This is a genomic window from Oceanobacillus aidingensis, assembly GCF_042654105.1.
Lineage (GTDB): Bacteria > Bacillota > Bacilli > Bacillales > Amphibacillaceae > Oceanobacillus > Oceanobacillus oncorhynchi.
The window spans coordinates 230,687-281,046 of record NZ_JBHSFT010000014.1 but is presented as its reverse complement, the minus strand read 5'-3'; the positions used below and the strand labels follow the sequence as shown (position 1 = coordinate 281,046).

Here is a 50,360-nt window from a genome sequence, read left to right as displayed (position 1 = left end):
CACCAAGGGGAACAAGCGATAGCGCGTTAGTCTAGGCAAGTGTACATTTTGATAAGACCTGAAATATTGGTGGGAAAACTATGTCGAGAAAAACTTGACACATACGGCTTTGTTCATTGATTTGCGTTATTCGTTTATTTTGTGTAGAATCCATACTAGAAGTCCTCCTTCGGTACTTAATTCGAGGTCATGCATGACACTCTCTATCGTACCAGGAGGGCTTTTTTTATGCATTTGGCAGATTCGTTGATTTTCCTTCCTATTTTCTTATTACAGGAATGCTCCTATTATTTTTTAGCTAACATCAAAAAAGCCATCTGTCGGTTAATACCGATCAAATGACGTTTTAAGTGTATTTATTGGTTTTGTAATAAAGGTTTATAATTCTATAAAAACATGTAGTCTGTTTTGATTACTATTGTTTTTCCAATAATGAATTTCTATAATTAGTTGGCGAGACTCCCTGATGTCTTTTAAACTTTACAGAGAATTGAGTACTGTCACTATACCCAACTTCTAAGGCAATATCTGTTATTGATAATTCTTTAAAGAAAAATAACCTTTTGGCTTCTTCCATTCTTAGTTCGTGTATATAATTTAAGGGAGTTTTTCCCTTTATTTCTTTAAAACTACGTTGTATATAGTAGGGATTTTTATTCAAAATATTACCTAGCAATTTTAAAGTTATCTTTTCTTTATAGTGTTCTTGTATATATTTCAGTACATCTTTTGTGATTTCCTCTTTATATCCTAGCCAATCCATTTGATTTGACTTACATCTAGTACAAGGTCTGAATCCTTCGTTAATAGCTGAATTTAAATCTTTATAGATAATGACATGTTTTGGGTTAGGAGTTCTAGCTGTACAAGAAGGACGACACACTGTTTTGGTTGTCGATAAGGCATAATAAAACATACCATCATATTTTTCATCGTTATTTTTGATTGCTTTCCATTGTTCCTTGTTCAATTCAATCTCTCCTTCTAAATTCGGAGTCAATATCTATAATGCTATATTTTAAAAGTTCATGTACAGTTAAAACAAAAGGTCGGTTGTGCACATCTACCTCCATTATGTGAAGGAGATTATTATATGAATTTTATTGAAAAATTTCAATCCGTAGTGATTTTGATAGCTGTAGGAGTAGGACTATTTTTAGGACAGTATAGTATCTTTGAAAAGAATGCAGAAACTTTTATTCTTCCATTTTTATTATTCATGCTGTATGGGTTATTTTTAACTATTCCATTACAAAACCTTAAAGCTGCTTTAAAAAACGTAAAATTCTTAGGTACAAGTACTGTACTTAATTTTGTATGGACACCAATGTTAGCATGGGGATTAGGAGCAATTTTTTTATCTGATCATCCAGCTTTATGGCTCGGTTTTATTTTATTTCTTGTTACTCCATGTACAGATTGGTATTTAATCTTTACATCCATTGCGAGAGGGAATATGTCTCTTTCCACATCGGTATTACCAGTTAACTTAATTTTGCAAGTTATGTTGCTGCCGGCTTATTTATTCATTTTTGCAGGCACAATGGAGACAGTTGGGTTATCCACTATAATAGAAAGTGTCATCTTTGTCTTATTTGTCCCATTTTTACTAGCCAATATAACACGTTATTTATTTAATAAGAAGAAGGCATTCTTAGAAAAGAAATTAATTCCATTTTTTTCCTTATCACAAATTGTATTTTTGTGTTTAGCTATTGTAGCAATGTTTGCCTCGCAAGGCTATTATTTAATAAATAATTTGGAAGTGATCTTTTTAATCCTTATTCCACTTTTACTATTTTTCATAATAAACTTTTTTGTTGCTCAAACGGTAGGAAAAGTATTTAAGTTTAGCTATGAAGATACAGTAAGTTTAAATATGACAACTATTGCAAGAAATTCACCTGTTGCTTTAGCAATAGTAGTAACAGCTTTCCCAGACCAACCACTAATTGCTCTTGCACTTATAATTGGTCCCTTAATAGAATTACCAGTATTGGCGATAGTATCTCAAAGTTTATTGAGAATTAGAAAACTAGTAAAGTAAATGTTCTTTAGTTTAATGTAAGAATAATCTCCTTTCGAGGTTCTATATTTTCTTATCTCATCTTTCTATTTATTAAATTGCATAAAAAGAGAGAACCGATAGCAAAGAAAGTTCACATTAAATCACTTGATTTCTCATTAGATAATCACACTTAAAACGTCATTTGAACGGTATTTACCGACAGATGACGTTTTAGGTGTGATTATAGATATATGTAATTTTCTTTACATCTATTCAAATCTATAGCTTTTACTGACCTTAAGTTACTGCCTATATATACATGTTATAATTAATAGCAAATTTAACTATAATGAAAGTTTCCTTAATTTGCTCATAATAATATCTCGATAGTTTTTGCTTTTACATTTCTTGCTGCTGAATTTTTTCAGCTATATATTTTGCATCATCACTAACACCATATAGAAGGGCTGAGCTTCTTTTACTCTGCCAGCTTAGCCCTATGAAATACAATCCAACTACATTAGTAACACCAAAACAGTGTAACGGTCTCCCGTGACTACTTAAAGCTCCTTCGATTTGTATCCATGAATAATCATTGCGATAACCAGTTGCCCATATCACATTTTGAACCTGTTTAGATATACCATTATTAAAGCATGCCTTACCTTCTTTAATTTCTATTAGCCTGCCTACGATTTCTACATTTTTTTTAACCGTTTTATAGTCATTTCCTATTAACGGCTCTCTTTCCCTTAATATTTTTCCTATAAAAGAATTTGGCTTTGCCCGACCAATTCGGAATTTTTCTAACCACCAAAAGAGACTTCTTCCAGCAATAACCTGAGGAACACTTTTCATTGGTTTACTTTGGGACAATGTAACCTGATGTGTTTTATTTAATTCCGCCGCAATTTGAACGCCTGTATTACCTGCACCTATGATTAAAACATTACCTTTAGGTATTTGGGAAGGGTTACGATATTTAGAAGCATGGATATCAAAACTTGCTGTACCATCATGAATGTTTGGAACAAAAGGATTGTAAAAAGCTCCAGTGGCAACAACTATTTGTTTAGCTTTATACGTTTTACTTTGAGTGATTACTGAGAACTTTTTCTCCCCATTTTTTGATAGTTTTATGACTTTTTCATTATGAACTATCGGCAAGTCATTCTTTATTCTAAATACGTTTAAGTAATCTGCCATTTCATTTTTATCTGGAAAGCCTTTTGGATCTCCTCGAACATGAAACCCATGTAATTGGCTGTAATTCCTAGGAGTAAATAAGCGTAATGAATCATAACGTTTTCGCCAAGAAATGCCCGTTTGCTCATTCTCATCAATAATTATAAAACTTACATTTTTCTGTTTTAGCGAATATCCCATAGCTAACCCTGCTTGCCCTCCACCAATTACAATAACTTCATATTCCATTGAATATCTCCCTATAAGAAATATTTTTATCTTCTAATTTGAGAAAATCGAAAATAATGCGCTGAAGGTGCCATTCTCCATCATAATATAAATCCCTAAACCTATGAAAACAATCGGGACAATCCAGCGTTCATATTTCTCAATTTTCTCTGAGATATATTTCATAGATGCCATTTGATAGCTGACATAACATAAGACCCCCACCATGATGAAAAAGACGAGACTGACAACTGCAATTTCAACTATATTTAATGTTGTAAAATACGGAATATAAATGGAAAAGTCATCAGCACTAGAAGCTAATACAATAAAGGTGACAGTTAGAAATAGTTGATTAAATCGTTCAGATGATAAAAGAGATAAAATGTTGCTCTCATCTGAATCTTCCTCACCCTTAAGCCATACTTTTATACCTAAATATATTGGTAATAGTCCAAGCAAGCCTATAACCCACTGTTGTGGAATAAAGTTTGCACCGAAAGCTGCCAACAAACTTATCAATATAATGATTGCTGTACCTAAATATTGCCCTACAATGATATGCTTTGTTTGCTTTTGTTTAACTGACTGCGTAAACAAAAGCATTAAAATAATTAAATAATCAATTCCTGTCGCTATATAAACTACAATAGCAGATAAGACTGTTGTACCCATTAGCATGCACCCGCTTAATTTTAAATATAATCTTGAAGGGCTCCCGATGTATAGAGAGCTCTGTTCATTTTATTCTTTTACCCTCATAAGCCTCAATCCATTTAAAGCAACTAAAAGGGTTGCTCCCATATCAGATAGAATGGCAATCCACAGAGTTAACCAACCCGGAATAACCAACAGTAAGGCCACTATTTTAATAGCAATAGCAAAGGTAATGTTCGCTTTGATGATATTTAGTGTTTTACGACTGAGTTTAACAGTAAACGGAAGCTTTCTTAAATCATCACCCATAAGAGCAACATCTGCCGTTTCAAGTGCTGTATCTGTACCAGCACCGCCCATTGCTATTCCAACTGAAGAAGCTGCTAATGCTGGGGCATCATTGACACCATCACCAACCATGGCTACATTACCATACTCCGCTCTCAATTGTTTAATATAGTCCAATTTATCCTGCGGCATTAATTCTGCTTGAATATCAGATACGCCTACGTGTGTACCGATTGCATCAGCAGTACCTTTATTATCACCAGTCAACATAATTGTCTTTTTGAGACCTAACTGATGTAACTTTTGAATCACATGTTTGCTGGTTTCACGTACTTCATCAGCAACTGCAATAACGGCAAGTATATTTTCTTCCGTTCCAATAATCATGGCCGTTTTCCCTTGATTTTGAAGATTTTTAACCTTATCTTCAAAATCTTGGCTAAAATCAGGAACAAATAATTCCTTGAAGAGTTTTGGGCTTCCTATATAATAGGTTGTTCCTTTTACAATTCCTTTTATACCCCGGCCTGTAATAGAAGAAAAGTCTGTTACACTTATATCTGAGTACGGGATATTTTCTTGCTCTGCTTTTTTCATAATTGCTGAAGCAAGAGGGTGTTGCGAACGGTATTCAAGCGCTGTAATGATGGAAAGCAGCTCTTTCTCTTCTACCTGTTTATTTAATAAGTTAAAATCTGTTACAACGGGAACGCCTTTCGTGAGTGTTCCTGTTTTATCAAATGCAATGGCTTTTAATCCGCCTATTTCTTCTAAGTAGACACCGCCTTTGACCAGAACACCTTTTTTTGCAGCATTGCCGATTGCTGAAACAATCGAAATGGGAGTCGAAATAACCAACGCACAAGGACATCCAACAACCAGCGTGGCTAGACCTAGGTACACCCAGTTCCCCCAACTTCCATCAAAGAATAAAGGCGGCACGATAGCTACTAATGCTGCAATAACCATAATGCTTGGCGTATAATATTTAGCAAATTTATCCACAAAAGCTTGAGACGGCGCACGTTCTCCTTGCGCTTCCTCCACTAAATGGATAATTTTTGATATCGTTGTGTCTTCAACAAGCTTTGTAATTTTGACCTCAAGCAGCCCTTCTTCATTAAGCGTTCCTGCAAATACTTCATCGTCAACGGCTTTTTCAACAGGAACCGATTCGCCTGTTATCGCTGCTTGGTTAATAGACGAATATCCATTTACAATGACACCATCCATAGCAATTTTTTGCCCTGGTTTAACAAGCATAATATCCCCAATTGCAATATCATTTACATGAATAGTTATTTCTTGTCCATTCCGTCTGACAATAGCTTCCTTTGGTGCAATATCCATTAATGAATGGATGGATTGCCTTGCTCTATCCATGGAAAACCGTTCCAGCGCTTCACTAATAGCAAAGAGTATAACGACAATGGCAACCTCCGCCCATTCCCCAATAATGACACCACCGATTACAGCAACTGTCATGAGGGTTCTCATGTCAAACTGGAATCGAATTAAGTTTTGCAAACCCACTCTAAACAGCGATAATCCGCCTACTAACATAGATGTGATAAATAACAATGCTGTAACGATATTTTCATTTCCGTTTACAAACATAGAAAGGAAACCGAAAGCCATAAATAAGGTCGAGTACAGTAATGTACTATGTTTTTTATAAAATGGAATTTTTTCCTCCTTATCAAGCTCTTCACTTTTTGGGTCTTTCCCTCCATATTCAGCAGTCACCTTAAGATTTTCAAAAGCTCCTGCTTTTTCTAGATCCTCTGTTGTTGCTTCCCCGTAAACGGAAATTTTAGAGGCTCCAAAGTTTACTTTGGCCTCTTGTACACCTTCTAATGCTTTTACGTTATCTTCAAAGGTTTGGGCACAGCTTGCACAACTAAACCCTTGCACACGATAAGTGCTCATTGTTTCTTTCGGTAATGATTCAGACATTTGCTTCCACTTCCTTCTTCTGAACCAGCGTAATGGCCATTAATTGTTTAATTTGTTCATTCTCCAATGAATAAAATGCTAATTTTCCTTCCTTGCGATATGTCACAATTTCTTGTTTATGAAGAGTTCGTAAATGATGAGAAGCTGTAGCTATCGAAGAACCAATAATGTTGGCGATGTCACATACACATAACTCGTCCTCTTGACATAGAGCATAGGAAATCTTTGCTCTATTTTCATCTGCAAGTATTTTAAATAATCGAGAAATACTATAAATATCATGTTGTAGCAAATCTTCTTGTATTCGATTGACTTTTTCTTCGTCATAACAAAAAATTTCACACATATCTTTATTACTCATTTTCTTCACTCCATTACATTCAAATGTTTATTTGATTATAGTATAGTCCTTTTCTTCTAATCATTCAAGTATTTATTTGAATATCATGAAGGATAAATTTCTTTCAATTATTAAATCTTGGAATATGAGTTTCCTACCCAACCAAAATAAGTATTGATAATTTGCTTTATGACTCCTCACAAATGGCATATTTATTTACATTAGAATAAATCATTGATTTTAAGTAATTAAGATGTTAAGAAAATATATGAAATTTGGTTGTATAAAGCGATCACCACTTGTCTAGTACCAAACAGAGCAAGTGATGATCGCTTATACATTTTTTCATACTCTTTATACAAAATTTCTTTTATTTCTATATTACTATGCTCGACCATCAGAATCCTCTAATCGTCCAATTTCATTCATTATTGCCCGTTTTTCTAGTTCTAATTGGTCAATTATCTTAATTAATTCAGGAATAGCATGATCTACCGTATATAGATCATCTGCCATTAGGCAATAGGTGACTTTAATTAATTTTTCTTCTATTTCTGCAAAATATAACTTTCGATTTAACTGATGAGCAAGTAGATTCCTTTCTGTTTTTTTAAATAACATCAAATCCTTACTATTTTTTAATCATACATTGTGAAAAAATGTTTAATCAATTATACTGTGCCCTCTAGTATAAAGTCAGCACTTAAGGAGATTTTGATATAACCACACTCTATAATCTATAGACAACAATTTAGTGTTAAAAAACTATCCATTCACTAAACTTCATGGTGAGCATTTAAATCTGATAATAACAAATGGCAATCATCACCTATTTATTGTAGATTGAACAGGTAGTGATTCTTTATACTTTCCGGCTAAAAATCTTCTTATTCAACAACCATCCAGTTAGAATCTTTCTCTAATGTGAGGTCATATTGTGAAAGTTGTGTTGCTTTTGTGGTATTATCCAAATACTTTACAGTAACCCATACTTTAATTTGATTATCTTGTTCTTGAAATACTGGATTTACAAGCTCAGAAAACGTATAATCTTTTTCAATGGCTGGTAAGGCATTGTTCTTCACATAATAAGCAAGTTCTTGATTCGTTGCTGTTGGGTAAGAGGAAAAGAACGTCACTAAAAACTCCATGACTTCTTCTGCCGTTTCTGATTCTACCGTTCCATCACTTTCCACTTGTTCTGGTGTAAAATTAGATTTTTCGGGCTTATTCCACAGAGTAGGGTTTTGCGTAATGACCAGATTCTTTTGTTCATCTTGATAGAGTACAATACGATAAGTTGAACTTGTTAATGAGCTGTCTTTATCTTCCATGATTTCTTGCTGTACGGAATAAATGACGGAAAACGTATTTTCTGTTTCTTCCGTTATTGACCACATATTTATATCTTTTACAGTAGAACTAGTAGGAATATCCTCTCGAATCATATCACTATTTAAAGCTTGCAATTCTTCGGTTAAATAATCTTTCAATTTTTCGGTTCGTTCTTCCAATGCTTCAGTTTCATTTTCCCAAGAATAGTAGTCTGTTACAAAGTTTCTTGTAAAACTTTCAATGGCAGTTGTATCTTGAATACGGCTTTCTATAATTTCTCTTTCATGGATCGTATGCTGGTCAATCGCTGTAAAGTTTTTGTAGATCCCAAACGCAAGACTACTAAGAAGCAATATCCATAAAAACAACACGGATTTTTTTCGTTTCCCAATCGTTCTTACTTTTATCTTTTTCGTTTTCTTCGGGTTTTTTTGCTTTTCTTTTATACTAAAAGGCAGCTTCATGTTATCCCAACCTTTCCTTAGTTTTTGATACGTCCAGCACCTACTAGATGTTCTTGCCAGTAAGAAGATGTTAAATCCGCATAACCGATCGGATTCCCCGCATGGAACATTTGATTGTTTCCAACATAAATTCCATTATGCGTAATGTAGTTGGCGGTGTTGTAAGTCGAATGGAAAAATACTAAATCTCCTGGCTTTGCTTCTGATAGAGGGATGTGTTCTGTAGCTTCATACTGTTCTTGAGCGGTACGAGGTAAATTAATTCCTGCTTCACGGAAAATCCATTGTATAAGTCCACTACAATCAAATGAAGTATCAGGATGAGCCCCACCAAAAACATATGGGAAACCCTCATATTTTAAGGCTTCTTCCATCACCAGTCGAAAGGTATCATCATCAAAGGACGGCGTTTCACGAAGATAAGGTTGAAGTAAATCTAAATAAAACATATTGCCATAGCCGTACCTCCAACCACCGTTTTTCTCTATCGCAATGGGGTTAGAGTAGCTGACTTTCTTTCCTCCTGATCGCTCTTTCGCAAAGCTTTCAGCTAGATCAAAAGTGTAAGAGTTTCCTCGTCCTGCCACATAATCAATAAAAGCCCCGCCATAGTTATAAGCTTGAAGTACGGTCGAATCATCGACACCTTTTGTATCTGCTGACTGCAATAAGTTCGCAAGGTATTTCGTTCCCTGTTTAATAGAAGCTTCCGTATCTAACGTGTTCGGTGGTAATCCTAATGATTCACTTGATTGCATAACATCCTCGGCATTACCACCACTTTCAACAGCAATAATCGCAAGTAAAATCGGCACATAGTCGCTGATTCCATATTCATTTGCGTATTTTTCCACCATTGGTTGATGAGCCAGCACATCTTTGGATAGAGATACATTTTGCCAATCATTTGGTGAACCTAAATCCATGGAAGAATCAAAATCTCCTGCTTCATCGGAAATAAAGATAGCAACAAAGGCAAGTAATCCTAAGAATGCCAAGAAACCTATCCCACCGATAATCAGCATGATTTTAAGCTTTAAGAATGTCATGATTTTTTCCTCCTAACGGTTTGTCTCTGGCGTGGAGGTTTCACTTTTTGACGTGTTCGTTTTCTAGGAAGGACAGGTCGCTTAATCACCTGTTGTTCTTTTCCTTTCGATGTTTGTTTCGGCAGTCGGGTAGGGTGTGTTCTTTGACTTTGCTTCTTTCTTTTTGTGGATACTTGATAAGGCTGATTCACTTTTCTATTTTGATTCTGTAATCTTTGAATTTTTTCTTTTTGCACAGGCACTTGTTTTCTTTTATGACTTTCAGGATTCAGACTTTCTTTCGGCTTCATTTTCTGTTTCTCTTTTGTGAATGAGGAAGGAGAATTCTTTTGTACCGTAGGCTTATTGGAGTAAGCAGTGATATTTTTCTTCTTTTTATCCAAAGCTTGTCGTCTTTCCGCAATCGTCTTTCGATGTTTACTTGTGCGTTCGGTGTTTTCACGTTGTCGCTGCTCTTTGGCTTGTGACACTCCTTGTTTAAAATCCTTGCCTGGCCGTTGAATTTTTTCTTTTCCTTGAGCCAAAGCGTATTTCGTTGTGGTTGGTAAATCTTTGATTTGCTGTTTTCTGTGGTTGATATTCGCTCGTACACGATTTTTCGTGTCTAACACTTTTCCAGTGGTTTGTCCGATCTTTTGACTAAATGATTTTCGCTCCTGATTAGGTTTCTCTGTTTTGTTTGACCGCATAGAGTGCAGACTTTGTATAGGTCGACGGAGAGAGAAAGAATGTTGTGTTTTTCCTGATTTACTCATCATTTTGCCAACGGTTGCTCCAGCCGTTACACCTGTTAACGTACGACTAATGGAACGTTGTAACCTTCGACCACTGCGATAGGCCATCTGTTTCGGGCGACGCATAACGCTCCGTCCAACTTGTTGGGTGTCGCTGCTTTGTAAACGAAACATACTCATGATGTCGCCAAGCTTCATATAAATCCCTGCAAAAGTCACAATTTGCAGAAAAGCAATTAAGAAAAACGGATAGGAGCTGGTTAAGCTATACAGCATGGACGAAATACTAAAAGCTATCGTTATCACGAGTGTGATTCCAGCACGCAGCATAATCACGTTAAACAGTTTTAAAATGGCCTGTTTACCCATGTTTTCAAAAGTCGGTATCATGGAAAGCAGAAAACTAATAGGTAGAAATGTCGCAAACACAATAAATAGAAGTTGGGAGAAAATCATCATCCCCGATAAAAGAAATACAAATATGGAAATCCCGATATTAAATATAAACAAGAAAAAAACCATCCCTAAGCGAGTAGTCGTTTTGGTAATGGTCAAATTTTTATTATCGTGATCCTCAATTTCTGCTTGCACGGCTGCTTCTCGATCTTCTCCATTGTTTGTATCAGGACTGATGGAAACTAAAGCGTCCACTCGTTCTTCTCCAATCGCTTCTTTGTCCGAGTTATCAAACTGCAATAATAACCATGGTTGCTCCACTTGAATGGAAAAAAGGTTATTTCGAATCATATCGACACTATCACTTCCTTGACTGTTGGAGTTAGGCATAAGAATGTTTGTACCTAAGTCAAGTGCTGCTTCACTTACATCTGCGGAAAAATCATTAATTTTTGTAATATAGGTTGGGGCAAACGCAATAAAAGCCGCTGATACGATAAACACCACTAGGAAATTCAAAATAGCACGAAAAGCCTTTGTTGTTTCTCGTTTCATGAGACCTGTATAGGTAACATAAATTCCAACAATCAATACAAAGAGAAGAAGGAAACCAACATAAAAACCTTCTGTTCCAAAACCTTGTGCAGTAACTCCAGCCAATGTTTGCATATTCTGTCCGATGGCGGTTGCTGTTTCAGAAATAAAATCAAGAGAATACGCTTGTTGTACTAAATAACCAGTGGCATTGGAAAGATATAAATTGATAATCCAAATAAAATTGGTGATCGTGTACAGTCCGTACATGACTTGTTTTCCGATTCCATCATCCCAATTCCACGGCAGCCAATCCCACCCCGAATCCACAAAAAAATCTAACTGATAATGGTCGAGTGGATACAAGGAATAAAGATTGTCCTCTGATACCGTATCATCAACTAATCCAGCAGCCTGTGTTACAGTAAACAGGGAAAGAAACAATAAAAAAATGACCGCACCAATGAGTACCGTCATCCATACAATCTTTTTCAGTTTTGGTTTGTTCATCTTATCACTGCCTTTCTAGGACAGGTGGTCGAGTGTCGAAAGCGTCAAATAAATCTTCAAACACAGGATGAACCTGAATAATCCCAACTCGTCCATATAAATCTTGCATAAGGCATTGTCCATTTTCCAATTCTCTTAATCGACGTTGATTGGCTTCATCTTCCGCGTCCACGCCAAAAAATTGCAGCGTTTTTTTAATTTCTGTACTATCCCTGGAACGAAACGCAAATTTCACACCAATATTATTCTTCAATTTTTCGTCTGTTAGATCGTCAGCGTTCTGGGTAACAAAGTACACACCTGCATTCATGGAGCGGCCAGCACGTACCAGTTTATTAGAAAGTGTTTTCCCTTGTGCCACTTGTAAAAAGCTCCAGGCCTCATCAACATCTACAATTTTAAAAATACTGCGATCAGAGTGAATGAAGTCTAAGGCAAATGTAGAAATAATAATTAACATGGCGACACTCAACAATTCCATTGTCGTGTATTCTTCAAAGTTGGTTTCCGCGTCAGGCAATACTAAATCTGCCACCTGTATAATATTGAGCTGTTTTTCTAAGCTGATAGAATTTTGAACCGTTCCGTCTGAAAAGAGAAGGTGGGCAAAGTCATAATCGGTAAAACTTTCGATATGATCTGCAATAGTGGAAGCAAGCGGATTTGGATCACTCCTTAGTTCATGAATCACCAGCATTAAGCCGCGTTCCTCTTGTTGACCGATTGCTCGAATAGCTCGTCGTAAGACAGGAAACTTATCACCATCCCGACTGGAAATACCCGTTAAGAAGGTAAGAATATCAATCGCTAAACTTTCCGAATCCTTCTTATTTTTCATAATGACAAACGGGTCAAGCAGCCCTTGATTGCTTTCTTCACTGGTTAAATTAACGATATTAATTTCATCAGCAATATCAGGTAAAGCTTCTTTCCAGCCGCCACGTTCGCCCTTAGGGTCGACAACCAATGCTTGACCACCAAAAAGAACGGCATAGTATACCAGTAAGTTATTGGAGAACGATTTTCCACCACCAAGTGAACCTAAAAAAGCAGAGGCCAAAGCGTTCGTGACAGAGCCTTTTACACCTTGACTAGCGAGACTAGGATTGAGATAGACATTTCTTCCCGTATCTAAGTTGTACCCAAAATAAATGCCTTCATTTTCTCCTAACATTTGCGTTGCACCAAATCCAAGGCCAGCTAAAAAATCCGAAGTGACATACTGTACATAGTCGGAGATATAGCGTTTACTGGCAGGAATAAATTCACCATGTAAACCCAACATATCGCCAAATGGGCGAACAAGTTTTACATTTAAGTCATCATAAAAATCTTTGACTTCATTACAGCGTTGTTTGAGTTCATCCAAACTAGAAGCAGATACCCGAATGACATAGCTTAACTTATACATGGATTCTTTCGTCTGATCGAGGACATCCTCTAATTCATTGACTTGTTCCAAAGCTTCCAACACGTTATTTCCCGTTTCATTATCTGAATCCATCGCATGGTTATCTAAATCCTTTAATTCCTTTTTCTTATTGCGTACGGTTGATAATGCTTTTTTATTGGTGACTATCTCGACATGCATAGAGGTGTCGATTGGAAACGTGAATTGTTGTTGCTGATAGTAAAAGATTTCATCACTGGGAAATTCCAAATCACCAACAATGGAATTAATGGTAAAGTAAGCAACATAAGTTGTTGTATCTTCCTGTTCCAACTTGATGTAACGCTGTTTTTCTGTAATCAGACAGCGTGTGGGTTTAATGAGGTCATAACGTTTGACGTAAGTTTCTTTTTCACCTTTCTCATAAGAGAGGTTATAACTGTAATCTTCAAAGGCAATACCCGTTTGTCCGTGTAAGTGTTCGATTAAATACCCCATGTCATTTTTCGTTAAAGGCCGAACCTTAAAACGCTTAGTGATTTTATTTTGTAATAATTGTTCCATTTTTAGAAAACGAGCAACTTCACTATGTGGCATAGAAACAAAATCACCCATTAAATGATGATTCACGTCTCGAACAAAGGTTGAGAGAGACGCCGTTACTGATTCTCCCATCGATTTCATACTGACTTCTTCTTCATTCAACAAAAGCTTAAATCCAATAAAGAAACGATAATCGACTTGATGTTCTCCAATCATGGAAACAAGGGCTTCTGTTTGATCGTCAATTCGATTGTAAGCTGCTTCTTGCAGCCTTCCTGTTACAAGTTCTTTACTTCGTTCTTGTACCGAACGAATACTGCTCTCGGTGCTTATCTGTAAGGCATGGATTTTTCCATCTTGATTTTGGGCAATGAGTTGACGAAAGTGTTCGTGTACTTGCATTTTTTCATCTTCAGATAAGAAGGAATAGTTGTATGGCAATAATTCGTAATAAGCAAATGCTTCTCCATCATGATTAAAAACAAGGTTATTTTCGATATATTTAATTGGATAACTCATACGATTTTCCCTCTTACCGCTGTAATGGTTTCATTGACCGATTGTTTTTTAAATTTGACTGGCTTGTTTGCATAGGTCACTTTAGGGCGAAACCAATACGTGATAACAGACTTTAGGAAACCATAAGGTTTTTTGCCGTCAAAGCTCTTTTTACTCATAAACCATGTCAACGCTACTGGAACACCAACATATTTTAATAGTACTCCATCAATCAAAGAGAGGGGAGGAAGGTTTCCAAGTAACATAACGGCCAAAAGAGAAAGCACAAACCAAGTCATCTGCGAAAAAGTGACAGGAAAGGGCAAACGAAAATCGTTGATCGCATAAATGACTTTTTCCACCGACCAAATTCGTGTGTAGCTCTTTAATTTTTTCACGTCTTAACATCCTTTCCAAAGAAAAAAGCAGCCTGTGTCTAAACAAGCTGCCTTTCTATTTATTGCTTATATTCAAAGATTCCATGGGAGGTAACAAGAAAATCACCATTGATTTCAAGATCACGTCCGTATGAACTGTAATCAAAATAGTATTGTAAACTGGGATCTACACCACTAAGCATTCCAGTTTCCTCTATATAATACCGAGCTACATCTTCCATACTTTCACAATCAGAGTAACATTCAATAGCATCTTGATGTTCCAATAATTCTTCGACGCTATTAAACCAATAACTCTGTATTTCGGAGAGAGCGTCATACAAGGGAGTGCCTTCAATTTCCTGTACCATTTCACATAAACGATTGATTTCGGAAATCGGCGTGTACTCATGGATTTCAAACGGCAATTCAAAGTCGTGTATGGCGTATTCTTCATATTCACCGTTTAACCCAATTCGTTCTTTTACTTCCTCTACATCAATAGGTGGCGTAAACCAAGCACCAACCGTTTCTCCTTCATTATATTTTCCGAGGTTTGCTATATACACTTGCATTTCCATGTTTTAAAGCCTCCTAACAAAAGAAAAACAGCCTGTTAGTACAAGCTGCTTTTCCATTTATTTTAGATATTCAAATATACCATTGGCAGTCACAAGAAAATTGCCATGAATCTCAAAATCTCGCCCAATAGCTTGATAATCAATATAGTCTTCAAGATTAAAAGGGACTTCTGCAAATAGACGGGTTATACCTGATTCTTCCATCCAAAATTTCGCTATATCTATTAAATCGGTACAATCAGGGTAATAAAGGATTTTATACTGATTTTCAAGTAATTCTTCTAAGCTATTAAACCAATGTTTTTGTACTTCGGGAAGAGCGTCGTATAAGGGGGAACCTTCCATTTCTTGCACCATTCCGCATAAACGATTGATTTCAGAAACAGGTGTGGATTCGTCTATTTCAAAGGGTAAATCATAATCAAAAATGGCATATTCTTTGTATTCCCCGTCCAAACCTATACGTTCTTTCATTTCCTCCAAATCAATAGGTGGTTCAAACCAAGATCCTCTGATTTGATCCTCCTTATATCTATCAAGATTCACAATAAAAACTTGCATTCTCATGGAAATTCACCTCTTTTCTAAAAAAGAATCATAAAAAAAGCACCAGCAAGGTGTTTACTGGTACATCACATAAACTTATTTATCCCTTCCGCGCTACCGCTTGGATCACCATTTGTCTGCAGAACATAAGGAAAGCACTTATCTTCCACAGACAAACGGTACAATTTAAGCCCCTATTATCCTGTTAAATAGGTTTAATAACACATCTTTTACACCTGAAGCGTTAAAGACTAGTCCAACAGCAACGAGAGCAATAATCAGAAAACCTATCAATTTGGAAAACTCACGCTTAAATCCTAAATAAATGCCAATCACAACAATAGCCATTAACACTAAGGATTGTGCGTTGTCCAAAAACCAGTTATAAATATTCTGCCCGAAATTCATTTGACTGTCTCCTTTCTATTTTTCATCATTTTTAGTGGACGGAAGGCGAATCGCTTTCTCTACAGGAACAGTTTGTTGCAAAAGTATCTTTTGATGACGGTCCGATAACTCTGCTTGTGCTAACATATCTTTGATGACAGTGGTTTGATTGATTTCATCCACTTCTGTTGCTAACTTCCAAGTAGGAGCAACCTGATGAGCTAACCATCTCAACGTTTTATCAAATGTGTACGGTTCTGGTTTTGTCGTTAAAGAAATTTTTCGATTCACACCTAAATCCAAAAAGCGTTGCCAATCTGCATTCATTTTCCAACTGCTCCGCCGTTTTTTCTCATCCTTATCTACAAAACGAATGTAACGGTTAATGATGGAGAAGGCGGTTTTTCCTGCGTCCTCATAAGTCATTAAGTCAACAATCGCATGGTAGGCTCGATCATTTTTAAGTCGAATTTCAAAACGATTTTTCACCTCGGTGTCCTCGATAGACGTACCAAATTTCACATACTGCTCATAATCTTTTTCATAGATACTAAAATATACGTCGCTTTTTAACGAACCGATATATAAGGTATGACCCATGTCAGGTTTATCTTCTGCATGAACTAGTTCACCCGAACGATAGCTTTTAAAATTGCGAAATACCGTGACACATTCTTCATTTCTGCATTTTTGAGTGAGAAAGGGGATATCCAAAATTCCTGTCTTATCATTAATGGCAAGGTCAATTCGCTTAAAGACACCACCCACACGAAACACTTCCATAAAAAAATCAAACCATGTGCGTTGTTGGGCTAAAAGGAAATTTTCAAATTGACGACAACCTTTCCCTTTTAGTTCAAGCAGACATCCTTTGTCCTCGTCAGGAGATACCATTACCACAATATCTCCATAGACATATTGCTCAAAGTACGAGTAAAAAGCAAAATCTTCATGAAGCATATAACTCTTTTTTAACTGCAAAATATCTTCAATCACTGGTGTAGGATTCGTTGTTAAAAATCGAATTCGCACATAGTCAAATAATATCTCCAAAGGTGCTTCTGGGTTAAACTGTTCTAAAATATCAAACAAAGTAGTTTGAATAGCTTCTGAAGGTGTCACTTTTCCTGTCTCAATTTCACTTAGATATTGTCTTGAAATCCCAACGTGTATCGCCAATTTATTTTGGGATACGCCATATTCCAATCTCTTTTCTCTTAATACGTGATACCAAGGCATTTGATACACTTGCATTCCTCCTAACTAAAAAAAAGATGTCAACTTTGACTTAAAAGCTGACATCTTTGTGATATATCCCTAACCGTTGTGCCATCAGGCTTTATTGGCTTTTGGAACAGTTTTCAATTGTTTTTCTACCCCCCTGTTAGATAAGGGGGGTTAAAGCGTGGCTGTCGCCACGCAGGCTTAACCCAGCACAGCGCCTTTCGCTTCGCACGGCGCCGCACTGGGCAGCCTTTAGTTTGTGAGTTTACCTATTTCTTTTAGGAAGTCATGTCCTTTAGGGACAAATGGTGTGTAAAATTCAGAGATCACATTATCTCCTTTATCTACATAGCCGCGTCCTTTGATTTGTTTAAGAAAAAATTGCTTTTGCACATCTGACCCAAAAAGCATTCCGTACCCCAGTTCTGATATACGCCCTAAACCTACCCTGAAATTAAATTGGTCACGAATCCCATCCCCAAGGTATTTTGCGTCTGGTCTTTGACAAGCAAGAATTAAGAAGAAGCCTGACTGCCTACCCAACATAACAATCTGTTTCAGTTTACTCATGACTTTGACGCTTTCTTTCCCGACCATTTCCATAAATGAGGTGTACTCGTCAAAGATTAAAAAACGGGCTGGCAAGCCTAAATAGGCATAGTTTTCACCAGTCTTATAATTTGGCATTTGCTTCATTTCTTCGTTCCGTTTCATCATGTCTTCATAGAACTGATCAATACAAGCTGTCATATCTTCCTTTTTGTAGTACACGTCAGGCATAACGGTAGCTAAGTCTGCCAAATCAGCATTTTTAGGATCTAGGATATATAGTTTTGCGTCTGTTTTGAGTAGAGCTTCAATCAGTGTCAGAATAAAATAGCTTTTTCCGCCACCTGTACCGCCAGCGATCAACATATGCGGTAACTTATCATACTCCCAATAAAAAGACTCCATTAATTTTAAACTTCCATCCTGTGCGATAACCTCATCAATGGAAATGCGGTTCGCAATCATATCATAGAAAAGCGTGTACTCCACGTAGGAATCACGTAATTCCTTCGATACCAATTCACAATACAAACCGCTTTCCAGTTTGGTTTCTAAATTTAATAATGGTTCTTGAAACTTGCCAAGTGTAATCTCTACTTGAATGTAAAACAAACCCTTTTCAAACCGATAATAGATTTTCGGAAAATGACTGATTTTCTCCTTTGATTTATTAGATGGGATATCCTTAAAGAAGCTCTCTTGCGTGACTTGTTTTGTTTCGTACCAGCTGTTTTCTAAAACCATTTTAGCAAGTTTTTGACGATGAATAAGCTGTTTGAAGTGGTTATAGCAATAACGATAATAAACAAAAGCACAAGCTGCCGTTAAAACGAGACTAATACACAACGCCACTAATCCATACTTGCTAATAAAATGTGCTTGTAGTTCTTCAAGTTCCCATGTTGTAGACAATAAAAAAGATAAGTGAAAAGGGAGGAAGAATAGAAGCCATATACCAACCAGCGATATAAACACAAATTGAAAAACGAGAGAAGCGTCTTTTTCTCTAATACGTTTCCCTCGTTTTTTGAAAGGTTTCATTCTTATTTATCCTTATTAGGTGGTGTTTTTGATGGTTTTTCTCCAATAGTTGAAGTTGCTTTTCCTTTTAACACGATGTCATCGGCTTTTATATACCAATCGACATCCGCACCACGAAAGGTAGCATTGGCGACCGTATCCGCAATAGGGTTCATAATTTCTACTTCTGCATTATAATCAAACTCTTTTAATGGAACAGAAGCAGGAAGACTTACTTGTATCATGCGTCCTTGTTCCCTGGACTTTAAATCATACGTGCGTTCCTTTACCTCTGTAGAAACAGTACCATCTTCATTTTGAAGGAACACTTCGCGTCGTAAAGCAGAAAATTTCAATACCCCAAATGTTTTTTCCTTATCAATCACAATTCCTTGTGCTAATCTCATGTGATATTCCTCCTTATATGTTGACTATGTTATGCTTTGACGATGTTGTCAGCATGTAGTATATAATTTGTAAAACCACGATCACCGATTTTATAGCCTTCTGCGGTAATACGTGCATTCACCAGTTTTACTTTGTCCTCATGTTCAAAGAATTTTTCCCCAGCTTCATTCGGGAGAACAACCTCAATATCATCTGCCCGTTGAATATCGGAATACAGATTATAACTGCGGGATAATGTTGTCATACGTCCATTAATCCGTCGTTGTTCTACTTTTCCTTCTCCTGCATATTCTAAGTTTCCAAATGTTTTCTCCATATTTGGGATGACATATTTTAGTTCCATAATAATGACCTCTTTTCTTTATTATTTTATTTCTTAAATACATAACAAAAACGATAAAAGCGGAGGAGAACGTGAATAATAAATAATCATATCAAATGACCTCCTGTCACTTCATTTTCTTAACCAAATACTTGTTCTCTGTATTCTTTTTATACAGAAAGAATTCTATAAAAGAATCTTTAAGCTACATAAATTAACTATCTTGAAGCATTTCTTTATATTTTTGAATATCTATTGTGTCTTCTAAATCGCAAAGACGGCTATCCAATCCTCTTTGTACATCTTCTTCTGAATGACCTGCTGCTCTTAAATCCTTTTCTATTTCTGCCTTTACATTATCATCAAGTACACAAATAAAAGTTGTGATATTCATAATCATTCTCCTTTTATAATTAAAAACGATAATCAACACGTCCGTATATTACACACCAAAAAACAATCATGGATTCCCCTTTTTTATCACGCACTAATTTTCCATGAAGAAAAAACGGATACTCTTCAATCTCAACCTCATTCAGCACAAAATGGTCATCAATCCATTCCATGACCTTATCTTCGTATATTTCTTCCTCTTTCAAAGACATCATGTTCCTTCTCCTTTCCTGCGTCTTTATCCATTAAAAAAGCATGTCAGATGACCATAATCCAACAAGCTAAGAAATTAATTATCTATAAACTTTCTGCAACACCAGCCATAATATATTCGGCACATGGTACAGCAATTGAATTTCCAAGTGCTTTATATCTGGCATAATCGCTGATTGCTTTTTCTTGTTCTCCAAAAGCTGTCCAGCCTTCGGGCAATCCCATCAAACGTTCACATTCCAATGGAGTAAGCTGCCGAATAAAACCTTCTTTTTCTTTCCCTTCATACCAAAACGAAAAAAGATTAACGGAACCAGCTAGCATTGTTGGAAAAGGGTCATCTGTCTTTCCGAAACTTCCAATGAATCCTGTTTCGTTTTTTTCTTTTGCGGCACTTCGCATACGTCTTTCTTGAAAGGGTCGGATGATGGGTATGTTCCTCCTTGTTTCTTTAACAGGTATTCCACAGGAGCCGGCGGAGGACAGCCTGTTTTTTCCGCAAGACGCAGGAAACGATTGCAAATCACGGGCTTTAAATAATATTTCTTTGGCACGGTTTCCTCTAAAATCTGCCACGAGGAAGATACGTCTTCTTCTTTGAGCGAGAGTGGGCTTTCCCCAATATCGGGCGTCCAACAATCGCCAACAGACATCAACGTTGTTCCCTCGAACCATTCCGGCGTTTGCCCATCCTCCAGAAGTAGGCATTGGAATTTTGGAACCTGTGAAAGATTCCAGCACGGCTTTAAAATCCATCCTGTTATTTGATGAAAAAGCTCCCATGACGTTTTCCCAAACAGCGATAACTGGATAGACACCATTCGTTGCACACCTCATTTCTTCAATAATTCGTAATGCTTGATAAAATAAGTTGGATTTACTTCCAGCAAGGCCTTCTCGCTTACCAATGTTAGATAAATCCTGACAAGGAGAACCAAAGGTAATGATATGAACAGGTGGTATTTCTCCACCATCTATTTTTGTAATATCTCCAAGATGAAGCATATTAGGAAAATGACGTTTCGTAATTGCAATTGGTGCCTTCTCAACTTCACTTGCCCAAACAGGTTTCACTCCATAAAAAGAAGCAGCTAAAGGAAATACACCGATTCCATCAAATAAACTTCCTAACGTAAGAAGTTTCATATCAATCACAACCTTTATTTCATTTATTAGAGGTTCATTTTTTATAAGAAAATCAATAAATTCTCAAAAATAATTTCCAATTTTGACATAAAAAAATAGACGTTCATTTTTCTGAACGCCTAAAATTTTTAAACTTACTTATTATGGAATTTTTATTTTGTTGTGTCTCCATATACCAGATTGATTCCCACTGAAACATCAACATGGGTTTTTAGCACTTTTTTTCGTCCATTTTGACCATCTGGCACAAATTGGTAATGCTTGTGAAACACCGTCATACTAAGGATTTCGACGTATTCTTCCGTTGTATCGAAACTATAACCTCCACGTGCCCCGTATTCGGAAACATATCCACCGGCTGTACTTCCTTCGTCTCATAACCGCCGTCCTCTAAAATACGCAAATCCCTTGCCAGTGTCGAAGGATTACAGGAAACATAAACAATCCGCTTCGGCTTCATCTCCATCATCGCATCCAAAAATTCGGGATCACAGCCCTTTCTCGGAGGATCGACAACAATCACATCTGGATCTAAGCCTTCCTTCTTCCACTTAGGCATCACTTTTTCAGCCTGTCCAACAGTAAACTCTGCGTTATCTATTCCGCTATGCGCTGCATTTTTCTTTGCATCTTCAATGGCTTCTGGAACAACCTCGATTCCATATACTTTTTTTGCTTTTTGGGCAAGGAAGAGCGAGATTGTACCTATTCCGCAGTATGCATCGATTACTACATCATTTTCATCAATAGCTGCATACTCCAGAGCTTTATCATATAGCACCTTTGTCTGAACAGGGTTTACTTGATAAAAGGACTTCGGCGAAATCGCAAAGGTTAAATCGCCTATCGTATCGTGGATATAAGCTGCTCCCCACAATACGTTTGTCTTCTTCCCTAAAATTACATTCGTGCGCTGGTCATTGATATTCTGCACAATCGAACGGATAAATGGAAACTTCTTTGTCAGTTCTTCGATGATTCGCTCTTTGCCGGGAAGCTTGGCTGTACGCGTTACAAAAACAACCATCATTTCTCCTGTAAAATGGCCTGTCCGTATCATAATATGACGCAGCTCGCCTCGATGTGTTTCTTCATTATAAGCCTGGACACCATATTTATTCATTAAGTGCCGAACAAATGGCAGCACCTCATTCATTGCATGGCTGTGCACATGACAGGTATCTTGATTTTGCAGAATCCGGTGGCTTCTTTTCTGATAGTAGCCTGTGATTAATTCACCGTTTTTTTCATCGACAGGAATTTGTATCTTATTTCGGTAATGAGAAGGGTCTTCCATCCCAATGATTGGATGTACGGGAACATGCTCCAGATGCGCTACTTTTTTCATCACATTATGGACCTGATTCTGTTTCATTTGTAATTGAAGGGCATAGCTCATATGCTGGAGCTGGCAGCCTCCACAATATACATGACAGGTTGGATCCACACGTTCCGGACTGGTTTTCTTCAGCTCTAACAGCTTCCCAAAACCATATTTTTTATTTGCTTTGACCACTTTAATAACGGCTTCTTCTCCCGGTAAGGTCTTCGGAATAAACAAAGGATAGCCGTCCACTTTTCCTACGCCGCTTCCTTCATGGGTAATATCTTCAATTGTAATAGTCAATTGTTCATTTTTTTGAACAGGGGTATTTCCTGTTGTTTTTGCCATTGTCATCTTCCTCTATTTCCGTAATCACTTTAATTCACCTTATTTTATCACAGGCTTTTAACAAACAACAACTGTTCCTATGCTCAAGGAGACAGGAGCAAACAAAAAAGCCTCTAAAACAACTTCATGTGGTTTAGAGACCTTTATTTTTATTCCAGCTCTTCTTGATGCTCGATGAAATCTGCTGGAACCATAAACTCGATATGTTCCTGAAGATTGATGAATTCTCCCGGCAGCATGCCACCGTATTCCCCATCAATATTCAGCTGCATTTTATCCTCATTCGTCACTTTAACACGCTTTGCCTGTGTATAGATGATGTTTTTACTTTTTAAGTGTTCCCCGCGAAGGGCAAGTGATGCAATTTGAATAAATTCTGCAAGATTTGTTTTCTTTAAAATGAGAACATCAAAGTACCCATCATTTAAACGAGCATCGGGAGCAAGCTTTTCAAAACCGCCGACGGAATTCGTATTAGAGATTAGAAATAGCATGATATCTTCTTCCAGTACATGTTCATCGTACTCAATTCTGACATGTGCCGGCTTTAAAGAAGGAAGCATCTCAATGCCTTTCATATAATATGCTAATTGACCTAACATTGTTTTTAATTTGCTCGGGACATCATATGTTAATTCTGTCAGTTTTCCTCCGCCGGCAATATTAATAAAATAATGCTCGTTGACTTTTCCAATATCTAATTTCAGCGAATTGCCTTCTAAGATAACATCTACAGCTTTATTAATATCTCTGGGAATTTGAAGTGCTCTGGCAAAATCATTTGTTGTTCCAGCAGGCAATATCCCTAACTTTGGCCGATATTCCTGTTCGGCTACGCCATGTACGACCTCATTGATCGTACCATCGCCGCCAGCCGCAACAATTAAGTCATAGCCTCTTTCTACAGCAGTTCTTGCAGCGTCGATAGCATCCCCTTCACATGTTGTCGCATGTGCGGAAGTTTCATAGCCGGCAGTTTCCAGCTTTTCTAAAATATTGGGTAATGCTTTTTTGATTGCTTCACGTCCCGAAGTTGGGTTATAAATGATTCGGGCCTTCTCCATGTTCTTTCCTCCCCATACGGTCCATCTTGCAATTGCTTCTTTACAGACACGTATTATATAAAGTATAACTTCATTCTTTGCTTTTCTTCTCCTTAGATGAAAGGAAACCTAGAGAACCTCACAACATTCCACAGCAAATATTTACTATACGTATTACAGAACGGTGATATTCACTGAAATCTCTCTCAAAATAGATACATAATAAAAAGCAGTATTTATCCATGATCTGACATGAATAACCTATGAAGTTCCTTTATGTTGAAATTATAATCGTATTAAATAAACTCGTCTAATCCATATCATAGACTTTTTTGATGTGTTTGAAAAGCAAAATGAACAAAAAATAACAAGTCTCGATAAAATGTGTTGTTTTTCTACAATGTTGGTCCATTTTCTTTTCATCTTTTTTCACATTGGAGAGGCTGCCACATTTCATTTCTGCGACAGCCTTCCCTTGTTGCTTCTTTTATTTTATTACCATTCTACCAAGAAAGCTTATCGTTTCTCCAGCTCCGCAGCAAGAATTTCATTTACCAGCGGCGGGTTCGCCTGTCCTTTTGTTGCTTTCATAATTTGTCCGACAAGGAATCCTTTTGCTTTTTTCTTTCCATCCTTGAAATCAATGATAGATTGTTCGTTTTGATCAAGAATTTCATTCACGATTGGCTTCAATTGCTCTGGGTCTGAGATTTGAACCAGGCCTTGTTCTTCGACAATTTTTTCTGGGTCGCCGCCATTTTCAACCAGCTCTGCAAATACCTTCTTCGCAATTTTAGAAGAGATTGTGCCGTCTTCAATCAATTTAACCATTTTCGCCAGGGCATCTGGTGTAATTGCCAGCTCTTCAATCTCTTTATAATGCTTATTCATATAGGCAGAGACTTCTCCCATTAACCAGTTGGATACTTGTTTGATATCTGCTCCGTGCTCTGCTGCTTCCTCAAAGAAATCAGACATCTGCTTAGATGCCGTTAACACATTCGCATCATATTCTGATAAGCCTAATTCGCTTACGTAACGCTCTCTTCTGGCATCTGGAAGCTCAGGAATTTCACTGCGGATGCGTTCCTTCCAAGCCTCATCAATATATAATGGTACAAGGTCCGGCTCAGGGAAATAACGATAATCATCCGAACCTTCTTTGATACGCATCAGAATCGTTTCTTTTGTTTTTTCATCGTAACGGCGTGTTTCCTGCAGGATTTCTCCGCCGGATAATAATACTTTTTCCTGACGTGTTTCTTCAAATTCTAATCCTTTTTGAACAAAGGAGAAAGAATTTAAATTTTTCAGTTCTGCTTTGGTACCAAATTCCTCTTGTCCGATTGGACGAAGTGAAATATTGGCATCACAGCGCAGGGAGCCTTCCTGCATCTTCACATCCGATACACCTGTATACTGAATAATATTTTTCAGCTTCTCCAAGTATGCATATGCTTCTTCTGGAGAACGCATATCCGGCTCAGATACAATTTCAACTAATGGTGTTCCCTGACGATTGTAATCGACATAGGAATAACCGTCTTCCCCATGTGTTAATTTTCCTGCATCCTCTTCCAGGTGTAGGCGGGTGATACCAATTTTTTTCTTTTTGCCGTTTACTTCAATTTCAATCCAGCCATTCTCGCCGATTGGCTGATCAAATTGCGAGATTTGATAAGCTTTCGGGTTATCTGGATAGAAATAGTTTTTACGGTCAAATTTCGTATCTGTTGCAATTTCACAATTGAGTGCCATTGCCGCTTTCATCGCAAAGTTGACTGCTTCTTCATTTAAGACTGGCAGTGTGCCCGGATAGCCTAAGTCAATCGGATTGACATTCGTATTTGGCGCGGAACCAAATTCATTTGTACTCGGGCTGAATATTTTTGATGCGGTTTTTAATTCTACGTGTACCTCAAGTCCAATAATTGTTTCGAAATTCATTACTTGGCACCTCCTAGTTGAGGTCGTTTTGTATGGTGTTCTGTTGCTTGTTCAAATGCATGTGCAGCACGATAAACAGTGCTCTCATCAAAATAGTTTCCGATAACCTGCAAGCCGATTGGCAATCCATCCTCGGAGAAACCGCAAGGAATAGAAATACCAGGAACGCCTGCTAAGTTGACAGGAATCGTTAAGATATCATTCACATACATCGTTAATGGATCACTTGTTTTTTCACCGACCTTAAATGCCGGTGTCGGTGTTGTCGGTCCAACAATCACATCATATTCTTCTAAAATTTTATCAAAGTCATTTTTAATTAATGTACGTACTTTTTGTGCTTTTTTATAATAGGCATCATAGTAACCAGAGCTGAGGGCAAAGGTTCCAAGCATAATACGGCGTTTTACTTCATCACCGAAGCCTTCACTGCGGGATTTCACAAACATATCCAGCATATTTTCTGCATTATCTGAACGGACACCATAGCGTACGCCGTCAAAACGGGCTAAGTTCGCAGAAGCCTCAGAGGATGATAATAAGTAATAAGTTGAAAGTGCATATTTAGAATGTGGCAAGGATACTTCTTCCCAAGTAGCTCCAAGGGATTCATAGACCTTCAATGCCTCTAAAACAGCATTTTTCACTTCTTCGGAAACACCTTCTGCTAAGTATTCTTTAGGAACAGCTATTTTTAAACCTTTTACATCGCCAGTTAATGCTTCTGTATAAGCCGGAACTTCTACATCTGCACTGGTAGAGTCCATTTTGTCATGTCCTGCAATGACTTCCAGTACACGTGCATTATCTTCTACCGTACGGGTCAATGGGCCAATTTGGTCCAAAGAGGATGCAAATGCCACAAGGCCAAAACGGGATACACGTCCATAAGTCGGCTTCATTCCTACAACACCGCAGAATGCTGCCGGCTGACGAATCGATCCGCCTGTATCCGATCCAAGTGAGAATAATACTTCCCCTGCTGCGACTGCTGCTGCAGAACCACCGCTGGAACCGCCGGGAACGTGATCTGTATTCCATGGGTTACGAGTCGGCTCATAGCCGGAGTTTTCATTGGAAGATCCCATCGCAAATTCATCCATATTTAATTTACCAACTGCAACCGGATTTTCAGCATCCAGCTTGTCAACAACGGTTGCATTGTATAACGGGTCCGTGAAATTATCTAAAAATTGACTTGCACAGGTAGTACGAAGTCCTTTCGTTACGATATTATCTTTAATACCAGCCGGGATACCAAATAATACACCGGATTTATTCTCACGTTTGTCCAGTTCTCTTGCTTTCTCCAGCGCTTTTTCTTCATCAAGTGTCAGGAATGCATGCACATCTCCGTCCACTTCTTTAATTTGCTGATAAGATTCTTTCACTAAGTCTTCTACAGTAATCTCTTGATTATGTAATTTTGCTTCCAATTCTTTTATCGTATAGTCAAATAAAGACATGAATATGTTTGCCTCCTTTTATTCTAGAATCGATGGAACACGGATTTGTCCATCCTTTTGGTCAGGAGCATTCTTCAATGCATCCTCTTGTGTAATCCACTTTTTAGGTTCATCTTTACGCATCACATTTTTCAAATCTAATACGTGTGTGGTTGGCTTCACATTATCTGTATCTAATTCATTCAGCTGCTCAGCATATTCAATGATAGCACTCAGCTCATTCGCCATTTGTTCCACAGCTTCATCATCAAATTCCAAGCGTGCGAGATTAGCTACATGCTTTACTTGCTCTTTTGAAATCTCTGCCATTTGCTTAACCTCCAAAATAATCGTATTTATTTATAATATGCTATAAAAATAGCACTTATATTCGAGCGTGCATTTAGAATAAACATCATTCAGCCTATACACTCATTAAAACAACATTATATCATTTTTATAAGATGTTTTATATTAATTATTGCTATATAAATTGAAATTAATATTAGTAGCATTATTAACATTCGTGGTGGTATTAATAATAGTACTATGAATAACACTCTTATTAATACCGTTATTAACACGGATTACACTTATGATAATAGCAAAACTTGCTTATACAAGGCAAGTTTATATTGCTGCATAACAAAAAAACCAAGTTATACTATAATTTACAATTAACATTATAGTATAACTTGGTTTTAGACATAAAATTATATCAAATGTGAGCAATATGCTTATACATTTGGTTTACTTCTCTATAATACTGTGCCGCGTCCTTGTAATTATTATTACCTTCATAGCGTTTTGCCAGCAGCTCGGAATAAAGAATAAAATTCCCGTAGTCCTTTTGCTTCTTTAATAATGGAAGTAAATCTTTGACCAATAATTGTTCAAACAGATTGAACTGTTCTTCAAGAAGATAATTATAGCTGCGCAAGATGTATTTATACACAAGGTATGGCTGTTTATCCTTTAAATCATAGAATACACTTAATCCGTAATCAATATACTCTTCTGCCTCATCATAATAATTCGAATGATAATATTCACGTACGAGTGAAGCTGTGATCTCCACTTTGGTATTCGCTGACACGTCTGAATCATTTAAAATCCCTTTATAGTATTCAATCGCTTTTGTCGAATCACCCTTTGAAGCATATAGATAACCAAGATTCTGGTGAATCTTTTGAACGACTTTTTTATCATGAATGGTTTCTGCAAGCTGCAGACCAAGTGTGAAATTTTTAATTGCCTTTTCATAAAGCTTAATATGAGTATAACAAATTCCTAAAATATTATGGGCACGTGCACAGCGCAGGAAGCTATATTGCTTCATATACATTTCCAGAGCCTCTTCTGCATATTCGATTGCTTCAAGGGAGTTCCTCAGCTTAGAATGTGTCATCGAAATATAATACTTCAAGTCTGCCTCTGCCTTTTCCTCCAGGCGATGATCCTCTGTAATTTTTTCTGCCCGTTTATATTGATACATGGAATGATAATAATTCTTCACCGCAAAGCTGTAGCGTCCGTTAAATAAATACCAGTAATACTGTTCTTCTACACTAAACGTGTTTACAACCTCTTTTAACTGCGTAATTTTATTGGCAGCCAAATCGATTCTTTCAATGAATAAGAAATAATTAATCTTATGAATCTCAAACATAATGAGGTGATTAGAATAATTTTTATCCATCAGCATCTGGATTTCCTGATAGGCAGCTTCCATGTCTTTTTCTTTGGTATTCTCATCAAGCATCTCATACCAATTCTTACAGAGTTCGCCGATTTTCTCCTCCTGGCTCTGATCTATTGTAATACAAAGCCGGTGACACAGCCTTCGGATAATATCCTCATTCGGTTCTGTTTTTTGATTCTCAATCTTCGATAAATAGGATAAAGAAACAATTCCCTCCGATAGCTCCCCTAGAGTCATTTTCTGCTTTGTACGCTGGATTTTGATATACGTCCCAATCGCTATCATGTTATCTTTCACCCCACACTTTTATACTTTTATCACGGCATAGCGGTTCGTGAAGCAACCGTCTCTCTAATAGAGAAATTTTGTTTGACTGCTTATCTAATTTTTTCATAAATAAAGAAAATTAGTGCGAAAGTGCTTAAAAACATTTTCCAATGATAAGCTATTTTAATTCCTTTGTCATTATATCTTATATAAACCCATTGTACCATACTCTGCCGTTCTTCAATTTGGGAAAATCAATAGAAGAATCATTAAATAACTTTCGCCTTCCCGGAAAATTTTCTTAAAAAAAGAAAATCCACTGCTGCTAGCTGATAAACTGCTAGTAACAGTGAATTTCCTGATGCTTTAATCATAAATATGAACTTGAATTTCATCCTCACCCGCATTACGGTAAAGCAGGCTCTCCGTCTTTTGGCTGGAAGTAATATTAACTTCTATATCATAATAGTTTGGAAACATATCCTCAATCAGACCATACACATACTGGGTAAAACCGATAACCTCTCCCTTGCCGTAAAATTCTATCGGGACATCGATGCGTAATTTCTGAAGCTCCTCATCTATATAGAAGCCTTCCCCTACCATTCCGACATAGTTTGGAAAGAAATCACGAATTTCATTTCCAAAGCTTGTTACAAGCTCTTGATCATCATAATATTTTTCCTGACCTTCATCAGAAGGGAAGAGGATATTTTCTTCTTCTACATCCTCCCAGCCGTCAATTGAGCTGCTCCCTCCATCCACATTTGTTTTAGCTACAAAATTTCCCGGCACAGGAGAAGCTTGCTCCTCTTCCCGGTAAATACCGATCATAATTGGAATATCACTGAGTTCTTCATCATTTTCACGAATATCATTGACAATATCTTGTGCAATTTCTGTTGCCTGTTCCATCATTGCACTTTCAGAGATATCTTCATATTGGTAAGGCTCGCCAGTATCGGTCTGGAATTGATAAACAGATTTCATCGCAAGTCCTATAGAGATTCCTTCTAAATTGACATTTCCATCCTCTGTCTGTGTTAAATAATTTTGTTCTAGAACATGGGATAAATAACGCGGATTTTCCCTGAAGGTCTCTTCATCTGCCCCTAGATTTACTTCAGGATTTAAATCATCAATCCAATTATTCACACGATCTTCTGTAAAATATTGCCCTTCTTGAAAATAATAATCTTCCGGACTATATGAATCCGTGGACAGACGGCGTAGTCCTTCTTCCATTTCATCAATATCTACACGGTTCGCCATTTGCCTTGTAATAACGCCTCTTGCCTCACTTGGCTGATATGGTAAAATCATTCGGTAATTTTCCCCTGAAAGTCTATTGCTAGGCACGATAGAAGTCTCTTCCTGGCTGCTGGCATCCTCCTGGACGACTTCCTCCTCGCTGGATGGCTGCTGCTGCACACATCCGCTTAAAAACAGTGCCACTACACTAATGGATAGCATCCATTTTTTCAAAGCGAATCACTCCTCTCCCTCGGTCGCTTCTTTTAACTCTGTTTCACTCCACACTTCTATCCCCAGTTTTTCTGCTTTTTCCAGCTTTGATCCGGCGTCCGCTCCAGCAATAAGGACATCTGTTTTTTTACTTACACTGCCTGTTACTGCCCCGCCTAACGATTCAATCAGCTCTTTCGCTTCTTTTCTCGTATACTGCTCCATTTTACCAGTCAATACAACTGTTTTTCCAGAGAATAAGCTATCTGTTTTTATTTCTGATTTCTTTTGACCGGTGTAAGTCATATTTACACCCAGCTCTTTTAATTCCTTCAATAGCTGCGTCACTTTTTCTTCTTCAAAATATCGGACAATGGAATCTGCCATTTTCTCGCCAATTTCTTCAATGGCTACAATTTCCTCCAAGTTGGCATGCTGAAGCCGCTCCATGGTTTCAAATTCCATCGCCAGAGTCTGTGCTGCTTTTGAACCAATAAAACGAATCCCAAGTCCGAACAATAATCTTTCCAATGAATTGGCTTTAGAAGCCTCAATAGCATTTAAAAGATTAGTAACGGATTTTTCGCCCATCCGTTCTAAATTCAACAAATCCTCTTTTTCCAATCGATATAAATCAGCAATGGTATGGACCAAATCTTCACGGAAAAGCTGAATGATAACTTTTTCTCCTAAACCATCAATATTCATCGCATTCCGGGAGACAAAGTGAATCAACCCCTCCATCAATTGTGCCGGACAGTTCGGATTAATGCAGCGTAATGCTACTTCCCCTTCTAGACGAACCAGTTCATTGCCGCAGTCCGGACATTCCTCAGGCATATGAAATTCTTTTTCTTCCCCGGTCCGCTGTTCGATAATCGAACGGACAACCTTTGGAATAATATCGCCTGCTTTTTTGATAACTACCTGATCCCCAATCCGGATATCCTGTTCACGAATTAAATCCTCGTTATGCAAGGAAGCCCGCTGCACAGTTGATCCTGCTATACGGACAGGTTCAAGAATGGCTGTCGGAGTCACTACGCCTGTTCTGCCGATGCTTAATACAATATCTTTTAAAGTAGTTACAACTTCTTCTGCCGGGAATTTATAAGCAATCGCCCACCGCGGGCTTTTCGCAGTAAAGCCCAGTTCATCCTGATGATCCAGGCTGTCTACTTTCACCACAATCCCGTCAATTTCGTAATTTAAATCCTTGCGGTGTTCGGTCCAATACGTAACAAATTCCAATACCTCTTCAATGCTCTTACATCTTTTCCATTCTTTATTTGTTTTAAATCCCAGACGATGCAAGGCCTCTAAGCTTTTACTATGACTGGTGATATTACTGTTTTCCCATTCACCGACGCCGTATAGAAAAATATCTAAATTACGTTTAGCTGCAATTTTCGGGTCCAGCTGCCTCAATGATCCGGCAGCTGCATTTCTCGGGTTGGCAAACGGTTCTTCACCCTTTTCTTCCCTTTCTTTATTCATCTCTAAAAAGGACTTATGCGGCATAAAAGCTTCGCCACGAACCTCCAAAGTTCCAGCTTCTTTGATACTTAATGGAATACTTCGTATCGTGCGCAGGTTAGATGTAATGTCTTCACCAATTCTTCCATCGCCGCGAGTGGAACCCAGAACAAATTTGCCCTCCTGATATTTTAGAGAAATTGCTAAACCATCTATTTTCAACTCGCACACAAAAGTAACCTCACCAGATACGCCTTCTTGAGCCCGTCTGGCAAAATCTCTTAGATCCTGCTCATTAAAAGCATTGCCAAGGCTCATCATTGGCGTTTCATGCGTTACCTTCCGAAAAGCATCCAGCGGTTCCCCGCCGATACGCTGAGTAGGAGAATCCTCTCTAGCAAGGTCTGGATGCTCTTTTTCTAAATCCTCCAGCTCCCTTAACTTCTGATCATACTCCGAATCGGGTACAGTCGGGTTGTCCAATACATAATAGGAATAACCATATTGATTAAGGACTTCTACTAAGGAATCCATGCGTTCTTTGATTTCTTGTTTGTTCATTCCATTTTACTCCTTTGTTATGGGGGCAAATTTTGCAAGAAGACGTTTGATGCCTACCGGAGCAGGAAATGCTACATCTAATTCCAGCTTTTCTCCTTCTCCCTGTACTCTTACAACCGTACCCGTTCCCCATTTTTTATGAGCAGCTTTATCACCGACAGACCAGCTTTTAGATTCTGCTCCGCTGGACTTAGGTGCCTGCATTTTTTCAGCCCGTCTCTTCGGTGGTGCTTCCTGCTTCTGGCTCGAGCCAAAGCTCTTTCGCATGCTGCCAGCTCCGCCAAATGGTGATTTTTTGGTTGTTTCCATGCCGTCCATCAATTCCACCGGAATCTCATTGATAAATCGGCTGATTGGGTTCATATTGGTACGTCCATATAAAGTACGCATTTGAGCATGCGTCAAATAAAGCTCCTCTTCTGCTCTGGTAATACCGACATAAGCAAGACGGCGTTCCTCCTCCATCTCTTCCTCGTCAAACATCGAGCGGCTGTGTGGAAATACATTCTCTTCCATTCCAATTAAGAAAACGACAGGGAACTCCAGTCCTTTTGCTGCATGCAATGTCATCAGGGTGATTTTTTGAGAGTGATCCGGATCCTCTTCATCGACACGGTCAATATCTGCAATCAATGCTAAATCAGTTAAAAAGGCGATGAGTGTTTTGTCTTCTTCACTTGCTTTTTCAAATTCTTGTGTAACAGTTTTAAACTCTTCTAAGTTCTCCAGTCTAGACTGCGCTTCAATGGAACGCTCATTATTCAGCATTTCTTCATAGCCGGTCCGTTCCAGCACAGCTTCTACCATATCCGTCGCTGTCAGAAACTCCTGCTGCTGTGTAAGCGAGCTGATAAGGCTACCGAATCCTGCTAAAGCATTGGCTGCTTTTTTCGAAACACCCGTGAAATCAACTTCCTTCACTGCTTCAAAGAGAGAAATATCATGCTCTGCTGCATATGCTTGCAAGCGTTCAATCGATGTTTTTCCTATTCCTCTTTTAGGTTCATTTACCACACGCTGGAAGCTGATATCATCATCGGGATTCGTAATTAACCTTAAATAAGCAATCATATCCTTGATTTCTTTACGGTCATAGAAGCGTGTACCGCCAACCATTTGATAGCTGATAGCTGATTTGACAAATGTATCCTCAATTGCACGGGATTGTGCATTGGTACGATACAATATAGCAATGTCACTTGGCTGGTATTTGCCTGACCGAGTTAACTGCTGAATGGTATCTGCAATATATAAAGCCTCTTCCTGCTCAGTTGCTCCTTTATAATAGGATATCTTTTTTCCGTCATCCTTATCCGTCCAAAGATTTTTCGGCTTTCGTCCAGAGTTATTGCCAATTACTTTATTCGCCGCCAGTAAAATCGATTTGGTAGAGCGGTAATTTTGCTCCAGCATGACAGTTTTCGCTGACGGGTAATCTTTTTCAAAGGACAGGATATTCGTAATATCTGCTCCGCGCCAACGGTAGATAGACTGGTCTGAATCGCCGACTACACACAGATTTTGATACCTTTTGGCAAGCTGTTTGACCAGAAAGTATTGTGCATGGTTTGTATCCTGATACTCATCGACATGAATATATTGGAACCGTCTCTGGTAATATTCCAAAACTTCCGGTACACGGTCAAATAAATGAATCGTCTGCATAATCAGGTCATCAAAATCTAAGGACTGATTTTTCCGCAGCATTTTCTGATAGCCTTCATAAATCTGCGCTACTTGGCGGTCATAGAAATTACCGGCATTCTTCGCAAATTCATCTTCTGTAATCAGCTCATTTTTTGCTGTACTAATCTGTCCAAGCATCGCCCGGGGATCAAATTTCTTTGGATCAATATTGAGATTTTTAAGTACTTGCTTTACAACAGATAATTGATCTGCGCTGTCTAAAATGGAAAAGTTCGAGGAATATCCAATCCGGTCAATGTCCCGGCGTAAAATCCGGACACACATCGAGTGAAATGTAGAGACCCACATATATTCACCTTGAGGACCGACTAATTTCGCTACCCGCTCCTTCATTTCTCTTGCCGCTTTATTGGTAAAGGTAATCGCTAAAATATTTCGGGGAGCTACTTCCTTCTCTCCCATTAAGTAAGCAATTCGATGTGTCAATACGCGTGTTTTCCCGCTTCCAGCTCCTGCCATAATTAAGAGCGGACCTTCTGTATACCGTACAGCCCTCTGCTGCTCCGGATTTAATGTATTTATCATCGCTTCCAGCGTTTGCTCCATCTTATCTCTTCCTTCCTTGGTTATTCTCCTTTTTACATATCCTCTTTAACAGCAGCTACTGTCTTGAGTGCTTGTTTTATATCCGTATAAATACTGTTTCCAACAATAATTGCATCAGCATACTCTTTCATCTCTTTGGCCTGCTCCGCTGTCTCAATACCGCCGCCATAGAAAAGCTTGGTGTCATTAAGTTCTGCCTTCACCTCGCGAACGACTTCTGCATCACCATAGGTACCGCTGTATTCCACATAAAAAATGGGCAGATGAAAAACATGCTCTGCCATATATGCATATGCCTTTACATCTTCTATATCGGGCAATTCACAATTCGTATGCCGGAAAGCTTTTGCTTCTGGATTTAAAATGCAATAACCTTCAAAGTATACCTCACTGTACTCCATCATGTCGATATATTCCTTGATTGCTTTTTGCTGTATATCCATCACATATTTTTTCTCTTTTGAATTCAATACCATCGGAACAAAATAAGTATCAAAGCCTGGAGTCAATGCTTCTTCATTCGAGATTTCCAAAACCACCGGTACCATATGTGCTCTGCGAATTCTTGATAATAAATCTAAAACCCCGTCTAATGTGACATCATCAGTGCCGCCGACTATAATCGCATCGGTCCCTGATTCACAAATTTTATCTAAATCTTCATCAGATATTTCCTTTGCTGGATCTAATTTAAACAGATGCTTCCATTCATTTATATTCATAATCAGTACAAATCCTCCATTATTACATTCATCTCTTTATTATAACAAAAATCGGCAAATGAATAGAACGGATAAGGTAAAGATTTTCAATATCTTAAGCAAAAACTTATTTACAAAATAGTGTTTATAAAGTGAAACTTCCTTCAGTGGGGATTTTTCAACGCACAACGCTTTATGATAGGCGAGTAATCACAACGCCAGCCAGTTACACTGCGATAAAATAAAAAAGAGAAATCGAAACTATTTGCCTTACTTCAATAGTTTCGATTTCTCTTTTAGGCATTATTCTTCTGATTCTTCTTTTTCTTCTTCTCCTTTGATATGCAGCCTTTTCAAAACCAAATTATAGCCGTCACTGCCATAGTTAATGCAGCGTCTCACTCGGGAGATGGTTGCAGTGGAAGCTTTTGTTTCCTGCTCGATGGCACTGTATGTTTTTTCTTCTGTCAGCATTTTCGCAACCCGTAAACGTTGTGCCAGGGATTGGATTTCTGACATAGTAGCAATATCATCAAAAAACTGATAACACTCCTCACGCGTTTTTAATGATAATATAGCATCAAACAATTGATCGAGCTGCTCCCCTCGTAGCTTATCTATTTGCACTTCAATTCCCCCTTATTTTTCCTGTCCTTCTCTGTACCATTCTGAAAAGAAGAATAGGAAATAGTATTTTATTCATCCAACGAAGCTTCCTTCTCTAAACAAGAGCTTATTTTCGTCCATCAGGACAACTTTATTATACTAACGCATCGTAGCCGGAATTACAATTTCCCTTTTTTTCACATCCAGCAATCCCTGCTGTGTAATACGGAAGAAAGGCAGGTGGAAGGCAGAAAGAAATAACAGGCTGTAAATCGGATCTTCATATGCGTATCCGTGTGCTTTCAACACCTTTTTTATTTCCTTGTTCATCGGAATCAATTCTTCCATCGCGTTCTTCGGCATCACTCCTCCAAGGGGAAGCGGCATTTCTGCTAAAATCTCTCCCTGGTCCACCAATACAATTGCTCCGCCCAGCTCTCTCATCCGTTTCGCGGCAATACGGATATCTTTCTTAGAATTACCAATATGAATAATATCTCCCGTAGCTGAAAAACTGCTGACCAGCGCACCGAGCTTCGGAGCAAATCCGCGAATAATTGTATTTACCCGCCACTTGCCATGCTTATCAATTAATGCAATAAATTGCTCGCTTTTACTGGAGGGAATCTGATCAGCACTGACATCTGATACAATCGTATATGGCTGGATAATCACATCATTGACCATATCCATCCCGATTGGACTCGAAAACTGTAAATCCTCGTCCGTCAGCTCCCAGTCAAATTCAACTGATGTAATATCAAATTCTTCCCAATTAATGACGGATGGATAAGGAATTGCTTCGCCGTCCTTTTTGATCCATTTCCCTTTGCTTATCACGCTCTCCGGGTGCGGATTTTGTTTATCTAAAAGGATATTTATATTAGCAACTCTTCCCGGCGCAATACTGCCGAATTCTTCCTCCATATTAAAATGTCTGGCAGGATGGTAGCTCGCCATGCGATAAGCCGTTTCTGCAGGCAGTCCATTCTCTATTGCTTTCTCAATACAAACATTGATTATGCCATCTTCCATAAAGGCTGGTGTTGGTCCATCCATTGTAAAACTCATATTATCAAATTGCGATAACCCTTTATCGAGAAGGCCTTTAATTATTTCCGGCAAATCTGGACGGATTGGTGAGTAACGAAGACTGACACGATAACCAAGCTCCAGCCGTTTTAACACATCCTCCGCCGTCATTGATTCATGATCACTCGAAATGCCGAAAAGCTTCATTTTTGTCAGAGTGCGGGATGACGCGCCCGGCAAGTGGCCTTCTATCGGCTTGCCCAGCTTCTTCATCTCCTGAATCCAGTACAGCAGACGATCACCGCCTGTCAGCAAGCTCGGCCAGTCCGTCAGCTCTCCTCCCTGAATAACCAGCGGATGCTCTGCCCAATCTAATACATCTCTCGTATTAAACACATGATCATCCTTCAGTATGGTCTGGCTGTCAAAACGATTCCACCAAAACATATTTACCGGCAATTTAGAAAAAGCATTTATCATAGAGAACGTTTTCTTTTTATTTAACAGCAAATACCAGGTTAAATTATCATTTACAAAGGTCGTCGTTCCCGTTTTCGCAGCATACATCACCGTTTCTTCCGGATTAGCAGCCTGAAAAGGGTGAGCATGCGGCTCAATATAGCCTGGCACTACAAATTTCCCCTGACAATCATAAAAATTTGTCCCTGTTGTCTCTTCAGGCAGATTTTCACCAACATAAACAATCCGGTTCTCATAAATCCAAACGTTTGCTTCCATCCATTGATTTGTATATACATTTAAATAGGTTGCATTGGTCAAGATAGTGCTGGGTGCAACCGTCCCGTCGATTACATTGACATGCTGTCGTAATTCCCGATTTCTCCATAATGTCATTAAGCAACTCTCCACTATTTGTCATTTATTTTTATTCTATCATAAATGTAGTGCTTTAATATAATAAAGTTGACTTTTTCTCTTATGAATAGGTATAGATCGGTACTGCGTTTTTATATTTTATATACTTGCTCCAGCAATTTTTACAGCATGGACAAAGGAGCTAATGCAATCTAGAAAAAGACAGAGTCCGATTCCAGAAATTTATTGATATCACGATTACCACCTAAATCCAATTAGAAAAACCAAGAATACCGCTTGTTCTTAAAACATTGGTGTTCTTGCCAAAGAGATGTCCGCTCCGGGAAGTCGCTTTCCGCGGGCAACGTTCAGCCTCCTTTAAAGAAGAATTGCTGATTGGCAAGCCGTCAGGTGCAGACAGAAGCATAGTCGCACTTATGCCCTGCGGGTAGAAAGAAAACCACTTCCTGCTCAGGTCTACCTGTTGCTTTTCCCGCAGGAGTCGACAACATCCGCTCCCATCTAAGAAGAATTATGTTTTATTTGCTTTTTTTCAAAGAAATAACGCAAATTCTAGCGACAGATGAGTTTGATGGGGCGAGTAATCGCAGCAACGGTTTTAATAGACCGAGTAATCGCAGTCCCAGAGGAAAAACACGTAGACTCCTATGGGAAAGCGTAGTATTTTTCTGGGGGGGTTGCGATTACTCACCCCACCATAACCCGTCGCAGCGGTCGCATTAACCTGACAACATTGAAGATTACTCCCCCCCATGAAATCCGTTGGAACGGCTATACTCAGCACTTTTTTATACTTCCTTACGTGCAAAAAACAGTGCAGTTTCTACAAATTTCGCAAAAACTGCACTGCATCTTATTTAAGATATGACCGGATGTTTCAAAGAAATCCGAGTTACTTGAAAAGTTCGTTTTGATCATAAAGCTGTTTACATTTTATTTACTGTACATCCCCTGTAAAGTAAGTTGCAATTTGCGGGAAGATGCATAACAGAATGATAAACAGAACCATAATCAGGGCATAAGGTATCACGCCTTTTACAATTTCGGCGATGGTATTGTTTTTATCCAGCCCTTTTAAAACAAACAGATTTAAACCTACAGGCGGTGTAATTAGTGCCAATTCCATGTTAATTACCATAATAATAGCAAACCATATCGGATCAAATCCTAACGCAGTAATAATCGGATACAGGATTGGTACGGTAATAACCAAAATAGAGACAGTTTCTAAAAACATTCCCAATACAAGTAATACAATGTTAATCAGAATAAAGATAACCCAAGGTGATAAATCTGTCGCGGTGGCAGCTGCTGTAATCTGCTGCGGAATTTGCAATATAGTTAAGATAAAACCAAGCAGCTTAGCACCAATGATAATAAATAGAATCATCGCACTCGTTTTAACTGTGGACAGGATCATCACTTTCAAATTAGCAAACGTCAGATTCCGATATACCACAATGGCAATGAGAAAGGCTAATACCGCGCCGACTGCAGCCGCTTCTGTCGGTGTGAAGATTCCTGAGTAAATTCCGCCGATAATCACAATCGGCAGCAATAGCCCCCAGATGGCTTTTTTAGACGCTTCCCACCGTTCTGCCCATGTAGCAGGCTCTTCTTTTATATGCCACATTTGAATAGAAGAAAAAATCATAAAGCTTAACGTTAAGATAATCCCTGGCACGACACCGGCAATAAATAATTTTCCGACGGATTCCCCGGTGAGTGAACCGTATAAAATCATCGGCACGCTCGGAGGAATAAGAATACCCAGCGTACCGCCGGCTGCCAATAATCCAAGCACATATTTCTTTTTATATCCCCGGCGAACCATTTCCGGAAGCGCTACGGCGCCAACTGTTACAGCTGTTGCCACACTGGAGCCCGAAATAGCAGAAAATATCGCACAACAGAAAACGGTCGCTATACCTAACCCCCCGGGAAAATGTCTGAACCATCTGCTCGCCATTTCGTACAAATCCCGTCCTACTCCGCTGACAACAAGGATTTGACTCATCAGTATATACATCGGCAAAGCTGTCAATGTAAAGTCATCCAAAGCTGAGTACGCTATAATCGGAATTTGTGCAAAAGCAAAGCTTCCCCCGTTAAATAGAAACATTCCGAGTACAGCAAGCATCCCTAAAGAAAATGCAACCGGGAGACCGATAAGCAAGAATGTAGCTAATCCTCCAGCAAAAAATAGATTCATAGATGGTCTCCTCCTTTATGTACATTCCCGTCAATCAGCTGCAATATAAATGCGATAATGAGCAGAACGCCGCCTATCGGAATAAATAATTCAGGTAAATACATCGGTATACGCAGCAAGGAGGTGGAAATAACTCCTAATTCAAATGTCATAAAAACATGTTTAAATCCATACCATGTCAATATCGCACTAAAAAGTAATCCAAGCCCGTTACAAATATATGCGAATATCCTGCGAGCAGCGTCATTCACACGATTTACCAATAAATCTACTGTAATATGCGCATATGTCCTCACTGCATATGCCGTTCCCAAAAAACAGCTTCCTATAATCGCATACGTAGATAATTCCGTGGCCCATGCAGTCGGCATACCAAAGAATGATCTGGATATTACTTCATAAAACGTCATCAACGTTGTCGCGAATATTAAAATCCCAGCTAGATAACCCGCGTATTTAATTAATAAATCAGAAAATTTATACAATCTATTCATGCTGTAACTCCTTCCAAGTGATGAACAACTTTTATTCGCCATCTACTATATCTAATAATTCACTGCCTGCTTCTCCAGCCTCTTCTTCAAAGATTTCCCACACCGGCATTGCAGCTTCTTTCCATATATCGAGTTCATCATCAGGTACTTCATATACTTCCATTCCTCTGTCTTTCAGCACTTGGAGTGTTCGTTCATCTTCCAGCTTCGTTTGCTGGCGAATCCATTCTTCGGTCTCATTGGCAGTTTCTTCAATTAATGTTTGTGTATTTTCAGGCAAATCATCCCAAAATTCTTGATTAACGCCCAGAATAAATTCAAAATAAGTATAATTATTTATCGTCAAATAATCTGTTACTTCATCATAACTGCGCTGCACCATTGCTGTTGTTCCAGATGTAGCACCATCTACGGTTTGCCTTTGCAATCCCATGTATACTTCTCCGCCTCCCATAAACACCGGAGATGCGCCATAAGCTTGAATTAATTCAGAAGGGAGTGTTCCTACACTGCGGATTTTCAGACCTCTAAAATCTTCTGGAGATTCCAGCGGACGTTTATTATTCGCAAATTGTCCAAAGCCATAATCACCAAACATCAATACTTTCACACCGACGTCTTCCATTTCGGAACGAAGTATATCTCCGAATTCACCATTCAAGGCTTCCCCTGCTTCCTCATATGCTTCAAATACATAAGGGACATCAAATATTCCCATCGCAGGTACTGTAGAAGACCAGATTGTAGAAGAATTCATTCCCATTTCTACACCGCCTGTTAAAAGCGACTGGTTCATATCTGTATCAGACAGCAGCTGCCCATTCGCAAAAATCTGCATATCTATCTGGCCGTTTGATTTCTCTTCTATTTTTTTAGCAAATTCTTCTATTCCCTCTGAAATATGATGACCTGATGGCAGATTATAAGCTAATCGAATCGTAGCCGGTTCATACTCCTCGCCGCTCGCTTCTGTTTCTTTCGGGGTCTCGTCACCATTGCTGCAGGCCGATAAAATGACTCCTGTAAGAAGCAGCAGGAATGAAAAATAACGTAATTTCTTCATTCCATCATCTCCTTCATCGTGCGTGTTCTATCTAAATGGCGGATTCTCCCAAGCGGTGTTTTAGAAGAAAGACTCGCTGCAAAGTCAGCCGCTTCGAACAGCTTATTGATATCTACTCCTGTTTTAACCCCCATCCGTTCAAACAGATATACTAAATCTTCCGTTGCCAGATTCCCTGCTGATCCTGGAGCGAACGGACAGCCGCCGATTCCGCTGACTGCTGCTTCAAATATCCGCACGCCTGCCGTGTACGCAGCATATGCATTCGCTAAACCCAATCCTCTCGTGTCATGGATATGGAAAGAAACATTTGTATCTCCTGTCACATCGAATACTTTTTTGAATAAACGATTCACAGCATCTGGTGTCGCGATGCCAATTGTATCTGCAATTCCAATTCTGTCCGCTCCGGCCTGTACCGCTTTTTCTGCCAATTCAAGCACTTTTTCTTCCTCTACATGCCCTTCATAGGGGCAGCCAAAGCTGACCGCAATCGAGAAGCAAATTTCCATCCCTTTTGATTTTGCTTCTTTTGCTACTTCCGTAAACATTTCGAAATTTTTATCAATCGTCATTCCTAAATTTTTATCGCTGAAGGTTTCTGTTGCAGAGGCTGCCCAATTCAGTTCCAAATGCGGAAACTCACTTGCCCGCATAAACCCTCTTTGATTCGGAATCAATGCAATAGGCTGTATATTCTTATTTGAATGGATCTGCTCTAATAACGCTTCGGCATCCGCCATCTGTGGAACTTTTTTCGGATGAACAAAAGAGGCAGCCTCAATTTTTTTAATTCCTGCTTCTGTGAGCTTATCGATAAGCTTTGCTTTTTCTTCTGTAGAAACTTTTTTCGGTTCTATTTGCAATCCGTCACGCGGGCTTACATCAATAATAGTAACCTGTGTCATCAGATGATTCCTCCCTCTTTTAACCTTTTAAAATCCTCATAGGAGAAGTTTAGAAATTCCTTGTAGATTTCCTCATTATGCTGACCCAGCATCGGCCCGTTTGCTTCAATTTCTCCCGGCGTTTCCGAAAGCTTCGGTACAATGCCCGGGGTCTTTATTTTTTGGCCGTCATCCAGCACAATTTCCTGGATCATATCTCTGGATTGGTAATGTACGTCCTCAATAATATCCTTGATACTATAAATCGGGCTGACCGGCACGGAAGCTCCGTCTAAAATCCGCTGCACCTCTTTAATCGGATATTGTTTCGTCCATGATTGAATGACACTATCAATATATTCCACGTTATTCACCCGGTCTTGGTTCGTTGCATATTTGGGATCTTCTGCCATGTCCTTTCTTCCGATGGCTGTCATCAGACGCTGGAAAATACGGTCTCCATTTCCGCCGATAATGACGTAGGAACCATTCGCACACAGGTAGGAATTAGACGGAGCTACACCCGGCAGTGTACTTCCTGTTCTCTCGCGAATCTCCCCTGTTAAATCAAACTCCGGAAGCATTCCTTCCAATAAGCTGAATACGGACTCATAAAGAGCAACATCTACTTCCTGCCCCTTTTTTTCCTCATCCCGATCGCGAACTCGTAACGCCATCAATGTGCCGATAACAGCATATAATCCGGCAACCATATCTCCAATAGCAATTCCGACCCGAACCGGCGGCAAATCCGGGTAACCCGTTAAATACCTCAGTCCTCCGACTGCTTCTGCTACACTTCCAAATCCGGCTTTTTCCCGATATGGGCCTGTCTGGCCATAACCGGATATTCTTGTTAATACGATAGAAGGATTCACTTTCTTCAGCGTTTCATAGCCTAACCCCCACCGTTCCAACGTTCCTGGTTTAAAATTTTCTAAAACAACATCCGCTGTTTTCGTCAGATTCTTAATAATCTCCTGTCCTTCCGCTTCACGAAGATTGACGGTAATCGATTTTTTATTCCGTGATTGAACATGCCACCAAACGGATGTATCCTTGTACATGACTCTCCAGTTTCTAAGCGGATCACCATTTTTCGGTTCTTCTACCTTAATCACTTCTGCTCCAAATTCAGAGAATAATTTTCCTGCAAAAGGAGCAGCTACAATATTTCCTAATTCTAATACCCTTATTCCTTCAAGTGGCTTTTTCTTGCTCAATCTAATCCCTCCAACTCATCTCTGTTCAAATTCAGAAAGTGTGTAAAATCTCTTTCAATATGCTGTTTCATTAATTCTTTTGCAGCATCTGCATCCTGCCTGGCAATGGCCTCCCATATTTGCTCATGATCCGCAAATGCTGTTTCTCTATGTGTCGGGTCTTTATCCACAATGACTTCCCGATAAAAACTATTCACCCCGCGCAGTGTCCCGAGCATGGATATGAGAAAAGGATTTGCACTGGCTTCAATAATAATATCGTGAAAAGCTACCGTGACATGTTTTTCATTATCATCCTGCTTTTCTTTATGACGGGCGGTATTTTCCACTTCCTGCTTCATCAAGAGCAGCTGTTCATCTGTCCGTCTGATAGCAGCGTAATAAGCGGCAAGTGACTCCATCCCTATCCGGCATTCGTACAAATACCTGAAATCTGTAAGAGAAGGCTCTACAACCGTAACACCGCCGGTTTTTGATAAATTCAGAAATCCCTCTTTTTCCAGCATCCGTATCGATTCACGAATAGGGCTCCGGCTAACATTTAATGCTTCTCCTATCTTTTCTTCTATTAATCTTTCTCCAGGTTTGAATTTTCCGACAATAATTTGCTCTCTCAAGTAATCGTATACTTGGCTTTTTAAGGTTTTCTTTACGATTTCTACTATGACAATCACCTCCTGTATACAGTATGCAAGTTCATTCGTTCATATTATTACAATAAAAGTAAAAAGTCAAACTATTTCAAAGATAAAAATGCAGATTTTTCTTCATTCAGAAAAAATAAAAGCTCTGCACCCATAACTGGACGCAGAGCTTTTATTAATTCATTCGATTTTTAGGATCATACGATTACTTTTTACTTAATTGATCCACCGCTAAAATAGCTTGGGCAACATCATCGGCAGTGATTTCTTTAGAAAGGTTGCCCATGGTTTCTCCTTCTTGCGTTGCTGCAGCTCCAACCTTTTGTAAATCTTCATAGGATACTTCGTCCAAATGCATTTCTTCCAAGGACGTCGGCAGGCCTAGTGACTGATAAAAGTCGATGTATTTTTGGATTTCCTGTTCTGGATGCAATTCCAGTACAAGCTGTGTCAGCGTACCATAAGCAACTTTTTCACCATGCGTTAGATGATGGATATCTCCATCCAGCACGGTAAAGCCATTATGGATGGCATGTGCAGCAGCTAATCCGCCGCTCTCAAATCCAAGTCCGGATAAAAGGGTGTTTGCTTCTACAACTGCTTCCACTTGCTTGGTCACCAGATTTTTTTCTACTGCTTTATATGCTGCTTTTCCGTAAGCGAATAAGGTTTTCTCACACGCTTCTGCAATAGCACGTGCAGCAATGCTCGTCTTTCCTCCTGCCATTGCTTCTCCATTACTTTTAATCGTTGCTCTTGCTTCCACCCATGTTGCCATGGCATCAGCTATTCCAGAAGCAAACAGACGGGCTGGTGCACCAGCTACTACTTTCGTATCTACCAGCACTAATTCTGGATTTTTATTATAAAACTTATAGGATTCAAAAACACCCTCGTCATTATAAATAACAGATAATGCACTTGTCGGTGCGTCTGTTGATGCAGTCGAAGGAACAATAACAACACTTACTTCCAGCTCATCCGCAACGGCTTTTGCTGTATCAAGTGTTTTTCCTCCTCCGACACCAATGATAAAGTCGGCCTCCGCTTTATTACCTTCTTCTGCTATGCGGCTGATTTCTGTTATAGAGGCTTCGCCATTAAATGGAACAAAATGAAAATCGATATTTACATCTTTCAGGCTGCTCTCAACCGTTTCCTCCGTTATCTTCCAAACCACTTCATCAGATATAATTAATGGTTTCTTCCCAACTGCTTCAACATATTTGCCAAGCTCGTTTAAAGCTCCTTTTCCTTGAACATATTTGCTCGGTGAAGTAAAAATAACGTTAGACATCAAATCTCTCCAATTCTTATATTTCCCTTTATTATACCCATCATTTGGATTGCCAAAACAGTAACGTACCCTTGCATCACATATTCAGAAAATAGAAATATTTTTTCGCAATAACTTTTAAAATGCAAATAAAAATGCAAAGGAGATTTCCGTCCTTTGCATTTTTCTACCTCTATTTAGCTATATCGCTCCGGTAAAAAAAGTTACCATTCAGTTCTGCTTTATCCAGCTGCTGATACACTTTTTCTGCAGCCTGTGAAAGTGTGTCTGCACGTCCGCCGATCAGGAGCACTCTTCCTCCGTCATTGACAAGCTTTCCATCTGCCTTTTTTGTTCCGGCATGAATAATATAGGTGTCTTCTGTATCTTCAAATTGAGGAAGCTCATTCCCTTTATTATACGCTCCTGGATACCCTTCCGATGCAAGCACGACACCGACACAGGCTTCCTTATGCCATTCTAAATGCGGGTCCTTTTTTGCCAATACATCCTGCAGAACCTGGAGTAGATCATTCTTTAATAAAGGAAGAACGACCTGCGTTTCCGGATCGCCAAAACGTGTATTGAACTCAATTACTTTAGGGCCTTTTTCCGTCATCATTAAGCCCGCATAAAGAATCCCTGTGAATGGTCTGCCTTCTTCCAGCATTCCTGCTGCTGTTTTTTCTAAAATCTGTTCAACAGCGAATTGATAATCTTCTGCCCTCAAATCCGGAATCGGAGCAAAAGCTCCCATGCCGCCTGTATTGGGACCTTCATCATGGTCAAACGCCCTTTTGTGATCTCTTGCTGCCATCATTGGATAGACCTTATCTTCATGGACAAACGCCATTAAGGAAAATTCAGCGCCCTCTAAATACTCTTCAATCACCACAGTAGAGCCGGCCTGATCAAATGCTTTGTCCACAAGCATATCATCGATCGCCTGAACAGCTTCCTCCTCTGTCATCGCCACAATAACACCTTTTCCAGCTGCTAAACCGTCTGCTTTGATTACAATAGGAGCACCAGTTTCCGCAATTCTCTTTTTCGCCTCTTCAGCATCCTGATAAACACCGTAAGAAGCAGTAGGGATATCATATTTTTTCATGAAATCCTTTGCAAAGCTTTTACTGCCTTCCAGCCATGCTGCTTCTTGTGTGGGGGCAAAAACAGCAAGGTTTTCCTGTTGAAACCGGTTGGTGATTCCGGCATTTAACGGATTCTCAGGGCCAACAACCGTTAAATCAATTGCCGCTTCTTTTGCAAAAGCTGCTAATTCTTCTATGTTCATTTCATCAATGGGAACACATTCGGCTTCTTCTTCCATGCCGGCATTTCCAGGAGCAACATAAATCTTGTCTAACTGCGGGTTTTCCTTTAACTTTTTGATGATACTATGCTCTCTGCCGCCGCGTCCTACAACTAATATTTTCATAGCTTCCCCTCCGTTTTCAAACTTCTCAAGATGAGTGAATTTTTTTATCAGTTCGTAACTTAATTAGAATATTTGGTTGTCACCAGGCCTTTAAATGAAAACCTTCGTTACACTTATGCAGTAAGAAAGTTTATACTTTCTCAACTGTAAGAAAAACCAAGAATACCACTTGGTCTTTAAAACATCGGTGTTCTTGCCAAAGAGATGTCCGCTACGGAAGTCGCTTTCCGCGGGCAACGTTCAGCCTCCTTTAAAGAAGAATTGCCAATCGCTAAGTCTTCTTTAAAGGAGGCTGAGCGCAAGCCCATGGAAAGCGAAGTGTTTTTCTGGGGTTGCGATTACTCACCCCACCATAACCCGTTGGAGCGACTATTTTCAGCATTTTTTTATATACTTTCCTATTCTTCAAAAAAGCTCCTGGATAAATAAATCGAGCAGAAATACAGGAGCTCTATCTATTAATGTTTAAAATGACGAACAGCTGTAGTCACCATCGCAAGCCCATATTGATTACATACATCAATCGAATCTTGATCGCGTTTGGAACCGCCCGGCTGAATAATCGCTGTGACACCGGCTTTAGCTGCTGCTTCTACGGTATCTGGCATCGGGAAGAAGGCATCTGATGCAAGCACAGCTCCTTTCGCTTTATCTCCAGCCTGTTTAATGGCAATCTCTGCTGCTCCAATCCGGTTCATCTGACCGGCGCCCACACCAATGGTCTGTGCATCCTTTGCAAGTACGATTGCATTTGATTTCACATGTTTCACAGCTTTCCAAGCGAATAGTAAATCAGCTATTTCTGCTTCAGTCGGCTGCTTTTCCGTTACCACTTCTAAGTCCTCGTTCGTCACTTCTTTGACATCTAAATCCTGGATAAGAACTCCACCATCAACGGTGGTCATCCGTTTTTGGTCAGCCTGCTGATTCGAAACATCCAATTCTAAGAGACGGATATTTTTCTTCTCTGTTAGTAAAGCAAGTGCATCCGCCTCAAAAGAAGGTGCAACGATGATTTCTAAGAAGATCGAAGAAAGCTGCTCTGCTGTCTGTACATCAACCGGACGATTGCAGGCTACAATCCCTCCAAAAATAGATATAGGATCCGCTTCATACGTACGTCCAAACGCTTCTGCCAATGTTGCCCCAATACCGATGCCGCATGGATTCATATGCTTGACCGCTACTGCAGCAGGTTCACTATAGTCCCGCAAAATTTCTAATGCTGCGTTGGTATCCTGGATATTATTATAGGAAAGCTCCTTGCCATGCAGCTGGTTGGCAGTTGCCAAGGTTGCTTCATGTTGAATAGGCGCTTTGTAAAAAGCTGCCTGCTGATGCGGGTTCTCTCCATAACGTAAATCCTGCACCTTTTCATAAGTTACGGTATATGTTTCTGGAAATACTTCTTCTGTCTGTGTTTGGAAATAAGCTGCAATCATCGCGTCATAATGCGCAGTATGACGGAATACTTTCGCTGCTAATTGCTGACGAAAAGCATAGTTATCCTCTTCCGTTTCCAGAGCTGCTAAAACAGATGGATAGTCAGACGGGTCGGCAACAACGAAGACATCTGCAAAGTTTTTCGCTGCAGAGCGAAGCATGGAGGGTCCGCCAATATCAATGTTTTCAATAATTTCATCATGGCTTACCCCTGATTTTTGAACTGTTTCTTTAAACGGATAAAGGTTCACTGCTACAAGATCGATTGGAGCAATATGATGCTCCTCCATTTGCGCACGATGATCTTCATTGGTTCGTTTTCCTAAAAGCCCGCCATGAATCATCGGATGCAATGTTTTTACTCTGCCATCAAGCATTTCCGGAAAATTTGTTACTTCCTCTACCGGAATCGCCTGGACGCCAGACTCCTTCAATAAACGGATGGTTCCGCCGGTTGATAAGATTTCAAACCCTTTTGCTTCGAGTCCTTTTGCAAATTCTGCGACCCCTGTTTTATCAGATACACTAATAAGCGCACGTTTTTTCATTATAATTCCTCCGTTACATTCTGCATAAGTTGATTGATTACATTTGGATATAAGCGATGCTCCACGGCTTGGATTCTCGTTTTCAGCTGCTCTTCCGTTTCTTCAGGCAGCCTTTCTATTTCTTCCTGTGCAATGATTGGACCGGTGTCCATGCCCTCATCTACATAGTGAATCGTTACTCCTGTCTTGGAAACGCCGGCTCTATAGGCTTGGCCAATCGCGTCTTTCCCAGGGAAGTCCGGTAAAAGGGAGGGGTGTATATTAACAATCCTGCCTTCATATTGTGAAAGTAAGGTCTCCCCGATAAGCCGCATATAGCCTGCTAAGAAAATCCATTCGACTTCTAAATCCTGAAGTTTTTCAGCAATCACTTTTTCATATTCCTGCTTGGAAGCATACCTTTTTGGCTCTAACACAAGCGTCTCGACGCCATAACCTTGAGCCTTTTTAATAACCGCTGCTCCCGGCTTATCACAAACAAGCAGTACGATCGAGCTTGCAATTTTTTTATCCTGCATCATGGCATCAAAATTACTTCCTGTACCTGATGCAAATACACTGAACCGCTGTTTCATGAAGAAATCTGCACCCCTTCACCTGCAATGACCTCTCCGATAACTGCTGCTTCGACCTTGTTCTCCTGCAATAGATCACAGACTTTCTGCGCTTCTTCATTGGATACAGCTAAGACCATGCCAATGCCCATATTGAAAATACGATACATCTCACGTGCATCGATTTCTCCTCGTTTTTGCAGGAACGGAAAAATCTCCGGAACATTCCAGGCTCCTGCCTGCACTGCTGCTCCAAGACCTTCTGGCAGCATCCGAGGAATATTTTCATCA

At 39.1% G+C, this 50,360-nt stretch carries 45 protein-coding genes (1 of these 45 cut by a window edge); 1 reads left to right on the top strand and 44 read right to left on the bottom strand.

The window, feature by feature from the left end; genetic code table 11:
- Positions 1–415: 415 nt before the first annotated feature.
- The gene (locus tag ACFO3P_RS10870; RefSeq protein WP_078059879.1) at positions 416–970 is read right to left on the bottom strand and encodes an Ada metal-binding domain-containing protein; all 555 of its coding nucleotides are present in this window, start codon (positions 968–970) and stop codon (positions 416–418) included.
- Between the two features lie 123 nt (positions 971–1,093).
- Here ACFO3P_RS10870 and ACFO3P_RS10865 point away from each other — a divergent pair, with 123 nt between their 5' ends.
- Complete coding sequence (locus ACFO3P_RS10865) at positions 1,094–2,047, top strand: arsenic resistance protein (protein WP_066186218.1); 954 nt, start codon at positions 1,094–1,096, stop codon at positions 2,045–2,047.
- 360 nt (positions 2,048–2,407) lie between these two features.
- Here the strand turns inward: ACFO3P_RS10865 and ACFO3P_RS10860 are convergent, their stop codons facing one another.
- The 43 genes from ACFO3P_RS10860 to purM form a co-directional block, all read right to left on the bottom strand.
- A complete protein-coding gene (locus ACFO3P_RS10860; protein WP_042533115.1) occupies positions 2,408–3,442 on the bottom strand; it encodes a flavin-containing monooxygenase in 1,035 nt (344 codons plus the stop codon).
- Positions 3,443–3,475: 33 nt separating this feature from the next.
- The gene (locus ACFO3P_RS10855; protein WP_042533113.1) at positions 3,476–4,096 is read right to left on the bottom strand and encodes a CadD family cadmium resistance transporter; all 621 of its coding nucleotides are present in this window, start codon (positions 4,094–4,096) and stop codon (positions 3,476–3,478) included.
- A 69-nt stretch (positions 4,097–4,165) separates the two neighbouring features.
- The gene (locus tag ACFO3P_RS10850; RefSeq protein ID WP_042533111.1) at positions 4,166–6,322 is read right to left on the bottom strand and encodes a heavy metal translocating P-type ATPase; all 2,157 of its coding nucleotides are present in this window, start codon (positions 6,320–6,322) and stop codon (positions 4,166–4,168) included.
- A complete protein-coding gene (locus ACFO3P_RS10845) occupies positions 6,315–6,683 on the bottom strand; it encodes an ArsR/SmtB family transcription factor (protein WP_042533109.1) in 369 nt (122 codons plus the stop codon). Before ACFO3P_RS10845 ends, ACFO3P_RS10850 begins: the two co-directional genes overlap by 8 nt.
- Before the next feature lie 363 nt (positions 6,684–7,046).
- Positions 7,047–7,283: a hypothetical protein gene (locus ACFO3P_RS10840; RefSeq protein WP_042533107.1), complete on the bottom strand. Its 237-nt coding sequence runs from the start codon at positions 7,281–7,283 to the stop codon at positions 7,047–7,049.
- 266 nt (positions 7,284–7,549) lie between these two features.
- The gene (locus tag ACFO3P_RS10835; protein WP_289584842.1) at positions 7,550–8,461 is read right to left on the bottom strand and encodes a conjugal transfer protein; all 912 of its coding nucleotides are present in this window, start codon (positions 8,459–8,461) and stop codon (positions 7,550–7,552) included.
- A gap of 17 nt (positions 8,462–8,478) precedes the next feature.
- Positions 8,479–9,510 (bottom strand): bifunctional lytic transglycosylase/C40 family peptidase, encoded by a 1,032-nt coding sequence (locus ACFO3P_RS10830; RefSeq protein ID WP_042533103.1) that lies wholly within the window; start codon positions 9,508–9,510, stop codon positions 8,479–8,481.
- Positions 9,507–11,684, bottom strand: a complete 2,178-nt coding sequence (locus ACFO3P_RS10825; RefSeq protein WP_354005215.1) for a CD3337/EF1877 family mobilome membrane protein — start codon at positions 11,682–11,684, stop codon at positions 9,507–9,509. Before ACFO3P_RS10825 ends, ACFO3P_RS10830 begins: the two co-directional genes overlap by 4 nt.
- A 4-nt stretch (positions 11,685–11,688) precedes the next feature.
- Complete coding sequence (gene tcpF / locus ACFO3P_RS10820) at positions 11,689–14,136, bottom strand: conjugal transfer ATPase TcpF (RefSeq protein WP_042533098.1); 2,448 nt, start codon at positions 14,134–14,136, stop codon at positions 11,689–11,691.
- Positions 14,133–14,513: a conjugal transfer protein gene (locus tag ACFO3P_RS10815; RefSeq protein ID WP_042533096.1), complete on the bottom strand. Its 381-nt coding sequence runs from the start codon at positions 14,511–14,513 to the stop codon at positions 14,133–14,135. The genes tcpF and ACFO3P_RS10815 overlap by 4 nt, the downstream gene beginning before the upstream one ends.
- A 59-nt stretch (positions 14,514–14,572) precedes the next feature.
- Positions 14,573–15,073: an antirestriction protein ArdA gene (locus tag ACFO3P_RS10810; RefSeq protein ID WP_042533094.1), complete on the bottom strand. Its 501-nt coding sequence runs from the start codon at positions 15,071–15,073 to the stop codon at positions 14,573–14,575.
- Between the two features lie 57 nt (positions 15,074–15,130).
- Positions 15,131–15,640: an antirestriction protein ArdA gene (locus ACFO3P_RS10805; RefSeq protein ID WP_042533093.1), complete on the bottom strand. Its 510-nt coding sequence runs from the start codon at positions 15,638–15,640 to the stop codon at positions 15,131–15,133.
- Between the two features lie 165 nt (positions 15,641–15,805).
- Positions 15,806–16,027, bottom strand: a complete 222-nt coding sequence (locus ACFO3P_RS10800; RefSeq protein ID WP_042533092.1) for a hypothetical protein — start codon at positions 16,025–16,027, stop codon at positions 15,806–15,808.
- 15 nt (positions 16,028–16,042) lie between these two features.
- Positions 16,043–17,260 carry a MobT family relaxase gene (gene mobT / locus ACFO3P_RS10795; protein ID WP_042533091.1) on the bottom strand — a complete coding sequence of 406 codons (1,218 nt, stop codon included), beginning with the start codon at positions 17,258–17,260 and terminating at the stop codon, positions 16,043–16,045.
- A 222-nt stretch (positions 17,261–17,482) separates the two neighbouring features.
- Complete coding sequence (locus tag ACFO3P_RS10790; protein WP_130860294.1) at positions 17,483–18,820, bottom strand: FtsK/SpoIIIE domain-containing protein; 1,338 nt, start codon at positions 18,818–18,820, stop codon at positions 17,483–17,485.
- Positions 18,821–18,822: 2 nt separating this feature from the next.
- Entirely contained in the window at positions 18,823–19,206 is a 384-nt protein-coding gene (locus tag ACFO3P_RS10785) for a YdcP family protein (protein ID WP_066186230.1), read from the bottom strand.
- 29 nt (positions 19,207–19,235) lie between these two features.
- Positions 19,236–19,550: a YdcP family protein gene (locus ACFO3P_RS10780; RefSeq protein WP_066186233.1), complete on the bottom strand. Its 315-nt coding sequence runs from the start codon at positions 19,548–19,550 to the stop codon at positions 19,236–19,238.
- 193 nt (positions 19,551–19,743) lie between these two features.
- The gene (locus tag ACFO3P_RS10775) at positions 19,744–19,923 is read right to left on the bottom strand and encodes a hypothetical protein (protein WP_066186235.1); all 180 of its coding nucleotides are present in this window, start codon (positions 19,921–19,923) and stop codon (positions 19,744–19,746) included.
- A 19-nt stretch (positions 19,924–19,942) separates the two neighbouring features.
- Positions 19,943–20,137: a hypothetical protein gene (locus tag ACFO3P_RS10770; protein WP_066186238.1), complete on the bottom strand. Its 195-nt coding sequence runs from the start codon at positions 20,135–20,137 to the stop codon at positions 19,943–19,945.
- Between the two features lie 82 nt (positions 20,138–20,219).
- Positions 20,220–21,281 carry a DNA cytosine methyltransferase gene (locus ACFO3P_RS10765; protein ID WP_066186241.1) on the bottom strand — a complete coding sequence of 354 codons (1,062 nt, stop codon included), beginning with the start codon at positions 21,279–21,281 and terminating at the stop codon, positions 20,220–20,222.
- A gap of 274 nt (positions 21,282–21,555) precedes the next feature.
- Positions 21,556–22,953 carry a 23S rRNA (uracil(1939)-C(5))-methyltransferase RlmD gene (gene rlmD / locus ACFO3P_RS10760; protein WP_289584843.1) on the bottom strand — a complete coding sequence of 466 codons (1,398 nt, stop codon included), beginning with the start codon at positions 22,951–22,953 and terminating at the stop codon, positions 21,556–21,558.
- 149 nt (positions 22,954–23,102) lie between these two features.
- Positions 23,103–24,017 (bottom strand): diacylglycerol kinase, encoded by a 915-nt coding sequence (locus tag ACFO3P_RS10755; RefSeq protein ID WP_042533072.1) that lies wholly within the window; start codon positions 24,015–24,017, stop codon positions 23,103–23,105.
- Between the two features lie 495 nt (positions 24,018–24,512).
- Entirely contained in the window at positions 24,513–25,943 is a 1,431-nt protein-coding gene (gene gatB / locus ACFO3P_RS10750; protein WP_042533070.1) for an Asp-tRNA(Asn)/Glu-tRNA(Gln) amidotransferase subunit GatB, read from the bottom strand.
- Entirely contained in the window at positions 25,943–27,409 is a 1,467-nt protein-coding gene (gene gatA / locus ACFO3P_RS10745) for an Asp-tRNA(Asn)/Glu-tRNA(Gln) amidotransferase subunit GatA (protein WP_042533068.1), read from the bottom strand. Before gatA ends, gatB begins: the two co-directional genes overlap by 1 nt.
- A gap of 18 nt (positions 27,410–27,427) precedes the next feature.
- On the bottom strand, positions 27,428–27,718 hold the full coding sequence (gatC, locus tag ACFO3P_RS10740; RefSeq protein WP_042533066.1) for an Asp-tRNA(Asn)/Glu-tRNA(Gln) amidotransferase subunit GatC: 291 nt from the start codon (positions 27,716–27,718) through the stop codon (positions 27,428–27,430).
- 388 nt (positions 27,719–28,106) lie between these two features.
- Positions 28,107–29,375, bottom strand: coding sequence for a helix-turn-helix domain-containing protein (locus ACFO3P_RS10735; RefSeq protein ID WP_289584845.1), 1,269 nt, complete (start codon positions 29,373–29,375; stop codon positions 28,107–28,109).
- A gap of 348 nt (positions 29,376–29,723) precedes the next feature.
- A complete protein-coding gene (locus ACFO3P_RS10730; protein ID WP_289584846.1) occupies positions 29,724–30,842 on the bottom strand; it encodes a CamS family sex pheromone protein in 1,119 nt (372 codons plus the stop codon).
- 6 nt (positions 30,843–30,848) lie between these two features.
- The gene (gene ligA / locus ACFO3P_RS10725) at positions 30,849–32,858 is read right to left on the bottom strand and encodes an NAD-dependent DNA ligase LigA (protein WP_289584847.1); all 2,010 of its coding nucleotides are present in this window, start codon (positions 32,856–32,858) and stop codon (positions 30,849–30,851) included.
- A 6-nt stretch (positions 32,859–32,864) separates the two neighbouring features.
- Positions 32,865–35,111 carry a DNA helicase PcrA gene (gene pcrA / locus ACFO3P_RS10720; protein WP_289584848.1) on the bottom strand — a complete coding sequence of 749 codons (2,247 nt, stop codon included), beginning with the start codon at positions 35,109–35,111 and terminating at the stop codon, positions 32,865–32,867.
- A gap of 32 nt (positions 35,112–35,143) precedes the next feature.
- A complete protein-coding gene (gene pcrB, locus ACFO3P_RS10715) occupies positions 35,144–35,836 on the bottom strand; it encodes a heptaprenylglyceryl phosphate synthase (protein WP_289584866.1) in 693 nt (230 codons plus the stop codon).
- Positions 35,837–36,115: 279 nt separating this feature from the next.
- Entirely contained in the window at positions 36,116–36,439 is a 324-nt protein-coding gene (locus ACFO3P_RS10710) for a YerC/YecD family TrpR-related protein (RefSeq protein ID WP_042533048.1), read from the bottom strand.
- A 138-nt stretch (positions 36,440–36,577) separates the two neighbouring features.
- Positions 36,578–38,305, bottom strand: coding sequence for an adenine deaminase C-terminal domain-containing protein (locus ACFO3P_RS10705; protein ID WP_289584849.1), 1,728 nt, complete (start codon positions 38,303–38,305; stop codon positions 36,578–36,580).
- 919 nt (positions 38,306–39,224) lie between these two features.
- On the bottom strand, positions 39,225–40,499 hold the full coding sequence (locus ACFO3P_RS10700) for a TRAP transporter large permease (RefSeq protein WP_289584850.1): 1,275 nt from the start codon (positions 40,497–40,499) through the stop codon (positions 39,225–39,227).
- Entirely contained in the window at positions 40,496–40,993 is a 498-nt protein-coding gene (locus tag ACFO3P_RS10695; protein WP_042533041.1) for a TRAP transporter small permease, read from the bottom strand. Before ACFO3P_RS10695 ends, ACFO3P_RS10700 begins: the two co-directional genes overlap by 4 nt.
- A 31-nt stretch (positions 40,994–41,024) precedes the next feature.
- Positions 41,025–42,056, bottom strand: a complete 1,032-nt coding sequence (locus tag ACFO3P_RS10690; RefSeq protein WP_289584851.1) for a TRAP transporter substrate-binding protein — start codon at positions 42,054–42,056, stop codon at positions 41,025–41,027.
- Complete coding sequence (locus ACFO3P_RS10685) at positions 42,053–42,964, bottom strand: hydroxymethylglutaryl-CoA lyase (RefSeq protein WP_289584852.1); 912 nt, start codon at positions 42,962–42,964, stop codon at positions 42,053–42,055. The genes ACFO3P_RS10690 and ACFO3P_RS10685 overlap by 4 nt, the downstream gene beginning before the upstream one ends.
- A complete protein-coding gene (locus ACFO3P_RS10680) occupies positions 42,964–44,166 on the bottom strand; it encodes a CaiB/BaiF CoA transferase family protein (protein WP_289584853.1) in 1,203 nt (400 codons plus the stop codon). The genes ACFO3P_RS10685 and ACFO3P_RS10680 overlap by 1 nt, the downstream gene beginning before the upstream one ends.
- Positions 44,163–44,840 (bottom strand): GntR family transcriptional regulator, encoded by a 678-nt coding sequence (locus tag ACFO3P_RS10675; protein ID WP_256705992.1) that lies wholly within the window; start codon positions 44,838–44,840, stop codon positions 44,163–44,165. Before ACFO3P_RS10675 ends, ACFO3P_RS10680 begins: the two co-directional genes overlap by 4 nt.
- A gap of 175 nt (positions 44,841–45,015) precedes the next feature.
- Complete coding sequence (locus ACFO3P_RS10670; RefSeq protein WP_193063870.1) at positions 45,016–46,107, bottom strand: glycerol dehydrogenase; 1,092 nt, start codon at positions 46,105–46,107, stop codon at positions 45,016–45,018.
- Between the two features lie 172 nt (positions 46,108–46,279).
- Positions 46,280–47,524 (bottom strand): phosphoribosylamine--glycine ligase, encoded by a 1,245-nt coding sequence (gene purD / locus ACFO3P_RS10665; RefSeq protein ID WP_193063871.1) that lies wholly within the window; start codon positions 47,522–47,524, stop codon positions 46,280–46,282.
- A 458-nt stretch (positions 47,525–47,982) separates the two neighbouring features.
- Positions 47,983–49,515 (bottom strand): bifunctional phosphoribosylaminoimidazolecarboxamide formyltransferase/IMP cyclohydrolase, encoded by a 1,533-nt coding sequence (purH, locus tag ACFO3P_RS10660; protein WP_042533030.1) that lies wholly within the window; start codon positions 49,513–49,515, stop codon positions 47,983–47,985.
- The gene (purN, locus tag ACFO3P_RS10655; RefSeq protein WP_042533028.1) at positions 49,515–50,090 is read right to left on the bottom strand and encodes a phosphoribosylglycinamide formyltransferase; all 576 of its coding nucleotides are present in this window, start codon (positions 50,088–50,090) and stop codon (positions 49,515–49,517) included. Before purN ends, purH begins: the two co-directional genes overlap by 1 nt.
- Positions 50,087–50,360: the end of a phosphoribosylformylglycinamidine cyclo-ligase gene (gene purM, locus ACFO3P_RS10650; protein WP_042533026.1), read on the bottom strand. 746 nt of this gene lie beyond the right edge of the window; only the last 274 of its 1,020 coding nucleotides appear in the window; its start codon lies beyond the right edge, outside the window; the stop codon is at positions 50,087–50,089. Before purM ends, purN begins: the two co-directional genes overlap by 4 nt.

Bases quoted from the DNA above. Each gene is read 5' to 3' on its own strand.
- ACFO3P_RS10790 (WP_130860294.1), bottom strand. From the start codon at position 18,820: ATGAAACCTTTCAAAAAACGAGGGAAACGTATTAGAGAAAAAGACGCT.
- ACFO3P_RS10735 (WP_289584845.1), bottom strand. From the start codon at position 29,375: ATGATAGCGATTGGGACGTATATCAAAATCCAGCGTACAAAGCAGAAA.
- ACFO3P_RS10785 (WP_066186230.1), bottom strand. From the start codon at position 19,206: ATGAGATTAGCACAAGGAATTGTGATTGATAAGGAAAAAACATTTGGG.
- purN (WP_042533028.1), bottom strand. From the start codon at position 50,090: ATGAAACAGCGGTTCAGTGTATTTGCATCAGGTACAGGAAGTAATTTT.
- ACFO3P_RS10860 (WP_042533115.1), bottom strand. From the start codon at position 3,442: ATGGAATATGAAGTTATTGTAATTGGTGGAGGGCAAGCAGGGTTAGCT.
- purH (WP_042533030.1), bottom strand. From the start codon at position 49,515: ATGAAAAAACGTGCGCTTATTAGTGTATCTGATAAAACAGGGGTCGCA.
- ACFO3P_RS10780 (WP_066186233.1), bottom strand. From the start codon at position 19,550: ATGGAACTAAAATATGTCATCCCAAATATGGAGAAAACATTTGGAAAC.
- mobT (WP_042533091.1), bottom strand. From the start codon at position 17,260: ATGCAAGTGTATCAAATGCCTTGGTATCACGTATTAAGAGAAAAGAGA.
- ACFO3P_RS10685 (WP_289584852.1), bottom strand. From the start codon at position 42,964: ATGACACAGGTTACTATTATTGATGTAAGCCCGCGTGACGGATTGCAA.
- ACFO3P_RS10775 (WP_066186235.1), bottom strand. From the start codon at position 19,923: ATGAATATCACAACTTTTATTTGTGTACTTGATGATAATGTAAAGGCA.
- rlmD (WP_289584843.1), bottom strand. From the start codon at position 22,953: ATGGCAAAAACAACAGGAAATACCCCTGTTCAAAAAAATGAACAATTG.
- ACFO3P_RS10705 (WP_289584849.1), bottom strand. From the start codon at position 38,305: ATGACATTATGGAGAAATCGGGAATTACGACAGCATGTCAATGTAATC.
- tcpF (WP_042533098.1), bottom strand. From the start codon at position 14,136: ATGAGTTATCCAATTAAATATATCGAAAATAACCTTGTTTTTAATCAT.
- ACFO3P_RS10855 (WP_042533113.1), bottom strand. From the start codon at position 4,096: ATGGGTACAACAGTCTTATCTGCTATTGTAGTTTATATAGCGACAGGA.
- ACFO3P_RS10770 (WP_066186238.1), bottom strand. From the start codon at position 20,137: ATGATGTCTTTGAAAGAGGAAGAAATATACGAAGATAAGGTCATGGAA.
- ACFO3P_RS10695 (WP_042533041.1), bottom strand. From the start codon at position 40,993: ATGAATAGATTGTATAAATTTTCTGATTTATTAATTAAATACGCGGGT.
- ACFO3P_RS10830 (WP_042533103.1), bottom strand. From the start codon at position 9,510: ATGACATTCTTAAAGCTTAAAATCATGCTGATTATCGGTGGGATAGGT.
- ACFO3P_RS10850 (WP_042533111.1), bottom strand. From the start codon at position 6,322: ATGTCTGAATCATTACCGAAAGAAACAATGAGCACTTATCGTGTGCAA.
- ACFO3P_RS10845 (WP_042533109.1), bottom strand. From the start codon at position 6,683: ATGAGTAATAAAGATATGTGTGAAATTTTTTGTTATGACGAAGAAAAA.
- ACFO3P_RS10865 (WP_066186218.1), top strand. From the start codon at position 1,094: ATGAATTTTATTGAAAAATTTCAATCCGTAGTGATTTTGATAGCTGTA.
- ligA (WP_289584847.1), bottom strand. From the start codon at position 32,858: ATGAACAAACAAGAAATCAAAGAACGCATGGATTCCTTAGTAGAAGTC.
- ACFO3P_RS10810 (WP_042533094.1), bottom strand. From the start codon at position 15,073: ATGGAAATGCAAGTGTATATAGCAAACCTCGGAAAATATAATGAAGGA.
- ACFO3P_RS10805 (WP_042533093.1), bottom strand. From the start codon at position 15,640: ATGAGAATGCAAGTTTTTATTGTGAATCTTGATAGATATAAGGAGGAT.
- ACFO3P_RS10755 (WP_042533072.1), bottom strand. From the start codon at position 24,017: ATGGAGAAGGCCCGAATCATTTATAACCCAACTTCGGGACGTGAAGCA.
- ACFO3P_RS10835 (WP_289584842.1), bottom strand. From the start codon at position 8,461: ATGAAGCTGCCTTTTAGTATAAAAGAAAAGCAAAAAAACCCGAAGAAA.
- gatC (WP_042533066.1), bottom strand. From the start codon at position 27,718: ATGGCAGAGATTTCAAAAGAGCAAGTAAAGCATGTAGCTAATCTCGCA.
- ACFO3P_RS10700 (WP_289584850.1), bottom strand. From the start codon at position 40,499: ATGAATCTATTTTTTGCTGGAGGATTAGCTACATTCTTGCTTATCGGT.
- ACFO3P_RS10690 (WP_289584851.1), bottom strand. From the start codon at position 42,056: ATGAAGAAATTACGTTATTTTTCATTCCTGCTGCTTCTTACAGGAGTC.
- ACFO3P_RS10825 (WP_354005215.1), bottom strand. From the start codon at position 11,684: ATGAACAAACCAAAACTGAAAAAGATTGTATGGATGACGGTACTCATT.
- gatA (WP_042533068.1), bottom strand. From the start codon at position 27,409: ATGTCTTTATTTGACTATACGATAAAAGAATTGGAAGCAAAATTACAT.
- ACFO3P_RS10800 (WP_042533092.1), bottom strand. From the start codon at position 16,027: ATGAATTTCGGGCAGAATATTTATAACTGGTTTTTGGACAACGCACAA.
- purD (WP_193063871.1), bottom strand. From the start codon at position 47,524: ATGAAAATATTAGTTGTAGGACGCGGCGGCAGAGAGCATAGTATCATC.
- gatB (WP_042533070.1), bottom strand. From the start codon at position 25,943: ATGAATTTCGAAACAATTATTGGACTTGAGGTACACGTAGAATTAAAA.
- ACFO3P_RS10840 (WP_042533107.1), bottom strand. From the start codon at position 7,283: ATGTTATTTAAAAAAACAGAAAGGAATCTACTTGCTCATCAGTTAAAT.
- ACFO3P_RS10670 (WP_193063870.1), bottom strand. From the start codon at position 46,107: ATGTCTAACGTTATTTTTACTTCACCGAGCAAATATGTTCAAGGAAAA.
- pcrA (WP_289584848.1), bottom strand. From the start codon at position 35,111: ATGGAGCAAACGCTGGAAGCGATGATAAATACATTAAATCCGGAGCAG.
- ACFO3P_RS10765 (WP_066186241.1), bottom strand. From the start codon at position 21,281: ATGAAACTTCTTACGTTAGGAAGTTTATTTGATGGAATCGGTGTATTT.